General features: G+C 60.0%; 50 protein-coding genes, 1 tRNA gene and 2 riboswitches (1 of these 53 running past the window's edge). Of the genes, 28 read left to right on the forward strand and 23 right to left on the reverse strand.

What is annotated here, in order from left to right; genetic code table 11:
• Window positions 1–355 precede the first annotated feature (355 nt).
• On the reverse strand, window positions 356–3,004 hold the full coding sequence (pepN, locus tag JN12_RS06325) for an aminopeptidase N (RefSeq protein WP_145019886.1): 2,649 nt from the start codon (window positions 3,002–3,004) through the stop codon (window positions 356–358).
• Window positions 3,005–3,061: 57 nt separating this feature from the next.
• The gene (locus JN12_RS06330; protein ID WP_246125772.1) at window positions 3,062–3,748 is read right to left on the reverse strand and encodes a Bax inhibitor-1/YccA family protein; all 687 of its coding nucleotides are present in this window, start codon (window positions 3,746–3,748) and stop codon (window positions 3,062–3,064) included.
• 279 nt (window positions 3,749–4,027) lie between these two features.
• Here JN12_RS06330 and JN12_RS06335 point away from each other — a divergent pair, with 279 nt between their 5' ends.
• Together JN12_RS06335 and JN12_RS06340 are read left to right on the forward strand one after the other, a co-directional pair.
• Window positions 4,028–4,378 carry a TIGR03905 family TSCPD domain-containing protein gene (locus tag JN12_RS06335; RefSeq protein WP_246125773.1) on the forward strand — a complete coding sequence of 117 codons (351 nt, stop codon included), beginning with the start codon at window positions 4,028–4,030 and terminating at the stop codon, window positions 4,376–4,378.
• Window positions 4,379–4,504: 126 nt separating this feature from the next.
• Window positions 4,505–6,448 (forward strand): transglycosylase domain-containing protein, encoded by a 1,944-nt coding sequence (locus JN12_RS06340; RefSeq protein WP_456237310.1) that lies wholly within the window; start codon window positions 4,505–4,507, stop codon window positions 6,446–6,448.
• A gap of 164 nt (window positions 6,449–6,612) precedes the next feature.
• Here JN12_RS06340 and JN12_RS06345 read toward each other — a convergent pair whose 3' ends face one another.
• The 3 genes from JN12_RS06345 to JN12_RS06355 form a co-directional block, all read right to left on the reverse strand.
• Window positions 6,613–6,888 carry a PP2C family protein-serine/threonine phosphatase gene (locus JN12_RS06345; RefSeq protein WP_145019892.1) on the reverse strand — a complete coding sequence of 92 codons (276 nt, stop codon included), beginning with the start codon at window positions 6,886–6,888 and terminating at the stop codon, window positions 6,613–6,615.
• Between the two features lie 101 nt (window positions 6,889–6,989).
• The gene (locus JN12_RS06350) at window positions 6,990–8,591 is read right to left on the reverse strand and encodes an aspartate:alanine exchanger family transporter (protein WP_145019895.1); all 1,602 of its coding nucleotides are present in this window, start codon (window positions 8,589–8,591) and stop codon (window positions 6,990–6,992) included.
• 352 nt (window positions 8,592–8,943) lie between these two features.
• Window positions 8,944–9,990, reverse strand: a complete 1,047-nt coding sequence (locus JN12_RS06355) for a threonine aldolase family protein (protein ID WP_145019898.1) — start codon at window positions 9,988–9,990, stop codon at window positions 8,944–8,946.
• A gap of 227 nt (window positions 9,991–10,217) precedes the next feature.
• Between JN12_RS06355 and JN12_RS06360 the strand changes: the two genes are divergently transcribed.
• The 10 genes from JN12_RS06360 to pruA all read left to right on the forward strand — a co-directional run bounded on the left by JN12_RS06360 (window position 10,218) and on the right by pruA (window position 20,828).
• Window positions 10,218–10,574 carry a hypothetical protein gene (locus JN12_RS06360; protein WP_145019901.1) on the forward strand — a complete coding sequence of 119 codons (357 nt, stop codon included), beginning with the start codon at window positions 10,218–10,220 and terminating at the stop codon, window positions 10,572–10,574.
• On the forward strand, window positions 10,571–10,936 hold the full coding sequence (locus JN12_RS06365; protein ID WP_145019904.1) for a hypothetical protein: 366 nt from the start codon (window positions 10,571–10,573) through the stop codon (window positions 10,934–10,936). The genes JN12_RS06360 and JN12_RS06365 overlap by 4 nt, the downstream gene beginning before the upstream one ends.
• A gap of 63 nt (window positions 10,937–10,999) precedes the next feature.
• Window positions 11,000–12,178, forward strand: coding sequence for an ABC transporter substrate-binding protein (locus JN12_RS06370; RefSeq protein WP_145019906.1), 1,179 nt, complete (start codon window positions 11,000–11,002; stop codon window positions 12,176–12,178).
• 88 nt (window positions 12,179–12,266) lie between these two features.
• The gene (locus JN12_RS06375; protein WP_145019909.1) at window positions 12,267–13,142 is read left to right on the forward strand and encodes a branched-chain amino acid ABC transporter permease; all 876 of its coding nucleotides are present in this window, start codon (window positions 12,267–12,269) and stop codon (window positions 13,140–13,142) included.
• Between the two features lie 172 nt (window positions 13,143–13,314).
• Window positions 13,315–14,244, forward strand: a complete 930-nt coding sequence (locus JN12_RS06380; RefSeq protein WP_145019912.1) for a branched-chain amino acid ABC transporter permease — start codon at window positions 13,315–13,317, stop codon at window positions 14,242–14,244.
• A 6-nt stretch (window positions 14,245–14,250) separates the two neighbouring features.
• Entirely contained in the window at window positions 14,251–15,015 is a 765-nt protein-coding gene (locus JN12_RS06385; protein WP_145019915.1) for an ABC transporter ATP-binding protein, read from the forward strand.
• Between the two features lie 27 nt (window positions 15,016–15,042).
• On the forward strand, window positions 15,043–15,747 hold the full coding sequence (locus tag JN12_RS06390; protein WP_145019918.1) for an ABC transporter ATP-binding protein: 705 nt from the start codon (window positions 15,043–15,045) through the stop codon (window positions 15,745–15,747).
• A gap of 5 nt (window positions 15,748–15,752) precedes the next feature.
• Window positions 15,753–16,634, forward strand: coding sequence for a DMT family transporter (locus JN12_RS06395; protein ID WP_145019921.1), 882 nt, complete (start codon window positions 15,753–15,755; stop codon window positions 16,632–16,634).
• A 183-nt stretch (window positions 16,635–16,817) separates the two neighbouring features.
• The gene (gene rarD, locus JN12_RS06400; protein WP_145019924.1) at window positions 16,818–17,735 is read left to right on the forward strand and encodes an EamA family transporter RarD; all 918 of its coding nucleotides are present in this window, start codon (window positions 16,818–16,820) and stop codon (window positions 17,733–17,735) included.
• Window positions 17,736–17,813: 78 nt separating this feature from the next.
• On the forward strand, window positions 17,814–20,828 hold the full coding sequence (pruA, locus tag JN12_RS06405) for an L-glutamate gamma-semialdehyde dehydrogenase (RefSeq protein ID WP_145020289.1): 3,015 nt from the start codon (window positions 17,814–17,816) through the stop codon (window positions 20,826–20,828).
• Between the two features lie 26 nt (window positions 20,829–20,854).
• Here the strand turns inward: pruA and JN12_RS06410 are convergent, their stop codons facing one another.
• The gene (locus JN12_RS06410) at window positions 20,855–22,057 is read right to left on the reverse strand and encodes an HD domain-containing protein (RefSeq protein ID WP_145019927.1); all 1,203 of its coding nucleotides are present in this window, start codon (window positions 22,055–22,057) and stop codon (window positions 20,855–20,857) included.
• Between the two features lie 160 nt (window positions 22,058–22,217).
• Between JN12_RS06410 and JN12_RS06415 the strand changes: the two genes are divergently transcribed.
• Both JN12_RS06415 and JN12_RS06420 read left to right on the forward strand, forming a co-directional pair.
• The gene (locus tag JN12_RS06415) at window positions 22,218–23,411 is read left to right on the forward strand and encodes an HD-GYP domain-containing protein (RefSeq protein ID WP_145019930.1); all 1,194 of its coding nucleotides are present in this window, start codon (window positions 22,218–22,220) and stop codon (window positions 23,409–23,411) included.
• 166 nt (window positions 23,412–23,577) lie between these two features.
• Window positions 23,578–24,543, forward strand: a complete 966-nt coding sequence (locus JN12_RS06420; RefSeq protein ID WP_246125775.1) for a GTPase-activating protein — start codon at window positions 23,578–23,580, stop codon at window positions 24,541–24,543.
• 42 nt (window positions 24,544–24,585) lie between these two features.
• On the opposite strand, the gene JN12_RS06425 is transcribed toward JN12_RS06420, so the two are convergent.
• From JN12_RS06425 to nadB, 3 genes are read right to left on the reverse strand one after another with little or no spacing between them, the layout of a single operon-like run.
• Complete coding sequence (locus JN12_RS06425) at window positions 24,586–24,795, reverse strand: hypothetical protein (RefSeq protein ID WP_145019933.1); 210 nt, start codon at window positions 24,793–24,795, stop codon at window positions 24,586–24,588.
• A 56-nt stretch (window positions 24,796–24,851) separates the two neighbouring features.
• The gene (locus tag JN12_RS06430) at window positions 24,852–25,166 is read right to left on the reverse strand and encodes a chorismate mutase (RefSeq protein ID WP_145019936.1); all 315 of its coding nucleotides are present in this window, start codon (window positions 25,164–25,166) and stop codon (window positions 24,852–24,854) included.
• Window positions 25,147–26,742, reverse strand: coding sequence for an L-aspartate oxidase (gene nadB / locus JN12_RS06435; protein ID WP_145019939.1), 1,596 nt, complete (start codon window positions 26,740–26,742; stop codon window positions 25,147–25,149). The genes JN12_RS06430 and nadB overlap by 20 nt, the downstream gene beginning before the upstream one ends.
• Window positions 26,743–26,959: 217 nt before the next feature.
• On the opposite strand from nadB, the gene JN12_RS06440 reads away from it, so the two are divergent.
• The 12 genes from JN12_RS06440 (at window position 26,960) to JN12_RS06495 (ending at window position 42,672) form a co-directional block, all read left to right on the forward strand.
• Window positions 26,960–27,514 carry a lytic transglycosylase domain-containing protein gene (locus tag JN12_RS06440; protein ID WP_246125781.1) on the forward strand — a complete coding sequence of 185 codons (555 nt, stop codon included), beginning with the start codon at window positions 26,960–26,962 and terminating at the stop codon, window positions 27,512–27,514.
• A gap of 8 nt (window positions 27,515–27,522) precedes the next feature.
• Window positions 27,523–28,119, forward strand: coding sequence for a CDP-diacylglycerol--glycerol-3-phosphate 3-phosphatidyltransferase (pgsA, locus tag JN12_RS06445; protein ID WP_145019944.1), 597 nt, complete (start codon window positions 27,523–27,525; stop codon window positions 28,117–28,119).
• An 88-nt stretch (window positions 28,120–28,207) separates the two neighbouring features.
• Entirely contained in the window at window positions 28,208–29,017 is an 810-nt protein-coding gene (locus tag JN12_RS06450) for a substrate-binding domain-containing protein (RefSeq protein ID WP_145019946.1), read from the forward strand.
• A 46-nt stretch (window positions 29,018–29,063) separates the two neighbouring features.
• Window positions 29,064–31,178, forward strand: coding sequence for a methyl-accepting chemotaxis protein (locus JN12_RS06455; RefSeq protein WP_145019949.1), 2,115 nt, complete (start codon window positions 29,064–29,066; stop codon window positions 31,176–31,178).
• 1 nt (window position 31,179) lies between these two features.
• Window positions 31,180–31,254: transfer RNA gene (locus JN12_RS06460), tRNA-Cys, on the forward strand.
• 101 nt (window positions 31,255–31,355) lie between these two features.
• Window positions 31,356–33,971, forward strand: coding sequence for a DNA mismatch repair protein MutS (gene mutS / locus JN12_RS06465; RefSeq protein WP_145020296.1), 2,616 nt, complete (start codon window positions 31,356–31,358; stop codon window positions 33,969–33,971).
• A 1-nt stretch (window position 33,972) separates the two neighbouring features.
• The gene (locus tag JN12_RS06470) at window positions 33,973–35,346 is read left to right on the forward strand and encodes an N-acetylmuramoyl-L-alanine amidase (RefSeq protein ID WP_145019951.1); all 1,374 of its coding nucleotides are present in this window, start codon (window positions 33,973–33,975) and stop codon (window positions 35,344–35,346) included.
• A 23-nt stretch (window positions 35,347–35,369) separates the two neighbouring features.
• Window positions 35,370–38,084 carry a [protein-PII] uridylyltransferase gene (gene glnD, locus JN12_RS06475; RefSeq protein ID WP_145020299.1) on the forward strand — a complete coding sequence of 905 codons (2,715 nt, stop codon included), beginning with the start codon at window positions 35,370–35,372 and terminating at the stop codon, window positions 38,082–38,084.
• Window positions 38,081–38,968 carry a site-specific tyrosine recombinase XerD gene (xerD, locus tag JN12_RS06480; protein ID WP_145019954.1) on the forward strand — a complete coding sequence of 296 codons (888 nt, stop codon included), beginning with the start codon at window positions 38,081–38,083 and terminating at the stop codon, window positions 38,966–38,968. Before glnD ends, xerD begins: the two co-directional genes overlap by 4 nt.
• An 87-nt stretch (window positions 38,969–39,055) precedes the next feature.
• A complete protein-coding gene (locus tag JN12_RS06485; protein WP_145019957.1) occupies window positions 39,056–40,261 on the forward strand; it encodes a cofactor-independent phosphoglycerate mutase in 1,206 nt (401 codons plus the stop codon).
• A gap of 65 nt (window positions 40,262–40,326) precedes the next feature.
• Window positions 40,327–40,962, forward strand: a complete 636-nt coding sequence (locus JN12_RS06490) for a TPM domain-containing protein (RefSeq protein ID WP_145019960.1) — start codon at window positions 40,327–40,329, stop codon at window positions 40,960–40,962.
• Window positions 40,963–41,322: 360 nt separating this feature from the next.
• Entirely contained in the window at window positions 41,323–42,672 is a 1,350-nt protein-coding gene (locus JN12_RS06495; protein ID WP_145019963.1) for a DEAD/DEAH box helicase, read from the forward strand.
• A 68-nt stretch (window positions 42,673–42,740) separates the two neighbouring features.
• Here JN12_RS06495 and JN12_RS06500 read toward each other — a convergent pair whose 3' ends face one another.
• The 14 genes from JN12_RS06500 to lexA form a co-directional block, all read right to left on the reverse strand.
• Entirely contained in the window at window positions 42,741–44,303 is a 1,563-nt protein-coding gene (locus JN12_RS06500) for a DHA2 family efflux MFS transporter permease subunit (RefSeq protein WP_145019966.1), read from the reverse strand.
• Window positions 44,303–45,400, reverse strand: coding sequence for an HlyD family secretion protein (locus tag JN12_RS06505; protein ID WP_145019970.1), 1,098 nt, complete (start codon window positions 45,398–45,400; stop codon window positions 44,303–44,305). Before JN12_RS06505 ends, JN12_RS06500 begins: the two co-directional genes overlap by 1 nt.
• Window positions 45,401–45,436: 36 nt before the next feature.
• On the reverse strand, window positions 45,437–46,696 hold the full coding sequence (locus tag JN12_RS06510) for a TolC family protein (RefSeq protein ID WP_145019974.1): 1,260 nt from the start codon (window positions 46,694–46,696) through the stop codon (window positions 45,437–45,439).
• Window positions 46,693–47,118, reverse strand: a complete 426-nt coding sequence (locus JN12_RS06515) for a MarR family winged helix-turn-helix transcriptional regulator (RefSeq protein ID WP_145019977.1) — start codon at window positions 47,116–47,118, stop codon at window positions 46,693–46,695. The genes JN12_RS06510 and JN12_RS06515 overlap by 4 nt, the downstream gene beginning before the upstream one ends.
• 347 nt (window positions 47,119–47,465) lie before the next feature.
• Entirely contained in the window at window positions 47,466–48,680 is a 1,215-nt protein-coding gene (locus tag JN12_RS06520) for a molybdopterin molybdotransferase MoeA (RefSeq protein WP_145019980.1), read from the reverse strand.
• Between the two features lie 31 nt (window positions 48,681–48,711).
• On the reverse strand, window positions 48,712–49,803 hold the full coding sequence (locus JN12_RS06525) for an ABC transporter ATP-binding protein (RefSeq protein WP_145019983.1): 1,092 nt from the start codon (window positions 49,801–49,803) through the stop codon (window positions 48,712–48,714).
• Complete coding sequence (locus JN12_RS06530) at window positions 49,800–50,498, reverse strand: ABC transporter permease (protein ID WP_145019986.1); 699 nt, start codon at window positions 50,496–50,498, stop codon at window positions 49,800–49,802. Before JN12_RS06530 ends, JN12_RS06525 begins: the two co-directional genes overlap by 4 nt.
• Entirely contained in the window at window positions 50,499–51,356 is an 858-nt protein-coding gene (locus tag JN12_RS06535; RefSeq protein WP_145019989.1) for a substrate-binding domain-containing protein, read from the reverse strand. It abuts the gene before it with no gap.
• A 25-nt stretch (window positions 51,357–51,381) separates the two neighbouring features.
• On the reverse strand, window positions 51,382–51,762 hold the full coding sequence (locus JN12_RS06540) for a molybdenum cofactor biosynthesis protein MoaE (protein ID WP_145019992.1): 381 nt from the start codon (window positions 51,760–51,762) through the stop codon (window positions 51,382–51,384).
• A 93-nt stretch (window positions 51,763–51,855) separates the two neighbouring features.
• Window positions 51,856–51,973: riboswitch (molybdenum cofactor riboswitch) on the reverse strand.
• Window positions 51,974–52,118: 145 nt separating this feature from the next.
• Window positions 52,119–54,179 (reverse strand): molybdopterin-containing oxidoreductase family protein, encoded by a 2,061-nt coding sequence (locus JN12_RS06545; protein ID WP_246125776.1) that lies wholly within the window; start codon window positions 54,177–54,179, stop codon window positions 52,119–52,121.
• 123 nt (window positions 54,180–54,302) lie between these two features.
• Window positions 54,303–54,782, reverse strand: coding sequence for a DVU_1555 family C-GCAxxG-C-C protein (locus JN12_RS06550; RefSeq protein WP_246125777.1), 480 nt, complete (start codon window positions 54,780–54,782; stop codon window positions 54,303–54,305).
• Window positions 54,783–54,829: 47 nt separating this feature from the next.
• Window positions 54,830–55,309, reverse strand: a complete 480-nt coding sequence (locus tag JN12_RS20745) for a DVU_1557 family redox protein (RefSeq protein WP_246125778.1) — start codon at window positions 55,307–55,309, stop codon at window positions 54,830–54,832.
• 45 nt (window positions 55,310–55,354) lie between these two features.
• Complete coding sequence (locus JN12_RS20985) at window positions 55,355–55,489, reverse strand: hypothetical protein (RefSeq protein WP_281287718.1); 135 nt, start codon at window positions 55,487–55,489, stop codon at window positions 55,355–55,357.
• A 73-nt stretch (window positions 55,490–55,562) separates the two neighbouring features.
• Window positions 55,563–55,679, reverse strand: a riboswitch (molybdenum cofactor riboswitch).
• 377 nt (window positions 55,680–56,056) lie between these two features.
• Window positions 56,057–56,710 (reverse strand): transcriptional repressor LexA, encoded by a 654-nt coding sequence (gene lexA, locus JN12_RS06560; RefSeq protein WP_145019995.1) that lies wholly within the window; start codon window positions 56,708–56,710, stop codon window positions 56,057–56,059.
• A 148-nt stretch (window positions 56,711–56,858) separates the two neighbouring features.
• On the opposite strand from lexA, the gene JN12_RS06565 reads away from it, so the two are divergent.
• On the forward strand, window positions 56,859–57,473 hold the full coding sequence (locus JN12_RS06565) for a hypothetical protein (protein WP_145019998.1): 615 nt from the start codon (window positions 56,859–56,861) through the stop codon (window positions 57,471–57,473).
• A gap of 45 nt (window positions 57,474–57,518) precedes the next feature.
• A protein-coding gene (locus JN12_RS06570; protein WP_145020001.1) for a CoA-binding protein crosses the window boundary here: on the forward strand, window positions 57,519–57,671 show its beginning. 252 nt of this gene lie beyond the right edge of the window; only the first 153 of its 405 coding nucleotides appear in the window; its start codon is at window positions 57,519–57,521; the stop codon falls past the right edge of the window.

Raw genomic sequence — 57,671 nt, forward strand, 5'->3', positions numbered from 1 at the left:
ATACGCATTGAGGTGTACCAGATGCTTGGGTAGTCTCATGAGCTTTCTCTTGAACGGCTTCTTCTGCTTCATCACTCCGGCCTCCGCAATAATGATCGGCAAGCCGGAAAGGGGAACTGTCGGATACGGCTCTCTTCTGAACGGGATAGCAGATGCTTCACCAATGACAAAATCGCCAGCTCCCGGACCATGCTAATCGACGGGCACAAGGCACCAGTGTTAAAGCGGCCTCCTCATCCCGGCTGCCAGAGGAACCGTAAATGATCCATAGGAAAACAGCAAGTTACTCTTTGACAAAGCGCTGCCTTGGCAGCGTGGAGTGCTAATCAGAATTTGTTTTAGGCCCACCCCGGCCTCATTCCGCCAAACTCTTCGTCACCACTTCGTAGACGTCCCGCGGCAGATCTTTCATGCTCCGAATCCGCTCCAGTTCGATCTTCATCAGCTGCTGCCGGTTAGCGTCAAAGCGGCGCCAACGCGTCAGGGGGGCGAGGAGGCGGGCAGCCACCTGCGGATTGACCGGGATGAGCTGCAGCAACTGGTCGGTCAGGAAGCGGTAGCCGGCGCCATCCGGCGCGTGGAAACGGACTTGGTTCCCCTGGCTGAAGGCACCGACCAGGGCCCGGAACCGGTTCGGGTTGTGCAGCTCGAACGCCGGATGATTCAGGAGCGTTGTCAACCGGGGCAGCGTGTCGGGCAGGATGGCTGTGGCCTGGAGGGAAAACCATTTGTCGACCACCTGGCGGTCGGCCTGCCAGCGGTCGTAGAACTCGGCCAGCAGTAGCTCGCGCTCCGGGCAGTTACAGGAGGCGAGCGGTATGAGGGCTCCCATGGCATCGGTCATGTTGTCCGCTGTCCGGTACTGTTCGACGCAGAGATCGATGAACGAATGCTCCTCAAGGGGTGCCAGATAACCGAGACAGAGATTGGCCAGGCGGCGCTGGCCGCTCAGGCCGTCATCCGGGCGGTACGGTCCTTTGGGGCGGCACGCGGCTCGTACGGCCAAGAACTCACCCCGCAGGGACGCGGCCAGCGTCCGCCGCACGAACTGGCGGGCGGCATGAATGGCGGTCGGCTCGATTTCGGTCAGCATTTCGGCGAGATAGGCCTCGGTGGGCAGGGTGAGGGCTTCTGCCTGAAAGGCCCGGTCACCGGTCCGTCCGGTCAGGACCGCCTCGAAAGCGGCTACGAAGTCGGGGTCGAGCGTGAATTCCCGCCCTTGGCGCCAGTCGTCAACCAGTCCCAGGAGAACCCGCGCCGCCAGCTGCTGGCCCGCTTCCCAGCGGCAGAACGGGTCGGTTTCGTGGCTCATGAGCAGCACCAGCTCAGCGTGCCGATAGGGGTAGGCGAGCCGGACCGGCGCGGAAAAGGTCCGCAGCAGGGCCGGTACCGGCTCACCGGCCAGGCCGGTGAAGCGGAAGGTCTCTTCCGCCCGGCGCAACTCCAGGACCCTGGTGGTCGGCCCAGGCTGCGGCTCACCGGCCAGGGTGACGGCGCACTCTTCTCCGCTGTGGCTCAGCAGCCCCATGGCCAGGGGGATGTGCAGCGGTTCCTTGAGCGGCTGCCCGGGCGTCGCCGGGGTGGACTGCCGGACGACCAGGGTGTAGCTGCCGTTCGCCGGTTCGAAGCTGGCGCTGGCCGTCAATTGGGGGGTGCCGGCCTGGCTGTACCAGCGGTCGAACTGGCCCAGATCGATCCCGCCCGCCTCGGCCATGGCGGCGACAAAGTCGTAGACCGTGGCCGCGTGGCCGTCATAGCGGGCGAAATAGAGGTCCATCCCCTGCCGGAACCGCTCCGGACCGAGCAGGGTGCGCAGCATCCGGATGATCTCGGCCCCCTTGTTGTACACGGTGGCGGTATAGAAGTTGTTGATCTCCATGTAGGAGTCGGGTCGGACCGGGTGGGCGAGCGGGCCGCTGTCCTCGGCGAACTGGATAGTCCGCAGGTAGCGGACGTCATTGATCCGCTTTACCCCACGCGACTCCATGTCGGCCGTGAATTCCTGATCGCGGAAGATGGTGAGCCCCTCCTTCAGGGAGAGCTGGAACCAGTCGCGGCAGGTGACCCGGTTGCCGCTCCAGTTGTGGAAGTACTCGTGGCCGATCACCTCTTCGATCGCCTGGTAGTCGTCGTCGGTAGCGGTTTCCGGACTGGCCAGGACGTAGCGGGAGTTGAAGATGTTCAGCCCCTTGTTTTCCATGGCCCCCATGTTGAAATCGTCCACTGCCACGATCATATAGATGTCCAGGTCGTATTCGCGGCCAAAGGTCTCCTCGTCCCAGCGCATCGCCTTCTGCAGGGAGCGGAGCGGATGGTCGCACTTGTGGAGGTTCTGTGGGTGAACGTAGAGCCGCAAGGCCACCTCCCGCCCCGAGCAGGTGGTGAACTGCCCTTCGCAACTGGCCAGGTCTCCGGCTACGAGGGCGAACAGGTAACTCGGCTTGGGGAACGGGTCGTGCCAGGTGGCGAAGTGCCGGTTGCCCGGCAGGGTCCCGGAGCCGGTCAGATTGCCATTTGACAGAAGTACCGGATAACGGTCGCTATCGGCTTCGATGGTGGTGGTGAAGACCGCCAGTACATCGGGCCGGTCGGGATAGAAGGTGATGGTACGGAAACCTTCCGCCTCGCACTGGGTGCAGAACATGCCGGCCGACCGGTACAGTCCTTCCAGGAACGTGTTCTCCTGGGGTCGCAGCTCGGTCACGATCTCCAGAGTGAAGGCGTCCGCTACGACCGGGACGGTAAGCCCATCGGCTGTCAGTAGATACCGGTCCGGCAACAGCGGACTCCCGTCCAGGCTGAGGCTTTTCAGGACGAGCCTGCGACCGTCCAGCACCAGCGGCCCCGGCCCGGCTGTCGGGTTATGGTTGGCCCGCATGGCCAGCCGAGCCGTGACCAGGGTGGTCTCTTCCCCCAGTTCGAAACGGAGGTCAACCGTGTCGACCAGGTAGTTGGGCGAGGTGTAGTCAGTACGATGGATTGTCGGATGAGTAGATTCGGACACGATTCCGTTCCCTGTGGAAGTCGGGACGAGTATGTCTGTTCGCCGAAGCAAACCTGTTTAATCTCTTCTGTCCCCGAACAGCCGCAGCATCATGAGGAACAGGTTCACGAAGTCCAGGTAGAGGGCCAAGGCGCCCGCCACAGCCGCTCCGCCGCGTGCTCCCTTCAACTTCTGGGTATCGTACGCCGTGAGGCCGATGAAGACGATAACGCCGATGCCGCTTACCATGAACTGGATCATGTTGGAATGGAGGAAGATGTTGACGATTGAGGCGATGACGATACCCACCAGCCCCATGAAACAGAAGGAGCCCAGCGATGTCAGATCCCGCTTCGTGGTAAGCCCGTACACGCTCATGACGGCGAACGTTGCAGCCGTTGACAAGAAGGTCGTGGCTATGGACTGACCGGTATAGATCAGGAAGATTCCCGACAGGGTGACCCCGTTGAGCGCTGAATAGAGCAAGAAGAGCGGCGCTGCGGTCATGGTGCCCATGCGGATCGCAAAGCCGCTTATGGCGAAGACCAGCGCCAATTCGGCGATGACAAGGCCGAAAAAGACCATCCTGTTGCCGAACACCATTGCTGCGAGAGGCTGATTGCTCACGACCGCAATGGATACCAGGGCGGTAAGGCACAGCCCGGCAGCCATCCATCCGTACACTGCTCCGATTGAATTGTCTCTCGCCACCTCATAGGTGCGCGAGGAGTACGACGGGATGCCCATGGAGATTCTCCTTTTCATGTGGTTGTTCCGGAACGAATGTAGCCATTTCCTTCCGATAAATCAATCCGGTTTACGTGGGACAGGCAGTTTGTCGGGCATGGTACGGTACAGGAGGCTTCGTACCATGGTTCGCATAGCCTGATCCGGTTGTCTCTTGACAGGCACCGGTTACCATTTCCTGACTTGTCAGACCCCTGTCCGCTCCCCCTCTGCGAGCATTCCTGTCAGGCTACTACGGACTTGCTAAACAGTTTCACCTGCCGATAACATGAGGAAAAGCTTGAGGTTGAGAGGCTGGTGTCGTACTATGAACTCCCGTTCGGTCTTGCCTGGACGGGAGTTCTATTATATGGCCAGCAGGCGATGTTCGATGCCTGGCCACAAGAAAAGGGGTGTGCGGTAATGCGATTCAGTTATGAAACAGCTGGTTCATGCGCCACGCGGATCGATATTGAGATTGAGGCCGGTTTAATTGTCAGTGCCGATTTCATCGACGGCTGCGCAGGTAATACTCGGGCGGTGGCTGCATTGGTCAAGGGTATGCCGGTAGCGGAAGCGGTACGGCGATTGAAGGGTATCGCCTGCCATGGGGATACGTCGTGCCCGGATCAGCTCGCCCGGGCACTGGAAGCGGCTGAAACGAAATAACAATTTCCAAAAAGCCAGTAGATGCCAAACCAGAGCAGCTAATGTGTCGGAGAACGTAATTCATTGGTTTCATCATCTTTCCTTTTTAAACAAACAATAGCCGTCCTTGCCCTGACGCTTTTACTGGTGTTGTCCCTGGTCGCATCGGTGCGTGCCCAGGAACCATTCGCCACCTATCCCCCTCTGTCATCCGGTTACTCTTCCATCAAGGTCTTTGACAGCCAGGGGCGGTTTGTCGGCCGAATACTGCCCGAGAAGCGGTACTGGGTCTCCATCGACCGCATCCCCGCGTTCCTGCAAAAGGCCGTGGTGGCCGTTGAAGACTCCCGTTTCTATGAGCATGGCGGGATCGATGTCCGGGGGATCGCCCGGGCATTGGTGAAGGACGTGGTCAAAGGGAGACTGGCCGAAGGGGGGTCGACCATCACCCAGCAGCTGATCAAGAATAAATACCTGTCCGGCGAGAAATCCATCGAACGGAAGGTCGAGGAAGCCCGCCTGGCCATGGAGTTTGAAAAGAAGTACACCAAAAAGCAGATCCTGGAGATGTATTTCAACGAAATCTATTATGGCAACGGTGCCTGGGGGATTGCCCAGGCTAGCCGGCTCTATTTCGACAAGAACCCGGAGGAGTTGACCGACGCCGAATGTTCCCTGCTGGCCGGAGTGCAAAAAAACCCGGGCCGCTACAATCCATCGGGAAAACCGGCCAACGTCACGGGGCGGAGGGACGTGGTTCTCAGGCGGATGGTGGAGCTGGGGATGATCACCGCCCGGCAGAAGCAGCGGTTGCGGGCCCGGCCCGCCTCGGTCATACCACAAGGTCAGGCCCCGTACTATATGGCCCATCTCCGGAGCCGGCTGATTGAGCGGTACGGACCGCAGGTCATCGAACAGGGCGGACTGGACGTGATCTCGGCCATGGATCTGAACCTGCAGAAGCTGGCGGAAAAGACCTTGCGTGACGGGGTGAAACGGATTTCTCCCCAGTTGCAGGGCGCCTTGCTGAGTCTTGATCCTGTTACGGGGGATGTGGTGGCGGCCGTCGGGGGTATTGACTTTAGCCAGAGTCCCTATAACCGTGCCTTTTCAGCCCGGCGTCAACCCGGCTCGGCCATAAAACCGCTGATTTACGCTGCTGCACTGGAAAAGGGGGTTACCGCCAGCAGCATCTGGGATGATACGGCTACGGCCTACAACCGCGGCAACAATGAACTCTGGAAGCCGCAAAACTATGGCCGGGAGCAGTATGGCGAGCTCAGTCTCAGGCAGGCCCTGGCCTACTCGAACAATGTCATTACGGTAAAGTTACTGGAGTCGATCGGGGTGCCGTATTTTGTCGATGTCGCCCGCAACCTGGGGCTGCCGTTGCGTGCCCAGCACGACCTGTCCCTGGCACTGGGAACGGAAGAGGTCACCCTGCATGACCTTGTCATGGCGTACACCCCCCTGGCCAACGGGGGCTTCAGGGCCGAACCACGGACCATTATCCGGATCTATAATCGCAACCGTCGCACCTGGACGGAGACTCCCCCGGCGGTTACGCCGGTCCTGTCGCCGGCTGCCGCCTTCGTCACCACCCGGATGCTCAGGGACGTGATGGTCTACGGCACTGCCAAATCCCTGAAAAAATTCAGCCGGGAACGTCCGGCCGCCGGCAAGACCGGCACCACCGATGACTATCGGGATGCCTGGTTCGTCGGTTATACCCCCCAGGTCATAACCGGTATCTGGGTCGGATATGACCGGCCTCGGCCAGGGGGGAGAGGTTTTACCGGCGGGGCGGTCGCTGCCCCGATCTGGGAACGGTTCATGCGGCCGGCCCTGGCGGCCAGACCGGCTGTTGATTTCCCGAAACCGGAAACAGTTGTCGCTGTTTCAATCGACCCGGCCACAGGCTACCTGGCAACGGCCGACTGTCCGCAACAAACGGACGAGTTCTATATCGTGGGAACCGAGCCGACCGAGCAGTGTCCCAAGCATGGCGGAGATGCCGGCAAACGGTTATCCCCGGTCGTGCCACTGTCGCCCGGCGTTGGTCAGCAGCCTGTCACCACTCCTTCCGACTAGCCTCGCCGCCTCCACTGCCATAATGGCTGGCCAGCCTTGCTGCAGCGGCTCCAGGTTGGCCAGCCGATAATCGCCTTTGACCGCCACAATGGTATCCGCGGCCAGCAGGGTCGACTCGATCGCGGGGGGAGGAGCGTGAAGGGGGGCAGATTGGTTCCTGTTTGTTACATGACCCTCATGGCGATCATGGTCACGTCATCTTCCCGGCTGGTGGTACCGGTAAATGCGGTGACCGCCGTGAGTACCGCATCGATAACCTCCTGCGGGGATGCTTCCGGGCAGGCGCGGAGCAGTTCGCACAGACGGCCACGGCCGAACATTTCGCCGGCCGGGTTCAGGGCTTCGATGACGCCATCGGTGCAGATAAGAAGCAGGTCGCCTGCTTCCAGCCGGCACGGTCGTTCCTCGAACGTGATCCCTTTCCGGGCCCCCAGGATCATCCCACCACGTCGTCAGTGCGGCGGTAGTAGTCGTAGTAGTCTCCGCCGGCTTTGAGGAGATTGCACGTTGGCTGTCCGGAAGCGGCTCCGGATGGATACGTTCAGCGTACCATGATCAGAATCGCCTGGGCCAGCAGGACCTTCGCGATCATTGAGAGGGGATAGACGGTGGCGTACCCTTCGTCCACCGGGCCACAGCCGAAGCGTTCCTGGCCCCAGGCGAGGAGCGCCGGTTGGGTCATGACCGCGGCGGCCAGGCCACAGCTGCGGGCCGGGGAAAAGCCGAGCCAGCGGCCGGAGATGAACAGGGCCACTGCGATACCTGACAGGGTGACAGCCAACGACGCGCCAGCCAGCCCGGCTACCTGCCCCAGCGGCACGGTGCCCAGTCCGCCGCCGGCCCGCAGCCCGATGCCGGCCAGGAAGATGACCAGCCCCAACTGTCGAATGGCCATGTTGGCGGCATGGGGTACCTGCCAGACGAGGGTGCCGGTCCGGCGCAGCGAGCCGAGCAGCAAGCCGACGCAGAGCGGTCCTCCGGCAAAGCCGAGCTTCAGTGTGACGCCGCCGACGGTTACTGCCAAGGCGCCGAGCAGGAGTCCCATGGCGTGCCCCAGGGCAAAGGTGAGCATTTCCACCTCTCCGACTGCCTGATAGGAGTCGCCCAGGTAGTTGCCGACGTCCTTCATGCGGGCGGTTGGCGCCACAACCCGTAGCCGGTCCCCCAGTTCCACTATGAAGCCCGGCGGCGGCACCATGTCGGCATCCCCCCGTCTGATCCGGGTGACGCGACCACCGAACAGTTCCTCCAGGTTGAGCTGCTCAATGGACATACCCGCCAAGCGACGGTTCGACAGAAAGATCCGCCGTACATCGACCGTCCCCTCGCGATGGGCGCTGGCATCCTCGGCCGGCTTGCCAAGGGCGGCGCAGACCCGTTCCACTTCGTTTTTTGCACCGACCAGGGTCAACACATCGCCGGTCTGGAGACGCTCGTTCGGAAAGGCTACCCGGTCAATGTTGTCGCGGGTCAGACGGCCAAAGGCCACCTGCCATTCCCCTTCCGCCGTCAAATCCCCCAGCCGTGCATTAATTGCGTGGACGCTGTCGACCCGTACCGCTGTCTGGCAGAGCTCTTCATGGACCGGGTCCTCACCGAAAAACCGTGAAAACTGCCGGGCCGACAGGGAAAACAGAATTGTTCCCAGCCCCACAGCCAGGGGATAGGCCACCGAATACGCCATGACAGCTGTCGTTGCCCCCAACTCATCCCCCATGTTGCGCAAGGTTTCACTCACCCCGGCCAGGGCCGGGGTATTGGTTAGAGCACCGGCATAGAGGCCGGCGGACTGGGCCTTGCCGAGCCAGCTTCCGGTCACGATTGCCGCCAGGGTCGCGGCCGCCAGGCTGGCCAGAGCGGTCAGATTGGCCCTGATGCCACCGCTTTTGAGGGCCGCGACAAAGGAGGGGCCGGATGACAGGCCAATGGCATAGACAAACATGGACAGACCCAGTACATGCAACGCTTCCGGCGGTTTGATGCCGGGGATCAGCGCCCCTGCCCCCAGACCGGCAAAAAGAACGCCGGCCACTCCCAGTGAAACCGGCCCGACCCTGAGGCGCCCCAGGGGGTAGCCCATCGCTATGACGGCAAAGACCACTAGGACCGGGTTTTCAGTGCAAAAGTGAACAAAATGTTCCATCGTGAGAGCCCTTCAGGGAGATGCCACGGTACGCAGCGAAGAATCTCAGAATAATAGTTTCTGACATACTACCATAGATATCTTCAGCGTCAGTCTCAGAACCGCCAGATAATGTTTCGGCCGTCCCTGCTGCGGAACTCTGCGGGTGCCAAAACGACGCGGCCCCACCCCGGAGAAGGGGAGGGCCGCGCTTTGATCGCGACTTTTGCGGTTTATAAATGTTCGACTAATGACTTAGCTTTGCGCTCGCAAGCCAGCTTAAGCTTGGATGAGGTCGCTTACTTTCTACTGACAGACATTATGTCTAACCGGAAGTTACTGCCGATTTATCTTTGTTCTGGCCCAGCAGGTTTTATTCTTTACCGACAATCGCGGCGATATCATTGGCGAGTTGGTGCACGTCCTCTTCCCTGGTGTCCCATGAGCACATGAACCGCGCCCCGCCGGTACCGATAAAACTGTAGAAATACCAGCCCCGTTTGTGCAGGGCCTTTTTGATCTTTTCCGGCATGCTGACGAACACGGAATTTGCCTGACACGGGAACATGAGGGGGATGCCGGGAATCGTCTTCAACCGACCCTCCAGGATCTTGGCGCAGCGGTTGGCATGGGCCGCATGGCGCAACCAGGCCCCATTTTCAAGAATTCCCACCCATGGGGCGGAGAGAAAGCGCATCTTGGAGGCGAGCTGTCCGGACTGCTTGCACCGGTAATCGAACTCCCGCGCCATTGCCCGATTAAAAAAGACCACAGCCTCTCCCACGGCAAAACCGCTCTTGGTGCCACCGAAACAGAGCACGTCCACTCCTGCCTGCCAGGTGATCTCCTTTGGCGCGACCCCGAGCGATGCCACGGCATTGGCGAACCGCGCACCATCCATATGGATTTTCAGGTGGAGCCGTTTTGCGACCTCACGCACGGCCTGCAGTTCGTCCACCGAAAAAACGGTTCCCACTTCCGTGGCCTGGGCGAGGCTGAGCACCTTCGGCTTGGGGTAGTGGATATCGGTGCGGCGCTTGACCGTATGTTCGACGGCCTCCAGGTCGACCTTCCCCTCCTTGCCGGGCACCAGAAGGATCTTGGTCCCATTGGAAAAGAATTCCGCCGCACCGCATTCGTCGGTTTCCACGTGGGACAGTTCGTGACAGATGATGCTGTGGTACGACTGACAAAGGGATGCCAGGGCCAGAGAGTTGGCGGCCGTGCCGTTGAACACGAAAAAAACCTCGCAGTCGGTTTCGAAGAGGTCCCGCAGGCAGGCACAGGCCCTGGCAGTCCACTCGTCGTTGCCGTACGACTGGGCATATCCCAGATTGGCCCGTGCCATTGCCTCCCACGCCTCGGGGCAAATTCCGGCGTAATTGTCGCTGGCAAACTGGTTTTTTTCTTGTGTCTTCATGGATTCGATCCTTTCCGGGGTAGGTGCGGGAGGGGGGGCTGCTACTCGGACGAATGTCCATTCTGAATACTTTCCACGCCAAAAGCAAGAATGAGCTTTCCAGCACAGAAACATTCCCTATTCGGACATTTTTTTACGCTATCTCCGTCACTCTGAAATTTGTATACCCAACGACGTAGCCACATTTTCTTGGTTTTGCTCAACGACTCTTGCCGTGTTTGGTTCTTTTGCTTGACAAAAAAGCCTACCTCTTCCGCGACACCGGCGGCATTGATCGTCATGATGGCGAACAGCTCTATATCTGTGGGGGGCGGGGCACAGCGATCTTTGGCCCCATTTTTCTGGAGGTCGAGCCTGTTTACGAGTCCGGAAGGCGTTTCAATCCCTCCAGCGGGACCAACGAACGGATCAGCGCATACGGCGGGCACCTGGATGCCACGATCAACGCCCCTGTGGCAGGTCACAACAGCAGGCTGTTCCTGAGTTATGGTACGGATCGGGCGACAAGGAGGCTGCTAATGGTGCCAGTTTCAGGAAGGAATTCAGAAACCCTGGCAACGACAGCTCCCTGGTGGGCGACATGAGCGTGGTCGGCGATCTTTCCGGACTCAGTGTCGGCGACTCCCACGCGAGTGGACTGCAGCTCTACACGCTGGGGTGGGGGGTAGATATCTCCAAGGAGCTCAACTTCTCCGCCACCGGTCACTATGTTATTGCCAATAACGTACCGGATGGATTCAGCCGCCAGCTAGGTTTGGAGACCGATTTCAACCTTACGTACAATCTAAACGATGATATTCCGGTCATTCTGGCCTATGATCACTTCTTCACCGGGCCGTTCTTCCGAGCTGCCACCGGGAGCAGGGATGATATCGACTACGGTTACCTCATGTTCCAGTTTAACCTGGCAAAAACTAAGTTGAAAACCGTTCCAAAAACGCATTGACCGAGTTGAGAAGCGACGGATTTACTGGTAAGCTTCATGAAATTTTCCGACCGGAGGTTTACGATGACCATGAGAAAGATGGCGGCCATGCTCCTCGTGGGGATGCTGGTTGCCGGCAGCTCCGGCTGCAAGAAAAAAGAAGCGGGCGAGGCTCAGAAGGCTGCCGCGGGCGATACCATCAAGATCGGCTTCCTTGGCGCCCTGACCGGCGACGTGGCCATGTTCGGCAAGCCGACCCTGGAGGGGATGAAGATGGCTAGCGAGGAGTTGAACGTAGCCGGCGGTGTCCTCGGCAAAAAGATAGAGATCGTGGAGGCCGACAATCGGGGGGACAAGCAGGAAGGCGCCTCGGTCACCCAGAAGCTGATCAGCCGCGACAACGTGATCGCCATAGTCGGTGACCCGACCACCGGTATCACCAAGGTTGCCGCACCCCTTGCCCAGAAGGCCCAGGTGGTGCTCCTGTCAGCCGGCGCCACCGGACCGGGCGTCGTGGAAAACGGCGATTTCATTTTCCGTGACACCCTGCTGGACAGTGTTGCCATCCCGGCCTGCATTGACTTCTTTGCCAAGGACCTCGGCTATAAGAAGGTGGCGGTCATCACCTCCGACAACAATGACTACAGCGTCGGCCTGTCCCAAACCTTCCGCGACGCGGCCAAAGGTAAGGGGATCGAGATCGTTGCCGACGAAAAGGTCAAGGACGGCGACAAGGACTTCAGCGCCCAGATCACCAATATCAAGGCCAGGAAGCCCGATGTCATCTTTTTCTCCGGTTATTACACCGAGGCGGCGCTGATCATGAAAGAGGCCCGCAAGCAGGGGCTCAAGGCCAAGCTGTTCGGCGGTGACGGCCTCTTTTCGCCGAAGCTGATCGAACTGGGCGGCGATGCGGTTGAAGGGACCATGTCGGCCCTCGGCTTCTCCCCGGAGCAGGCCTCGCCGGTAACGGCCAAATTCGTCGAGGCGTTCAAGAAGAGGTTCAACGGCGCCGAGCCCGGGCTCTTCGATGCCCAGGGGTATGATGCCATCACGCTCCTGGCTGACGCCATGAAGCGCGCCAACAGCATCGATCCCAAGGTCTTCAAGGGGGCGTTGGCCCAGACCAGGAAGTTCGAGGGGGTTTCCGGCACCATCAGCATGCAGGCGAACCGGGAACCGATCAAGTCGCCGCTTGCCCTGCTGGAAGTGAAGGGTGGAAAGTTCGTTCTGAAAGCCAAGGTTCCGGTAAAGATGGATTGACCATCGGTTCGCACCTGGCAAAAGGCCCGGAGGGAAATCCTGCCGGGCCTTTTTGGATTTCCATTCGCACTGTCGCAAAGGACGCCACATGTTCTTCCAGCAACTCATCAACGGCATCGCCCTCGGGAGTACCTACGCCCTGATCGCGCTCGGGTACACCATGGTCTATGGGATCATCACCCTGATCAACTTCGCCCATGGCGAGATCTACATGGTCGGTGCCTTTGTCGGGCTGCTCATGGTTGCCATCTTCAAGCTCAACATCTTTGTCGCCATGATCCTTGCCATGGTAGCCTGCATGGCGCTCGGGGTGGTGATCGAACTGATCGCCTATCGGCCGCTGCGCAAGTCTTCCCGGCTGTCGGCCCTCATCTCCGCCATCGGGGTCTCCATCTTCCTTTCCACCCTGGCCCAGATGATCTTCGGCGCCGATGCCAAGGGGTTTCCGGAAACGGCCTTTCCGGTGAACCAGATCCATATCGGTGATGCCGACATCTCCACCCTGCAGCTGCTGATCATCGGTGTTTCCGCCTGCCTCATGATCGCCCTTGAGTTCATCGTCCAGAAAACCAAAATCGGCAAGGCGATGCGGGCGACCTCGGAGGATTACAATACTGCCGCCCTCATGGGAATCAATGTCAATATGGTCATCTCCTTCACCTTTGCCCTCGGCTCTGCCCTGGCGGCAGCCGGCGGTGTACTGGTGGGGCTTCTGTTCAACGCAGTCTCCTTCAACATGGGGCTGATGGCCGGCCTGAAGGCCTTTGCTGCTGCCGTGCTCGGTGGGATCGGCTCCATACCCGGCGCCATGCTGGGAGGGCTTTTGCTGGGAGTGACCGAGGTGTTGGGGGTGGCTGCCGGCTACTCGTCCTATCGTGATGCCATCGCCTTCGCCATCCTGGTGCTGGTCCTGCTGGTCCGGCCGACCGGGCTCCTGGGGCGTAAGATTCAGAAAAAGGTTTGAAGTGGAAGTGCGCGGCTCAGGGACATTGTAGGTTGGGTTAGCGCCAGCGTAACCCAACATAGCCTCTGATTCGTTGGGTTACGGCGAAATGACCGCCTAACCCAACCTACGTCTTCCGACAAATAATTCGTCTCGATCATGCCGGTCCTGATCCCGGCATTTGAGGATTCTTATGGGTGAGGCATTACAGTCGCTGCTGGGTAACATCAATCCCTACTTTCTGCAGATTATCGTCAATGTCGGCATCGGCATCGTCCTGGCGCTGGGGTTGAACGTCATCACCGGCCTGACCGGCCAGCTTTCCCTCGGGCACGCCGCCTTCATGAGCATCGGTGCCTTCACCAGTGCCCTGTTCACCCTCAAGCTCGGGCTGCCGTTCAGTCTGAACCTCCTTTTGACCGGTCTGGTGACCGCCGCCATAGGGGCGCTCATCGGTTTTCCGATCCTGCGGCTGACCGGGGATTATCTGGCCATCTGCACCCTCGGTTTTGCCGAGATAGTCAAGGTTGCGTTTCTGAACCTCGATATCACGAACAGGGCCTTGGGACTCTCGGTGCCGCCCCCGAAAACGACCATGCCGATGCCGATAGTGGTCTGGATCGTGGTACTGCTGGCCATTGTACTGGTCTCGTTCGTCCATGATTCGCGGTTCGGCCGGGCGCTGAAGGCGATCCGCGGTGACGAGATCGCGGCCGAGGCGATGGGGATCAACGTGGCCAGGTACAAGGTCCAGTCCTTTGCCGTCGGCACCTTCCTGGCAGGGGTCGGCGGGGGCCTGTATGCCCATTTCATCAGCTACATCAACCCTTCCGACTTCGGTTTTCTCAAGTCCATCGACATCCTCAGCATGATCGTTCTCGGTGGTCTGGGGAGCATCCCGGGCAGCGTGATCGGCGCCGCGGTCCTTTCGGCGGCACCGGAGTTCCTCCGCTTCATGGCCAAGTACCGTATGCTGGTGTACGGCGGCCTGCTGGTGTTCATGATGATCTTCCGTCCCAACGGTCTCATGGGCGGGGTCAATTTTACCGATCTGCTCCTCCGGGCCATGGGGCGCAAGCCGCACCTGAAGGAAGTGATCGAAGACAAGGCAGAGAACGGATAACAGCCTATGGCACTACTCAGACTCGACAATGTGACGATTCGCTTCGGTGGCCTGACTGCCGTCGACAGTGTGAACCTGACCGTGGAGAAAGGGACCATCCAGGCACTGATCGGTCCCAACGGCGCGGGCAAGAGCACCATGTTCAACCTGATCACCGGTATCTACAAGCCGACCTCGGGAACCATCAGCTTCAAGGAGCGCCCCATCGCCGGGGTGCCGACCTACCGCATCGCCTCGGCCGGCATCGGCCGGACCTTCCAGAACATCCGCCTCTTCACCGATCTTTCCGTACTGGACAACGTCCTGATCGGCGCCCACATCCGCGGCAAGTGGGGCCTTTCCGGGGCGATCATGAAGTTTGCCCCCTGGGTGAAACGGGAAGAGGGGGAACTGATTGCGTGGGCCTCCGACTGTCTGCGGATGGTGGACCTCTCATACAAGTCGTTCGAGCTGGCCGGCAACCTGCCGTACGGGGAGCAGCGACGCCTGGAGATTGCCCGGGCACTGGCGCTGAAGCCGGATCTGATCCTGCTTGACGAGCCGGCTGCCGGGATGAACCCGCAGGAAAAGCTGGTCCTGATGGAGATGGTGCAACGTATCCGGGCCACCGGCATCACCGTGTTCCTGGTGGAGCACGACATGAAGTTCGTCATGGGGCTTTCGGACCGGATTGCGGTCCTGGATTACGGGGTCAAGATCGCCGACGGCACCCCTGACGCCATCCGGCAGGACCCGAAGGTGATCGAGGCATATCTGGGCAAGGCGCATTAGACAGGGACTGGCTACTCGGGAGTTTTCATGCTGGTAGTGGACAAACTGTTCGTGAACTATAACGCCATCAAGGCGTTGAAGGACCTTTCCTGCCGGGTCGGACAGGGTGAGATCGTGGCCCTCATCGGCGCCAACGGTGCCGGCAAGACCACGACCCTCAACGCCATCTCCGGCATTGTGCCGGCACAGAGCGGAACGATCCGGTTCCTCGGCGATGAGATCACCGGCATCCCGCCCCACGAAATCGTCAAGCGGGGCATATCCCAGGTGCCGGAAGGACGTCGGGTCTTTGCCAACATGACGGTCCTGGAGAACCTGGAGATGGGTGCCTATATCCGTTCCGACAGCAGGGCCGTCGCTGAGGAGATAGAGCAGGTCTTCCAGCGCTTCCCCCGGCTCTTTGAGCGGAAAAAGCAGCTGGCCAAGACCCTGTCCGGCGGCGAACAGCAGATGCTGGCCATGGGGCGGGCGCTCATGTCCAAGCCCCGGTTGATGCTCCTGGACGAGCCCTCCATGGGGCTTGCACCGATGCTGGTGGAGAAGATCTTCGAGATCATCCAGGAGATCAACAAGACCGGCACTACCATCATGCTGGTGGAGCAGAACGCCAACATGGCCCTGTCCATAGCCAGTCGGGCCTATGTCCTGGAAACCGGCGAGGTGGTTCTCTCCGGCATGGCAAAGGAACTGGCCGAAAATCCGGAAGTGCGCAAGGCGTATCTGGGGGAGTAATTCCCATGTCCGACAAACCGATTGTAAACCCTAACCTGGCGGTGCTGGGAGGGGTTTTTGCCGTTTCCTTCTCGGCGCTGTTCGTCCGGCTCGCCACGGCACCGGCCATGATCATTGCCACCTACCGGCTTCTCTTCACCTTTCTCATCCTGGCGCCGTTCACCCTGCTCCGGCACCGAAGCGACCTGCGGGCACTGACCGGCCGGGAAAAGGGCCTGGCAATGGCCAGTGGTGTCTGCCTGGCCCTCCATTTCGTCACCTGGTTCACCTCGCTGCGCTATACCAGCATTGCCAGTTCGGTGGTGCTGGTCACTATCCAGCCTGTGTTCGTGGTCCTCGGCTCCTGGGTCTTCTTCCGGGAGCGGATCGGCCGTATGGCCATGATGGGAGGGGCGCTCGCCCTGACCGGCAGCATCGTCATCGGTGCCAGCGATTTTCAGATGGGAGGGGATGCCTTCTGGGGGGACCTCCTGGCCCTGGCTGCGGCCGTCATGGTCTCGGGGTACCTCCTGATCGGCAGGCGGCTCAGGAGCGGCGTCAGCCTGCCGGCCTATACCTTTGTCACCTATGGCAGCAGTTCGCTGGTGCTCGTGCTGGCGAGCCTGGCGAGCCGGACGTCGTTCTATCCCTATCCGACAACCGACTGGCTCCTGTTTCTCGGCCTGGCAGTGGTCTGCACCATCCTTGGCCATACGGTCTTCAACTGGGTCCTGCGCTATGTCCAGGCGTCGGTGATAGCCGTCAGCGTTCTGGGTGAGCCGCTCGGGGCGATCGTCTGGGCCGCGCTCTTTCTGAAGGAGTATCCGACCACGCGGCAGGCGGTCGGTGCAGCCTGCATCTTCGGCGGGCTGTACCTCTTCACCAGGGTTGCGGCACGAAACCGGTGAAAAGACAAAACAGAATGTAACCGCTGATGGACGCGGATGGACGCAGATAAAGACTAAAAACGCCACGAATACAATAGGGTGTGATTAGTTTCTGCGATGAGAGATTGAGGTCTGCGGTTTATCTGCTTGAATCAGCGTGCATCTGCGGTTACTTTGCTTTTGGGTTGACGGAGGGGCAGCAATTTGGACAATACGAGCGCAACCACCAGGGCTGCCACGACGGGGCTGCTCCATGGCATACTGGCTTATCTGGTCTGGGGTTTCTTCCCGGTCTATTTCAAAGCCGTGCAAACCGTGCCGCCGCTGCAGGTGGTTTCCCACCGGATCGTCTGGTCCCTTGCCTTCCTACTCGTGCTGATCGGCTTCAAGGGGAAGTGGCGGGAGATCGGCGCAACGCTGTGCGACCGCAGGGCAATGCTGATCCTTGTGACCACCGCTCTCCTGATCGCCACCAACTGGCTCGTATTCATCGTTGCCGTGGAGCATGGCCAGATCCTCCAGTCCAGCCTCGGCTATTTCATCACCCCCTTCGTGAGTGTCCTCCTCGGAGTTACGTTCCTGAAAGAACGGCTCAGGCGTCTGCAGCTGGTGAGCCTCCTCCTGGCGGTTGTCGGCGTACTGTTCCTGACGGTACAGTATGGCCGCATTCCTTGGGTCGCCCTGACCCTGGCGCTCACGTTCGGCTCCTACGGCCTGCTGCGCAAGGTGGTTTCGGTCGACTCTCTCACCGGGCTCACCATGGAGACCATCCTGCTCTTTCCGTTGGCGGCCGGCTACCTGCTGTATGCCGACCGGACCGGCACCGGTGCCTTCCTGCACGGCCCGTTGTCGATCAATCTGCTTCTGCTGGCAGTCGGGGTTGTGACGGCCGTTCCGCTCCTGCTCTTCGCCTCGGCTGCACGGCGCCTGCGCCTTGCCACCATTGGCTTTCTCCAGTATCTCACCCCGACTCTCCACTTCCTGCTGGCGGTCATCGTCTACAACGAGCCGTTCTCGTTCGCCAGACTGGTCAGTTTCCTGTTCATCTGGACCGGACTGGTCTGCTATTCCTGGGACGCATACCGAACCCTGGCCGTTTCCGGGTATTTCCACAAAAAATAGCGCCGCTCCTGTTGACATGGCTGATGGAGTTATACAATGAGATACACCATCGGCCTATTCGCACACAAGGAGTCGACCATGCACAGCGATGAACTGAACGCCAGGATCATCTCCCGGGGCAAGGAGTTCTTTGCCGCCATTGCCGGCGAAAAGCCGTCCCTGTTCGACAAGGGGGCCTGGATGGGGAAGGTGATGGACTGGTGCATGCAAAACGACCAGTTCAAGGTCCGGATGTTCCGGTTCGTGGATGTCTTTCCCTCCCTCACCACGAGCAGGCTCCTGACCGAGCATGTGCGGGAATACTTCGGCAATGAAGAGGAGATGCCGGCCTTCATGGCCACTGGCGCGAAAGTGGCCGGCATGCTCGGCTCACTGGGTGGGGCCGTGCTGAACAGACTGCTGACCTCCAATATCGAGGAGATGGCGCGTCAGTTCATCATTGGCGAGAACACGCGGGAGGCGGTGAAGAGCCTGAAGAGGCTGCGAAATCAAGGTTTTGCCGCCGTGATGGATGTTCTCGGCGAGGCGACCCTGTCGGAGGAGGAAGCAGAGAGCTATACCAATACCTACCTGGAGCTGCTGGAGGCGCTGAAGCAGGAGCAGGTGTGCTGGCAGGGGCTACCCGGCACCGGAGGCGATCCGGGGCTCGACTGGGGTCATAGCCCCAAGGTCAATGTGGCGGTGAAGCCGACGGCGCTCTTCTGTCTGGCCAACCCCCAGGATTTCGAAGGATCGGTCACTGTCATCCTCAACCGGCTGCGCCGCATCTTCCTGAAGGTCAGGGAGCTGAACGGCTTTCTCTGCATCGACATGGAGTCGTACCGTCACAAGGAGATCACCCTGGAGGTCTTTCGCCGGCTGAAGCTGGAGCACCCCGATTACCCTTCCCTCGGGATCGCGCTCCAGGCCTATCTGCGGGATACGGACCGGGACTTGGACGCCCTTCTTGCCTGGGCGGAGCAGCACGGGCTCAGCATCTCCATCCGCCTGGTGAAGGGGGCCTACTGGGATTTCGAGACGGTCAGGGCTCGGCAGAACGGCTGGGAGATCCCGGTCTGGACCATCAAGGCCGAGAGTGATGCCGCCTTCGAGCGCCAGGCGCGGAAGATCCTGGCCCATCACCGGGTCTGTCATTTCGCCTGCGCCTCCCACAACATCCGCACCGTATCCGCCGTGCTGGAGCTGGCCCGGGAACTGCAGGTCCCGGAGGAGCGGTACGAGTTCCAGGTCCTGTACGGCATGGCCGAGCCGGTGCGCAAGGGGATACTGAAGGTGGCCGGCCGCATCCGTCTCTACTGTCCGTACGGCAGCATGGTGCCGGGGATGGGGTACCTGGTCCGGCGGCTCCTGGAGAACACGGCCAACGAATCGTTCCTGCGCCGCAGCTTTGCCGGCGACGCCGAGATCGAGCAGCTGCTGGAAGACCCGGCTGTCACGGCCGAGCGCGCGCATGCCGCCCGTGAGGCCGGGCCGAAAAAGGTACGGACCGGCACTGGCGGGCTGCCTCCGTTCAGGAACGAGGCGATGGTCGACTTTACCCGGGCCGGCCACCGGGACGCCTTTCCGGCGCATATCGCCCGGGTCAGGTCCCTGCTGGGCCGGACCTACCCCCTGTACATAGGCGGCAGGGAGGTTGCGACCAATGACCTGCAGTCGTCGGTCAATCCGAACCGGCCGGCAGAGGTTGTCGGCCAGGTCTGCCAGGCCGGCACGAAGGAGGTGGGTGACGCCATTCATGCAGCCACGGCCGCTTTTCCGGCCTGGCGGGATACTGACCCGCGGACCCGGGCGCAGTATCTGCTCAAGGCAGCCGGTGCGGCCCGCGGGCGGATTTTTGAGCTCGCAGCCTGGCAAGTCCTGGAGATCGGCAAACAGTGGGACCAGGCCTATGCCGATGTAGCCGAGGCAATCGATTTTCTCGAATACTATGCCCGGGAGATGGCCCGCCTGGGAGAGCCGCAACGGATCGGCCACGCGCCGGGCGAACTGAACCATTACTTCTACGAGCCGCGGGGAGTGGCGGCGGTGATCGCCCCGTGGAACTTCCCGCTGGCCATCAGTATGGGTATGGCATCGGCAGCCATCGTGACCGGTAACTGCGTGGTCTTCAAGCCGTCCGGCCTCACCCCGGTCATCGGCTGGCAACTGGTGGAGCTCTTCCGCGAGGCCGGGCTACCGGCCGGGGTTTTCAACTACACACCCGGCCGGAGTCCGGTCATGGGGGACTTTCTGGTCGACCATCCGGACATCAGCCTCATCGCCTTCACCGGTTCGGTGGAAACGGGGCTCAGGATCATCGAGCGGGCGGCAAAGGTCCATCCCGGCCAGGCCTTTGTAAAGCGGGTCATTGCCGAAATGGGGGGGAAAAACGCCATCATCATCGACGACGATGCCGACCTTGACGAGGCGGTGCCCCATGTGCTCATCTCCGCCTTCGGCTTTCAGGGGCAGAAGTGCTCCGCCTGCTCCCGGGTTATCGTCCTTGAAGCCGTGTATGACCGGTTCGTCCAGCGGCTCGTTGCCATGGCCCGGGCTACCCGGGTCGGTCCGGCGGAAGACCCGGGCTGTTACCTGGGGGCCGTGGCGGACGAACAGGCGCGGCAGAAGATCAACGACTATATCGCAATCGGGAAGAGGGAAGGGGTCTTGCTGTATGAAAGCCAACTGCCTGACGGCGACGGGTATTTCGTCCCCATGACCATCATCGGTGGCGTCAGGCCCGAGCACCGCATCGCCCGGGAAGAGATTTTCGGCCCGGTGCTGGCGATCATGCGGGTGAACGATTTCGATCAGGCGCTCCAGTGGGCCAACTCCACCAGGTTCGCCCTCACCGGCGGCGTCTTCAGCCGGAGCCCGGAGCATCTGACCAAGGCACGCCGGGAGTTTCGGGTCGGCAACCTGTACCTCAACCGGAATATCACCGGTGCCCTGGTGGAGCGCCAGCCGTTCGGCGGCGCCGGGATGTCCGGGGGTGGCACCAAGGCAGGGGGGACGGACTACCTGCTTCACTTCATGGACCCGCGGGTGACTACCGAAAACACCATGCGGCGCGGGTTCGCGCCGGTTGAAGCGGATGACGACTGGGTGGAGTAGGGAGATATAGTCTTTGCAAAATGCAGTTACCCTTTTGGGGCGGAACGGAACCGTTCCACCCGCTTCTGCATCAGGAGGGCGCGGCGCTCCTGCGGCGGGTGCGCTTCCAGTTGCGCCTGCGTCAGCCCCAGCTCCGTGGCGCTCAGGCCGGCACAGCGCAGGGCGTCCTCCCAGCCGTTCAGGGTTGTGCCCGGCTTGTCCGCCTGCGCCAGCAGGGGGAGGATACGGTCGATCCGGCTCTTCAGCGCCTTCTCCGCCACGTCGAGTTTCGTCGAGTCCCGCAGTTCATGCCAGCGGTTGGCCAGGCCGTGGAGCCGGCAGCTCCAGGCCAGTGCCGTGCGCATAGCAGCGGGGAGCCTGAGCCGGTTGCAGAACGGCACGGCAAGAGCGAACCCGGCCTCTTCATGGCGGTGATGCTTAGGCCAGACGGCCGGGTCGGTGGCCAGTTTTCCCAGGTCGTGGAACAGGGCGCAGAAGCGGGCGGTAATGTCCTGGCTTGCCGCAGTTACCCGCTCCAGTACCTGCACGGCGTGGCTGAACAGGTCTCCCTCCGGATGGAACAAGGCAGGACCGGCAGGAACCCCGGGCATGCCGAAGAGTTCCGGGAGATAGGTCGTCCCGACCTGCAATTCCAGCATCCGCTGGAAAAAGCGGACCGGTTCGCTGCCACCGAGCGCCTTCAGCATCTCCCGGCTGAACCGCTCCACCGGTATCCCGGTAAACTGCTCCTCCCAGTCGCTACCGACAATGAGCCGTTCTGCTTCCGCTAGCAACCGCCACCCCTCGGCCTCGAAACGAAATCCCCGGAACAGCCTGATCGGGTCGTCTACAAACGACCTCTCGGAACAGGGGCGCAGAGTTCTCTCTCTCAGGTCGTTTTTCCCGCCGAATGGATCGATCAGTAGCCCGCTCAGTGTCATGGCCATGGCGTTTACGGTGAAATCCCGACGGTGCAGGTCTGCGCCTATCTCGTCAGGAGAGGCGATGGTAACCGCTTCGATCTTGCCGTACTGCCGGTGAAACAGGAAATGGATCGGTGCCGCGCTCTTCGCCGCCACCGGCCGGAAGCCGACGGCTTCCAGCATGCCTGGCGGAAGTGTGGTGATAAGATCGATGTCCCGGCTTTCCCTTGCGTCAATGAAATCCCTGACAATACCGCCGACAAGCCAGATGCTGTCGTGATGCTCGGCCGGGAACAGTGTCGTGAGGAAACTGATGGCGTTGTTCATGGGATAAACCATATCCTGCCAGCGCATTCTGCGCAACCGTCCGTTTGTACCGCTGCTGCTGACGGGATTTCTTCATTGGGTGGACCCTTACTGACATTTGCCGAATATCTGTTATAAAAGGTATTTCATAAATGCATCAAAGTCTGACGGAGCATTGGTCATGTCCCTCGATCTGTGTGAAATGTCTCTGCAACTGACCCAGGGGCTGCTTCGGTTCACCGATACGGTCCTGCAGCAGATCTGCTGTCGTCGCTTTTCCAGCTACGAACTGTATGTTGAAGCGCTGCAGCATGTGCTTGGCGGCGAGGGGCGGCGGGGACCGGCCAGCATCTTTATCGGCTTCCAGGAGGACGGGGGCCATATCCGGCGCGGTCGCGTCTTTCACCTGCGAAAAGGGACGCTTGTGGAGGGATCGGAGGAGATTGCCATCGATGCCGGCGCCATTTATGCGGGGAGCCTTGGCGCTGCCGAGAGCCCGCCGGACCTGGTCATCTCCAACTGGGCCGACAGCGGCGAGTCCCTCGACGACTACCAGCACTTCATCCCACCGGCAATCGGTGCCGCCCTGGCGGCACCGATACGGAACTTCATCACGTACCGGATCAGCGGCGATGCGCCCGGTGCTCTGATTGCCTTCAATTTCCCCGGTCGGGCGAGCGACTATGATGCCGATGTCCTCAGGGGGCTCGGTGTGGTCATCGGTTCCCTCATCACCCTTTCCAGCCAGGTACGGGAAACGGAGAAGGCGTTCATTTACACCATCGAAGCGTTGGCCAGGGCGTGCGAGGCAGCGGAAGAGCATACCGGCAGACATATACTCCGGGTAAACAGATATGCAGGTGCCCTGGCCGCAGTCGCAGGCGCCCCGGTGGAGTTCGTGGAGTCGGTATCGTTTTCCGCCCAGATGCACGACGTGGGCAAGATCAAGATCCCGGTAGCCCTGCTGCTCAAGGAGGGACCGCTTGCCGATGAGGAAATGGAGCTGATGAAGATGCACCCGGTCTTTGGCGAGCGGATACTTGGGGATTCGCCGCGCCTGCAGGTTGCCAGGGAGATCGCCATTGCCCATCATGAGAACTGGGATGGCAGTGGCTATCCATACGGTCTCAGGGGGGACGGCATCCCGTTGGCAGGGAGAATCGTCAGGATAGCCGATGTCTACGATGCCCTTCGCTCCAGAAGGAGTTACAAATCGCCCATGGGCCACGGAGATGCGGTGCGGGTCTTTCGGGAGGGAGACGGTCGTATCCGCCCCAAGGAGCATTTTGATCCGGAATTGCTGCGTCTTTTTTTCAGCATCGAGCATATGTTCGAGAGCATCTATACCGTTAGCGAACAGGAGATAGCCGATTGATGGGGGATCACCACCTGGACCCGTCCAATTCGAGATCTGGTGGCGGTTTCACGGGTTGCTCTTATGTAAGTTTTCACCGACGTTACCGGGTGATAGCTTAATTTTGTGGCTCCAATGTTTGTAATCACGCACTGTCCTTAAGTCTGTACAACTGATAAAGGAGCTGATGATGTTCCTGCTGCCAAAAGGGAATCCGCTGTACGAAAATATTGCCGGCAGCAAGGTCAAGCTGCCAGAGGTTCTTGAAAAGCTGCAGATCAGCGGATTTACCGGCTACCTGGATTTCAAGTTTCTCGACGCGGAAGCCATGCTGCTCTTTGAAGGGGGGAAGCTGATCAGCGCCAAGTACGAGAAGGGGACAGCGGTCCTTTTCTCTTTCGAGGCCATTGCCGAGCTCTGTACCCTCATTGTCAGTGAGAGGGGAGTCCTCTGCGTATACAGGCTTTCAAAGGGGCTGACCATGTGGCTCCATGCCTTGATTCGCGGTGAAGTTCTTTACGGGGCGCAAGAATTGAAACTGATCGATATTAAGGCACTGCTGGAGAAAATCAAGGAACAGCAGTTGAATGGCGCTCTCAGGATTTATAACGACGAGCGGGTAGCGCTCATCTTCTACAAGGATGGTGCTCCCCTCGGGTTCTTTCATGACGGCTCTCAGGATATCGAGACATCGGCTAATGAGTCACAGAAGCTTGTCGCGCTGCCAGGTGCCAAGATCGATGTGCTTTCGACGAAAAGTGCCGAGGAGCCCATTGGGTATGACCTGCTTGAGGTGGTCAATGTTGCCAAACTCTGGGAAACGGCCACCGCCAAGCAGCGGGCGGCTATGGAGGCCACGCGCAAGCAAGCGGAGGAGCAGGACCGGGAGGTGATCAACCCCAAGTTGGCCGAGCTTGAGGACGATTTGAAGGAAATCGTCTCAGCCTATGTGGGAAAGGTTGGTCGCACCTTGGTGGAAAAAGAGCTTGGGGAACAGGGGGGCGGGCGATGTCTGCTGGACAAGGATGGTCTTGCACGATTCATGGCCGGCATTGAACGGGGAGCCAAGCTGCTCACCAGCATGGCAAAGCTCCGGGAGATGCTCAAGACCATGGAGTCGGAAGTAGCAGGCAGAACCTCGGTACAAGGCTAACAACGGGATAAAGCGCCGGGCCTGAACTTTTTGATACACTGCCTACTCTTCTTTGGCGATCCTAATGACCTGCAGGACTCCGGGCATCTGCTCAAGTTTGCCGGTATTAAGTGTCTCGGTGTTGCCGATAACGCCGATTATGGTCCGGTTGGCGCCGGTGGACTGATGGATGTCGAAGTTGTTGGTGATGAGAAAATCCTTGACGTGGTCAAGAGACGCTTCGTCGGCGTTTTTCTTCATGATGATGAGCACTGCATACCTCCAATGGGATCTGTGGCCCGAGATCGGCACGTTTTGGCGTTAAGCCGTTACTGGTCCGTGGTCGCTGATCCCTGTTCTCTGGTCATAATCCTTTCAAGGCGGCGGGATTCATCGATGACCCGCTCGAAGAGACGAATAATGGCCTGATTGTCAAGCGGACCGGGATTGTCGGCCTGCATCCGGCGAAAGATGGCCTTTTCACGGGTCGGATCATAGACGGCAAGCCCTTTTTGTTTCTTGATCTCGCCGATGCGTAGTGCCAGGTCGGCCCGCTGGTTGAAGATCTGCAACAGCAGGCTGTCCAGACGGTCTATCTCCTGGCGAACGGTGTCGATGCTGGCCTCAGAACTGTTTTCGGACAAAGGAATCTCTCCTGCCGCGGATATCGTCCCGCTCGGGATAGTCGATGGTATAGTGGAGTCCTCTGGATTCCTTGCGCTGTTGGGCGCAAAGGACGATCAATTCGGCAACGGTGGCTATGTTGCGCAATTCGATCAGATCTGAGGTGACGATGAAGTCCCAGTAGTAATCCTCAATTTCCTCCTGGATAAGCCGGATGCGCCGCAATGCCCGCTCAAGGCGCTTGTCGGAGCGGACAATCCCGACATAGTTCCACATGAAGCGGCGGATTTCATCCCAGTTCTGGGAGACCACAACCATTTCATCGCTATTGGTGGCTGAGCCGGCATCCCATACCGGGATATCGGGAAATTCAAAACTGTTATTGGCAAGTACCTTGGTGGCATGCTGAAATGCTTTGCCCGCATACACAGCCGCCTCCAGGAGCGAATTGCTCGCCAGCCGGTTGGCTCCGTGCAGGCCGGTAAATGCCACTTCACCGATGGCGTACAGGTGCTTGACATCGGTTTCGGCATTGCTGTCGACGACAACGCCGCCGCACAGGTAGTGAGCCGCCGGTACGACCGGCAAAGGCTCCCTGGTCATGTCGAGGCCAAAACCGAGACAGGTCTGGTAGATATTCGGAAAGCGGTTCTTGATGTAATCCGGTTCCTTGTGGGTAATGTCCAGATAGACGCAGTCGTCTCCCCAGGTTTTCATTTCGCTGTCGATGGCGCGGGCGACGATATCCCGCGGAGCAAGATCCTTCAGCGGGTGATAGTTCTCCATGAACGCGGTGCCGTCCCTTCGGCGCAGGATTGCTCCTTCGCCCCGAACCGCTTCGGAGATGAGGAATGACTTGGCATGGGGGTGATAGAGGGTTGTGGGGTGGAACTGCATGAACTCCATGTTGCCGATGGTGGCACCCGCGCGGTAGGCCATGGCCACGCCGTCGCCGGTCGCCACGTCCGGGTTGCAGGTGTAGAGATACACCTTTCCGGCGCCGCCGGTGGCCAGCAGGGTGATCTTGGCCCGGAAGGTTCTGACGTCGTTGGTTTCGCTGTTCAGCACATGGGCACCCAGGCAGCGGTTCGTCTTGAGCCGGCGTCGGATCACTTTTGCTTCGGTGATCAGATCGATGGCAATATGGTTCTCGAAGATCCTGATGTTCGGGTTGTTGCGCGCCTCTTCCACCAATGCCCGTTCTATCTCACGGCCGGTCACGTCGTCAGCATGGAGAATGCGGCGCTGGCTGTGTCCTCCTTCCCTGGTAAGATCGTAGGAGTCGCCGCTGGTCGTGAAATGAACCCCCCAATCGATAAGGCTTCGGATGACGTCGGGACCTTCCTCGACAACCATGCGGACCACATCCTCATGGCAGATGCCGGCACCGGCAACCAGTGTGTCCTGGACGTGGGCGTCGAATGAATCTTCCTGGGAGAACACGGAGGCGATGCCGCCTTGGGCGTAGTTGGTGGCGGATTCAGTGACGTCGCGTTTGGTGACAATCGCCACGGTGCCGTGTTCAGCCGCCCGCAAGGCAAATGAGAGGCCGGCAATGCCGCTGCCGATGATGAGAAAATCACTGTCAATCAGCATGGGATATCCTGACTTGAATAGTAGATTATAAACAACCGGCAGATTATTTTCCCCCAACGGGCTTTTGTCAAGGGGTTTGATAAGTTATGCAGACATTACCTTGAAATGGATTGAAAATATTATTTAATATACGGGCAACACCGTGCTAGAGTATTCGGCGGAGAAACTACGAATGAACAGTGGGCGATGGATTCTGACGGTTGCTTTTGTAGCGCTGATGGCCTCCTCGGTTCTTGCGGATATTTACCGCTACGAGGATGATGAAGGGGTGGTTCATTTCACCGACGTTCCCACCGATCACCGGTTCAAGCTGTTCATGCGCGACCTCAGGAAGGATAAACGGCTGAGAACCACGTTCAGGCTCGGTGAGTGTGCCCGCAACCCGGAAGAATTTGCCCCGATCATCAACCAGTGCGCCCTCGAATACGGGGTGGACAAGGCGTTGGTTCAGGCGGTCATCCACGCTGAATCCGGCTACAATCCCAATGCAGTTTCCCGAAAGGGGGCAGCGGGGCTCATGCAGCTGATGCCAAAAACCGCCCAGGGACTCAAGGTGAACGATTCCTTTAACCCGTCGGAAAACATCCGGGGGGGGGTACGGTATCTCCGGTTCCTGCTGGATACTTTCAAGGGGGATGTGACCCTGGCACTTGCCGCCTATAATGCCGGTCTCTCCAAGGTGGCCAAGTACGGTGGCATTCCACCCTATAACGAGACGCGTACCTATGTGGCCAAGGTCCTTAGTTACCAGAAATCCTACCAGACAAATTAGGCACTTTCATGACGTCATCAACATCATCCGGCACGATCTGGAACATTCCCAATATCCTGACCCTGTTGCGCATAGCCGCAATTCCGGTCATTGTGGTCATGCTGCTTTCACCCTCGCGGGATGCCGGTTTCTGGGCGGCAGCGGTTTTTTCCGCAGCATCCTTTACCGACTGGCTTGACGGCTATCTGGCGCGGCGGATGGGGATTGTCACGGTGTTCGGCAAATTTCTCGATCCGATTGCCGACAAACTGATCGTCATGGCAGCGCTGATCATGATCATTCCCTATGACCGGGTGCCAGCCTGGATGGTCCTGGTGATACTGGGGCGGGAGATCATCATTACCGGCCTGCGTGGCATTGCATCGAGCGAAGGGATTGTCATTGCGGCCAGTGACCTGGGGAAGTTCAAAACCATCTTTCAGATCGTGGCCATAATCGGGCTGCTGTTGCATTACGACTATCCCTGGTTCTTTTCGGTCAACCATCCGCTCCTGGTGGTCAATATGCACCGTGTCGGTATGTTTTATCTCTGGATTGCCTTTGTCATCACGGTATGGTCCGGTGTCGACTATCTGGTGAAGTTCATACGGATCATTGCTCGTTAGCCGTCCTTTTGGGTTTTCGTTGATCAAGTTGCATACCTTTCTACCGATACGAGGAAAAGTATTTTCTCATATCGTCCGGAGGTAAGCGATGAAAGTTTTTATCGGATTTATGGTAACAATCCTGTGCTGTTCCCTGATTACGGCAGCAGGTGCGGAATCGATCAAGTTGGCAGGCTCAGGGCAGATGATCCCTCTTATCAATACGTTGGGCAAGGCCTACATGAAAAAGTATCCTCAGGATGCGGTGGAGGTGAATCAGAAGTCCCTCGGCCAGTTGGGTGGCGTCATGGCGGTGACCAAGGGAGCGATCGACATTGCAATGTCGGCTCGTTATCTTGACAAGAATGAAAAAAAGATGCCTGTTCAGGCCTATGAAATTGCCAAGGTTGCCGGACTTTTTGCTGTTAACGCCGCAACGCCGGTCACGTCACTTACCAGCCAGCAGGTATGTGACATCTATGGTGGCAAGATCAGGAACTGGGCCAAATTGGGTGGCCCGGATGGGGCGATTATCCCGCTGACCCGGCCGGAGAGCGATTCAACCAAAATTGCCGTGCGGCAGGGGATTGCCTGCTTCGATAAGCTGAAGGAGGCGGATGATGTCAGGTCCATGCCCAAGGCCAAGGATATGTACACGGAATTGACCACCAAAGTGAATACGCTCGGCATGATCGATGCGGTTTGCTTTGCCGATGCCGGGGGCAAACTCAAGGCAGTGAAAATTGATGGCAAGGACTTCACCTCGTCCGAGAACAGTCCCATCATGCATCATTATAATCTCGTGCTTGGCAAGAACCGGGGTGAAGCGGTCATGCGGTTCCTGCAGTTCATCCGCTCAAGCGAAGGACAGACGATCATCAAGCGCGAGAAGGCTTCGCCAATGCCCTTTGGGTTATAGTATTTGAATTGCGGGTTCTTGTTGCACCTGCTGCGGAAGCTTCTTTATGGCCTTACATAGCATTTCCCGAAAATTCCTATTCCGCCTGCTTTTGGTGCTGTTTCTCGGTCAGATTGTCATCGGGGTCTGGAGTTACGTAGACCGTCACACCACCAGTGAAGAGAACCTTGACCGCAAGGCAAGGGTGCAGGCAAAGATGCTGGCTGCCATTGCGACGCGCTCCATGAGTGACTTCGACTTTACCTACATGGGGCTGGTTATCGACGAAACCATGAAAGATCCCGATCTCCGCAATGTGATGTTGGTGGATAAGGACGGAACAGCGCTTTTCGAGAACTCAACCGCAACGAAGGGGGAAGACCTTAGCACCATCCAGGTCCCGGTGACAGCTAGTGGTGACATCAAACTAATTGTCAGCTATTCCGACACGGGGGTGCGCAAGCGATTGCTGCATCAGCTCATAATCAACGTGGCTCTTCAGGTAGGGATATTCTTTGTCGTGGCCCTGACAATTCTCTTTTTTTTCCGCAGGGACCTGGGGGAAAAGATCTCTGCCATTAATGCAGCCATCGAGCATATCCGGGAAGGTGACCTGACCAGAAAGATTCCCTCCCTGGGAGATGATGAGTTCGGTGACATCACAAAAGGGCTCAATTTCATGGCAGAGCAGTTGCACTCCACCGTCTCCCGGCTTGCCTCCCTCGGGAACGGGCTGGCCTCGGCCATGGAGTCGCTGAATGCCAACTTTGAAACGGTCAGTTCTTCGGCGCGCACGCAACAACAGTCTACCGAGAAGGTCCTGAACGATATTTCCGATGCGTCCGCTGCCCAGCAGCGGATACTTGACAATACCAACAGCCTTGCTGAGCTCTCCCAGGACAATTCGACCGCACTTAATGAAATCAGTTCCACCTTTACCGAGACCGAAGCACACATCGATTCCCTCAATCTGAATGTCAACGTGATCTATTCCACCATTGCCCAGTTGAACCAATCGGCCAAAGCTGTCGCGAGCGTGGTTGATAATGCCTCCAGTGCGGCTGCGGATACAGCCGGATCGGTGAGGGCGATCAACGACCTGGTGCAGACGATCGACGCGGCGGTAACGACCACCTCTTCGCTCAGTGACCAGGTCATCGGCGTAGTTTCCGAAAAGGGGATCGTGCAGGTTGAAAACGCCATAGCGAGCATGGAACAGATCAAGTCGTTCGTTTCCTCGCTGACTATGACCATGTCCCAACTGGATACCCGCTCCAAGGATGTGGCAAAGATTCTTGCCGTTATCCGGGAGGTAACCGATCAGGCCCACCTGCTGAGTCTCAACGCCCAGATTATTGCCGGCCAGGCCGGAGAGCACGGCCGGAGTTTTGCCGTGGTTGCCAACGAAATGAAGCTGCATTCGGCCAAGACCGCCGCCTCAACCAAGGAGATCGAGTCGATCATCCAGGCAATCCGTGGCCAGATCACGGCGGCAGTCGAAGAAACCCACAATACCTTCCTTACGGTTACTGACGGGAGCCAAATAGTCTCCTGTGCCGGAGCGGCATTGCACGAGGTCCTCGACGCATCCCGTCGTTCCGCGGAAATGGTCAAGGGGATCGAGCTTTCGACCAAAGAGCAGAGCCGTCTCGCCTCCCATATTCTGGGCGTGGTCAGCAAGCTGGAGACTGTCAATCGCGAAGTCAAGCGGGCGACCGACGAGGAGGTGCAGAGCATCGTCTATCTGGAAGAGGGGTTGCGTGCCATACGTGATTCCATGGAGGTGACACGCAGCGCCACACAGGAACAGGGGACCTCTCTGGAGGTCATTACCGAAAACATTCAGTCTGCAAATGCCAAGACCGGTGAGATTGCGGCCGCATCACTGCAGCAGAAGAATGTAAACGGGCTTATTTCCGAATCGATGCGCACCATCACGGCCCACGGCGGGAACACCCTGGCGGCCGTTCAGGATGCTGCGGAGAGGATTTCTTCAGTTTACCGGGATGTTGAACTGCTACGCCGTGAAATGGGTATGTTCAGGGTTTCGGGTCTACAGCCCGACCTGCCTGCAGACGAGCCTGGCGACCAGCTTTCTGAGCAATTAGCCGTTGACACCCGTAGCGAAAAAGGTTATACAACTACCGGCTTTGACACCAGCGTGTCATCCAGAGATGTGTAACGGCGGCGTAGCCAAGTGGTAAGGCAGAGCTCTGCAAAAGCTCCATTCAGCGGTTCAAATCCGCTCGCCGCCTCCAGATAAAAGCTGACCCACAGAGTGGGTCGGCTTTTTTTATATTTTTTCAGGCAAGGAATCGTGATGTCGCAGCCGGAGCCCCGCAATCAGACTCAGACGCCATTGGCCGAACTAACGCCGATGATGCGGCAATACCTGGAGATCAAGGCCCAGTATCCCGACGCCATTCTTTTCTTCCGGCTGGGCGATTTCTACGAAATGTTCCTGGATGATGCGGTCAAGGCCTCACGCATCCTGGACATTACCCTGACGTCGCGAGGTAAGGGTGGCGACGGCAGCGATATCCCGCTGTGCGGTATACCGTACCATTCCGCCGCTCCCTATCTGGCCAAGCTGATCGAGGCCGGCGAAAAGGTGGCCATCTGCGAACAGGTGGAGGACCCGAAGAGCGTCAAGGGGATCGTCCGCCGGGAGGTGGTGCGGGTGGTTACCCCGGGTCTGGTGATCGACGGCGAGAACCTGGCCCCGAAGGAGAACAACTACTTGCTCTGCCTCGTTCCGCAGGAGACGGCCGAGGTGGGACTGGCCTATCTCGATCTCTCCACCGGCGAATTCAGGGTGACCGAACTGTCCGGGCTCGATGCGGCCATTGCCGAGATTGCCTGCGTGAAACCGAGGGAAATCCTCCTGCCGGCCATGGGGCGCGATACCGGCCTTCTTGCCTCTCTGGGACCGCTCGGGGACGATTGCCTGGTCAGCTGGCTGGAAGAGTGGGTTTTTGACGCCGAGTATGGCCGCCGTCTTTTCCAGCGGCAGTTCTCTGCGCATCCCGAGTCCATGGGGTGCGGCGGGATAAAGACCGGCGTGCGGGCTGCGGCAGCCATCCTTCACTATCTCTACGACACCCAGAAGGGAGAGGTGGCCCATGTCAGGGAGCTCCACCCCTACCAGACCAGGGAGTTTCTGGTGCTGGACGAGGCAACGCGGCGCAACCTGGAGCTCACCGCCACCATGGCGGAGGGGAAACGACGCGGCTCGCTCCTCGGACTCCTGGACAAGACCGTTACCGCCATGGGGGGACGAAAGCTCAAGCAGTGGATCAACTATCCGCTGGCAACGGTCGAGCCGATTCTGGAACGCCAGAATGCCGTGGACGAGTTTTTTCGTGACCCGACCTGGCGCACGGCACTCGTCGAGGCGCTGGAAGGGGTGTACGACTTAGAGCGGCTGAATGGCCGGATCAGCATGGCTTCGGCCTCGGCCAAGGATCTGGCGGCACTCCGGTGTTCCCTGGAGCGGATTCCGCTTCTCCTCTCGCATCTCGGCCGGGTCGATGCCCCGCTCCTGCAACGCATCCGCGACGAGATCGATCCCCTTGAGGAGATGACCGACCTGATCCGGCGGGGGGTGGTGGAAAATCCCCCCTTCATCCTCCGCGAGGGAGGGATCATTGCCGAAGGGTACCATGGGGAGCTGGATGAACTGCGGGCCATCAGCCGGGAGGGGAAGGGGTTCATCGCCCGGCTGGAGGCGCAGGAGCGGGCCAGGACCGGGATCGGTTCCCTGAAGATCCGCTACAACAAGGTGTTCGGCTACTACATCGAGGTGACCAAGTCCAACCTGGCCGAGGTGCCGGCCGACTATCTCCGCCGCCAGACCCTGGCCAATGCCGAAAGGTTCATCACCCCGGAGCTGAAGGAGTACGAAGACAAGGTACTGGGCGCCGAGGAGCGGATCGTTGACCTGGAGTATCAGCTCTTCCAGGAGATTCGCCTGCAGGTGGCCGAACAAGGTGCCCGTATCGCCCGGACCGCTGACCGGCTCGCCACCCTGGACGTCCTTGTTGCCCTGGCAACCGTGGCCCACGAATACGATTACTGCCGGCCACTCGTTGACGACAGCGACGTCATCGCCATCACCACCGGCCGGCACCCGGTGGTGGAGGCGCTCTCGCCCACGGAGCGGTTCGTGGCCAACGACACCTATCTCGATGGCCAGGAGAACCAGCTCCTGATCATCACCGGCCCGAACATGGCCGGCAAGTCGACCTTTATGCGCCAGGTGGCGATCATCATCCTGCTGGCCCAGATGGGGAGCTTCGTGCCGGCTTCTGATGCGCGCATCGGCGTGGTGGACCGGATCTTCACCAGGGTCGGCGCCTCGGACAACCTGAGTCGGGGCCTTTCCACCTTCATGCTGGAGATGATCGAAACCGCCACGATTCTTCGCCATGCCACGCCGAAAAGCCTGGTGGTCCTGGATGAGATCGGCCGCGGGACCTCCACCTTTGACGGCGTTTCCATCGCCTGGGCAGTGGCCGAGTTTCTGCACGACAGACCGGAGCATAGGGCCAGGACCCTCTTTGCCACCCATTACCATGAACTGACCGAGCTGTCCGTGACCCGCCCCGGGGTGAAAAACTTCAACGTGGCGGTCAGGGAGTGGAACGATCAGATAATTTTCCTGCGCACCATCGTCCCGGGCGGGGCTTCCCATTCCTACGGGATACAGGTGGCGCGCCTGGCCGGACTCCCCATGGCGGTCATCGACCGGGCCAAGGAGATCCTGGTCAACCTGGAAAAGGGGGAGTACGTGGCCGAAGGTGTCCCCCGGATAGCCCGCGGGAAAAGGGTTGCCGAGGTGAAAGCGTCTCCCCAGATGGCCCTCTTTGCCGACGATACCGACCTACTCCGTCAGCGGCTGAAGGGTCTCGCCATTGCCTCGCTCACTCCCCTGGAGGCGTTGAATCTGCTGGATGAACTGAAAAGGATGATTTGAGATGGTGCGATCGATACCCCTCTTCCGCCTGCTTACCGCACTGCTGCTGCTGCTCCTGGTTGCCGGCTGGGCACGCGGCGAAGAACGCGAAGGCTCTCCCCGGGAAAAGGGCTCTACTACCCGGAAGGCAACGGCTAAGAAGGCGGAGAAGGGGGCCAGGAAGGGTGGCAAGCAGGCCAGGAAGGGTGGCAAGCAGGCCAGGAAGGGGGCGGTTGCTGCGCAGAAAGCCGCTGCAGTGGAGACAAAGCCGCCCCTGGCCGTGGTCAAGGAGATCCGCTCCTGGTCGACGCCGGACTACACCAGGGTCGCAGTGACGCTCGACCGGGAGGTGTCTTTTGAAAAGCACCAGATAGCCCAGGGCCCGGGATCGCAGTATCTGTCGCGTCTCTATTTCGATATCAACGGCGCCAAGGTGGGGCCGGGGGTAAAGGACCTCTCCATTGGCGACGGTTTCCTGAAAACCGCCCGGGTGGGCCAGCACCGGCAGGACACGGTGCGGGTGGTGCTGGATGTTGATCATGTGAAGGACCACAAGATCTTCACCTTTTCCGACCCGTTCAGGATCATTGTGGACGTGAAGGGGGAGCGGAGGGAGGAGATCAGCCGGTTGGACACGAACATCCAGCCGCTGGTGCCCCTGCCCGAGACGAAGAAGGAAGAAATAAAGGAGCCGGAGAAACCGGCGGTTCCGTTCAAACCGGGTAAGATACGGCGGATCGTGGTTGATCCGGGGCATGGCGGCAAGGACCCGGGCGCCATAGGGCAGGGGGGGACACAGGAGAAGGATGTGGTGCTGGCCATGGGACTGATGCTGTCGCGGAAGCTCCGCGACGAACTCGGCATCGACGTGGTCATGACCCGCTCCAGCGACATCTTCATCGAACTGCAGGAACGGACCGCCATTGCCAATCAGGTCGGGGCCGACCTGTTCGTCTCCATCCATGCCAATGCCTCGCTGAACCGGGCTGCCAGCGGCGTCGAAACCTATTACCTAAACCTGGCCAAGACCGAGAAGGCGGCGCAACTGGCGGCCCGCGAAAACGGCACCTCCCTGGAGAAGGTGAGCCTTTTGCAGGCGGTCCTTTTCGACCTGATGGCCAACTACAAGCTGAACGACTCGGCACATTTGGCCGAGGAGGTGCAAAAGGCCGTCCACCGGAAGGTGAGCAGCCAGTATGCCAATGTGAAAAACCTGGGGGTGAAGCAGGGGCCGTTCTACGTCCTGGTGGGGGCCACCATGCCGAGCATTCTGGTGGAAACCGCCTTCATCAGCAATGAGCGTGAGGAAGGGCGGCTGCAGGACCCGCAGTTCCAGGAAACGGCCGTGGCCGGCATCGTTGACGGCATCAGGGCTTATATTGCCAGCCTGAAATAAGAGAGATACCTATGCCCGAAAACATGGAGTTTGCCCTCGATCAGTATTTTCCGGATGAATCCCAGAACATTGGCGATGCCGGCCGCGCCTCGTTCAACGAAAAGCGCCCCCTCTACCTGGCTGCCAGCAAACGGTTCTTCAGCCATTACCGCGAGCAGATCAGGGTACAGCATGCCGCCGGGGCCAGCGGCGCCTGGACGGTCCAGGCGATCACGGCCATGACCGACAAGCTCATCAGCCGACTCTTTGCCTCGATCCTGAACGATCTCCACCAGGCGGAGATGATCGGCGACAAGCTGGTGCTGGCGGCGGTCGGCGGTTATGGCCGCGGTGAATTGAACCCTTTCTCCGATATCGACCTGATGTTCCTCCACAGCGGCATCGATAGTCAGTTGATCGAGGAGATTGCCCAGAAGCTCCTCTATTTTCTCTGGGATATGCGGCTTGAGGTGGGGTATTCCGTCCGGACCATTTCCGACTGCGTGGAAATGGCCCGCGGCGACAGCACCGTCAGGACCGCGCTCTTGGACAGCCGCTACCTGATCGGGAGCCTGCAGCTGTTCCAGGAGTTCGAGAAGGTCCGGACCGCCCAAATCCTGATGAAGGGGGGCAACGCCTTCATCAGGGAAAAAGTGGACGAGCAGAAAAAGCGGCGGGAAAAGTACGGGGCGTCGGTCTATCTCCTGGAGCCGAACATCAAGGAAGGTGAGGGGGGGCTCAGGGACCTGCACTCTGCCATGTGGGTGGCCAAAATCAAGTACAAGATCGACCAGCCGCGGGAGCTCATCGTCAAGGGGGTGCTTTCCGAGGAAGAACTGGACAGCTACTACGGGGCGCTCGACTATCTCTGGCGGATCAGAAACGAGCTGCATTATCGGGCCGGCAGAAAGAGCGACCAGCTCACGTTCGATGCCCAGACCCACCTGGCCGCGTTTTTCGGCTATGTGGACCGGGGGAAGGTGCTGGCGGTCGAAGAGTTCATGCGTGATTACTACCTGCATGCGACACGGGTCGAGCATTACTCGGCCATGCTCATCGCCCGCAGTGCCCGTCAGGACGATGCGTCCTCCAAGATCCTCGGGTACTTCATCCGGCGCCCGATCGGTGAAGGTTTCTATGTCATGAAAGGGGAACTGGTCATTCCTGACGAGTCGGTAATCCAGAAGGATCCAACCAGGCTCATGAAGATATTCGAGTATGCCCAGAAGCAGGGGGTAGTGCTGAATATCCGGGTTAAGACCCTGATCAGGAAGAGTCTCGATCTGGTGAACGACCGGTTCCGGCGCAACAAGGAGGTAAACGCCTCTTTCTTCTCCATCCTTCGGGCTGAGCACAGCATAGTGGAAACCCTGACCCTGATGCACCACCTGGAGTTCCTGAACCGCTTCATCCCCGAATTCGAGCGGATCTACTGCAAGGTCCAGCACGACCTCTACCATATCTACACGGTCGACATCCATTCGCTGTTCTGTGTCGAGGAGATCGTCAAGCTCTGGCGCGGCGAGTATCGCAAGGCGCTCCCCAACCTTACCAAGCTGGCCGCTGAAATCGACAAGCGGGAGCTCCTGTTGCTGGCAGTTCTGCTTCACGACATTGGCAAAGGAGAGGGGGGCGGTCATGCAGACAAGGGTGCCGATCTCTGTCGGACCATCGCCCGTCGCATGGGGCTCTCCAGGGAGGACAGCGAGCGGCTTGATTTTCTGGTGCGCAGCCATCTGCTTTTTGCCCACATCGCCCAGCGGCGCGACCTGCACGACGAACGGATGATCGTCGATTTCGCCCGCCAGATGCTTACCAGCGAAAACCTGAAGATGCTTTACCTGCTGACCTTCGCCGACATCAAGGGTGTTGGGCCGGACGTCTGGACCGAATGGAAGGAAATGCTGCTGAACGAGCTGTACGAAAAGACCTATCAGGTGCTGGAGCGCGGCGATTTTCGGCTGGAGGCGAGCAGCGAACGGGCACGGAAGGTGAAACGTACGGTGCTGGAACTGCTGGAGAACGAATATCCGGCAGCCCAGGTGCGGGAGGAGCTGAAGGCCCTCACCACCCGCCACGTCCTCTCCCATGCACCGGCGGTCCTGGCCGATCACCTGCGCATCCTGCTCCGGTTGGGTGATGAACAGCTCATCATGGCGGTCGCCCATGAGCCGGAGAAGTCCTATTCGAACTTCACCATCGTCACCCACGACGTGCCGGGGCTGTTCGCCATGATCACCGGCGTCATGGCCGCCAACGGCATCAACATCCTGGGTGCCCAGATTCATACCAGCAAGAACGGCAAGGCCCTGGATATTCTCCAGGTCAATTCTCCCCAGGGGTTTGTCATCACCGATCAGACCCGCTGGCAGCGGGTCGAGGACGACATGCGCCGGGTGATGGCCGGAGAGGTGCAGGTGGAGGCACTGGTCCAGAAACGGCGTCGGCCGACCCTGCTGGGCACCAAAGAACGTCCCCGCTTCCCGACCAGTGTGGAAATCGACAACGAGGTCTCGGTCGATTATACGGTTGTCGATATCTACACCCATGACCAGATCGGCCTTCTCTACCGGATCACCAGTACCCTGAAGGATCTGGGGCTGTATATCGGTGTGGCCAAGATCTCCACCAAGGTGGACCAGGTAGCCGACGTCTTTTATGTGAAAGACATCTTTGGTCACAAGATTACGGCGGATGACAAGTTGGAGGAGATCCGGAGGCAGCTACTGACGGCCATCGATGAGGATGCGGCCCCGTGAATGCCTATCTGGACCTCTTTCTCAGCTATCTGACCGTGGAGAAGGGGTTGACAAGAAACACGCTGGCGGCTTACAGTCGGGACATCGGCCGCTATCTCGATTATCTGGAACAGAGCCGGATAACGGTACCCGACATGATCCGTCCGCTGCAGGTGGCCGGGTTCCTGGGGTCGCTCATGCAGGAAGGGCTTGCCCCCAGGAGCCGGGCACGGTCACTGTCGGCCCTGCGGATGTTCCACAAATTCTTGGTCAGGGAAGGGTATGCTGCTGCCAACCCGACGGCGGTCATCGAATCTCCCCGTACGGTGCGCTCCCTGCCCCGGGTCCTTTCCAGCCGGGAGGTGGAAGGGCTCCTGGCCGGCCCTGCCGGCAACGAACCGATGGAGGTGCGGGACCGGGCCATGCTTGAACTCCTGTACGCAACCGGGCTCAGGGTGTCGGAGCTGGTGTCGCTCCGGGTGCGGGACGTGAACCTCGATGCCGGCTACCTGCTCACCATCGGCAAGGGAGAGAAGGAGCGGCTGGTCCCCATTGGCGACGCGGCCAGGGATGCCGTGCTGGCCTATCTCCGCCAAGTACGGAGCGGGCAGGACCCGGCGGCTGACAACCCGTACCTGTTCCTGACCCGGCTCAAGGACCGGATGACCCGCCAGGCCTTTTGGAACATCATCAAGAAACGGGCAAAGGCGGCCGGGATCAGGAAGAGCATCTCTCCGCACACCCTGCGGCACTCCTTTGCCACCCATCTGCTGGAGAATGGTGCGGATTTGCGGAGCGTGCAGCTGATGCTGGGACATGCGGACCTGGCAACGACGCAGATTTACACGCACATCACCCGTGAGCGGCTGAAGCGGCTCCATCAGGAGCTGCACCCGAGAGGATAGAACGGCCGTGACTGGTGACTCGTACTGGTGACTGGTAAAGGCAGGCTTCAAGTTACGAGTCACGGCATTTAACGAAAGGAACTGTTGATGAAATACGTAGTACTCCTCGGCGACGGCATGTCAGATGAAAAACTGGAGCAACTGGGTGGCAAGACCCCTTTGCAGGCGGCCCGGACCCCCAATCTGGACTATATGGCCAGGCGCGGTACGCTTGGTCTTGCCCGGACCGTTCCGCCGGGATTTTCACCGGGCAGCGACGTGGCCAATCTGTCGGTGTTCGGCTACGACCCGCAGACCTGCTATACCGGCCGGTCTCCCCTGGAGGCGGCCAGCATGGGGATTCACCTGGAGCCTGACGACGTGGCCTTCCGGGTCAACCTGGTCAATCTCCAGCCCCGCGGCAGCCGCCTGATCATGAACGACTACTGCAGCGGCCATATCAGCTCCGAAGAGGCCTTTGAGCTGGTGACCGCCCTGCAGCACGAGCTGGAACGCCCTGAATTCCGGTTCTATCCGGGGGTCGGCTACCGCCACCTCATGGTCTGGCAAGGGGGAAAGGTCGATCTGATCACCACTCCGCCTCACGATATCACCGGCAAGGACATCCTCAACCACCTTCCCCAGGGGGAGGGGAGCGCCAAGCTGATCGAGCTGATGAACTCGTCCCAGCTCTTGTTCCACAACCACCCCCAGTACCGGCAGCGACTCGACGCCGGCAAGGTACCGGCCAATTCCATCTGGCTCTGGGGCCAGGGCAAGGCCCCGCGGATGCACTCCTTCAAGGAGAAGTTCGGTCTCTCCGGTGCCGTTATTTCCGCCGTTGACCTGGTGCGGGGGATCGGCGTCTGCGCCGGCATGGAGATCATCAAGGTACCCGGCGCCACCGGCTATATCGATACCAACTATGAAGGCAAGGCCACGGCGGCACTGGAGGCGTTGGAGCGGGTCGACTACGTTTATCTGCACGTCGAGGCGCCCGACGAGGCAGGCCATGCCGGCAACCTGGAACACAAGCTGCAGGCCATCGAGGATTTCGATGCCAAGGTGGTGGGGCCGGTCCTGGAAGGGATCAGGAAGTTCGGTGACTACCGGGTACTCAGCACCCCCGACCACCCGACGCCGCTCGCCCGGATGACCCATACTGCTTCGCCGGTGCCGTTCATTCTTTACTCCGGCGAGGAGGTGGAAAAGCAGGGGATTGCCGGTTACGACGAAGATGCTGCCGCAGCAACCGGGGTGGTGGTGGAGAAGGGGTACCGCCTGATGGAGATGATGCTGGGGCGGCAGAACTGAGACGGTCGGGTGGTTGAGACGTTACTGACCACCCGGTTCCTCAACCGGATGCCGATTTCGGGGGTATGGTGGACGCCGAGAAATTCTTCACCACGGACGAGCTGGAACGTATCCGCTGCACGGTGGATGCTGCCGAGTCGGCGACAGCCGGAGAGATTGCCACAATGGTGGTTTCTGCCAGCGATCCCTATCGGGAAGGGACAATCCTCGGCGGGGCACTCCTGGCCGGCTTTGTCGCGTTTCTGCTGAGTGTTCTCCTCCATCACGTCACGGTCTGGTTCTACGTGCCGGTCACGGTTGCACTCACGTTCCCCTCCTGTGCCCTGTTTCGTGCCATCCCCCGTCTCAGGCTCCCGTTCGTGGCCCGCTCCCGCATCCGGCAGGCGGTCAGGGAACGGGCTCTGCGGGCTTTTTACGAAAAGGGACTCTACCGGACCCGGGCCGCCACCGGCATCCTCATCTTCATCTCCCTCCTGGAGCGGACCGTCTGGATACTCGGTGACCGGGGGATCAACGAACGGATCACCCCGGAAACCTGGCAGGAACTGTCCGCCGAACTGTCACGGGGGATGCGGGCCGGTGAGGGCTGCGACGCACTCTGCCGGACCATCACCCGCTGCGGGACGATCCTGGCCGAACATTTCCCCCTCAAGACCGGCGACACCAATGAGCTGACCGATCAGGTGCTGTTCGAGCGGTAAGGGTGGCTACAAAGACATTCTGTCGGTCAGGACGATGAGTGTGGGCGTAAAGCCCAGTGGACGTTTGATATCCATCACAACCGTTCTTCCAAAATTTAATGAAATAGCTTGCCTTTTCGACTTCACATCGCTATAGTGCCCAAAGACTGTCACACAAACGGCGGCACGGTGTCCGTCGTTCCTTTGTAATCATCGCTTTAGCCCCCCTGCATCACTTTTCTCAAGATGGCAGAACGCATGGCTGGCGAAGATTTTTTTGTTGCAGCCTGTACGCGTTTTAGCCGTTCCGTTCATGGATCAATTGCTGGTCCTGTGGCTGTGCGCGTCTGTTTTTTGCCTACACCACGGAAAGGACACAGTATGACCTTTGCAGAACTCGGCCTCAACCCCTCCATCCTCAAGGCGGTAACCGCCTGCGGCTACACCACCCCCACCCCGGTACAGGAACAGGCAATACCCCTTGTCCGCGCCGGCCACGACCTGATCGCCACTGCGGGCACCGGCACCGGCAAGACTGCCGCCTTTGTGCTGCCGGCCCTGGAGCGGCTGTCGACCCCGTCAACCCTTCCGGGCAAAGGACCGCGGCTGCTGGTACTTACCCCGACCCGGGAACTGGCACAGCAGGTCATGGATGCGGCCCGCAACTACGGCGGGTTCATGCGGCTGCGGTGCGGCTCGATCCTCGGCGGCATGCCGTACCGGGATCAGCTCCGGCTCCTGTCCGGGCCGGTGGATATCATCGTTGCCACGCCGGGCCGGCTGGTGGATCACCTGGACCGGGGGAGCATCAAATTCGACCGTCTGGAGATGCTGGTGCTGGACGAGGCCGACCGGATGCTGGACATGGGGTTCAGCGAGGACGTGGAGCGGATCGTCGGCTCGGCGCCGGAGAAGCGTCAGACCCTCATGTTCACCGCCACCATGGACAATACCGTCGACAAGCTGGCCAGGCGGATGCTCCGTGATCCCCAGCGGGTGGAGCTGACCGCGAGCGCACCGTCCCACCAGTTGATCGACCAGCGCCTCCATGTTGCCGATAACCTGCATCACAAGAAGGCGATGCTCAGGCACCTCATCAACGATAAGAGCCTGTCCCGGGCCATCATCTTTTCCGCCACCAAGCGGGACGCCGATGAGCTGGCACAGGAGCTGTGCCGGAACGGCCACTCTGCTGCGGCTCTGCATGGCGACATGAACCAGGCGGCCCGCAACCGGACCATTTCCAATGTGAAGGCCGGCAGGGTCCGCCTTTTGGTGGCTACCGACGTGGCGGCACGGGGGTTGGACGTGAACGGTATCAGCCATGTCATCAACTTCGACCTCCCCCGCTTTGCCGAGGACTACGTCCATCGCATAGGTCGCACCGGCCGTGCCGGGGCAACCGGTACCGCCATCTCCTTTGTCTCCCAGTCCGAGCTTGCGTATCTGGACCGTATTGAGCGGTTCATCGGCAAGGAACTGCCGCAGCACTCCCTGGAAGGGCACGAGCCGATGACTGCGCTCCGCCGCGTGGGCCGTGGCAACGGTGCCGGTCGTGGACGGAGCGGTGCGCCGTCCGGCAAGGGTGGAAAAGGGTATGCCAATGCCGGCGGAGCAACCAAGAGCGGTGGCAAGCCGTGGAGTAATGACCGGAATGGTCAGAGAAGCCGGACCGGCAGCCAGCAGAAGCCGGTAGTCGTCGAGTACCGGAACCGGCGCTCGGACAGCTAGTCGTTATCTGAAACGTGAAGGTAGAAAAAAGGGTCTGCAACTGCTGCAGGCCCTTTTTCCGTTGAATGTCAGTGTGCCCCTGCAGCCGGACCGCCACCGGCGCCGGTACGTTTCAGGAGCAGGATCAACGGTATGACCACCAGAAAGGCGAGTCCGACGATCCAGAAGATATGGTTGTAGGCCAGCATTCCGGCCTGACGGCGGATCATGCCGTAGAGGAGGGCAAGGGATTTGGTGTCGGCAGTGACGGCGTCCACCCCCCTGGCCATGACCCCGTGTTTCAGGGCGTTAAGGGTTGACTGGGTGGCAAAGCTGTACGGCGTCACATTGGCAACCAGGCCGGTCTGATAGAACTGGGCGTCACGCGCCAGCATCGTTGCGGCAATGGCTATTCCCACGCTGCCGCCGATGTTCCGCAGCAGATTGAATATGCCGGTTGCATTCCCCATCTCTTCCCTCGGGATGACGGCGAGGGTGACTGTGGTGAGCGGAACGAAGATCATGGCCAGGCCAAAGCCCAGCACCACCCGTGGCCAGACAAAGTCCCAGTAAGAGGCTTCCAGGGTGAATGCGCGCATGATGAACATGGAGACAGCGCCGATCAGGAGCCCCATGACCACGATCTTGCGACCGTCATACCGTTGCAGCGCCGCGCCCACGAACGGCATGGTGATGAGGGTCGCCACGCCGCCCGGCGCCAGGACCATGCCGGCCATGGTCGCACTGTACCCCATCAGGGTCTGGAGAAAGAGCGGAATCAGCATGATGGAGCTGTAGAGGCAGAAGCCGACCACGAACATGATCAGGTTGCCGGCCGAGAAGGAGAGGTTCTTGAAGAGGCGGAGGTTGACGATAGGGTGCTCGTGCCTGAGCTCGACCCTGACCAGCAGGAGCAATGAAATGACGGAAACAACAGCGCAGGTGACGATGAACGACGAGTTGAACCAGTCGTCCTGCTGCCCCTTGTCCAGCACCACCTGGAGCGCCCCGAGCCCGACGGTGAGAAGGCCGAGTCCGGCGTAGTCGATGCTCATCTTTCCGGTCCGCTTCAGGTACTGGGGATCAAAGATGAAGTAGGCGGCCATGACTACTGCAACGATGCCGATGGGGAGGTTGATGTAGAAGATCCAGCGCCAGTTCATGTTGTCGGTGATCCAGCCACCCAGGGCCGGACCGATGATCGGGCCGAACATGGCGCCGATGCCGAAGATGGCCATGGCCATGCCACGCTGATGGGGGGGGAATGTCTCCATCATGATCGCCTGGCTGATGGGGATGAGCGCCCCTCCGGCAGCCCCCTGAAGTATCCGGAAGAGGATCAGGGTCTCCAGGTTGGGAGCCGCACCGCAGAGAAACGAGGCAATGGTGAAGAGGATGATGCAGGTGATGAGGAAACGTTTGCGGCCAAAGAGCCGCGACAGCCAGCCGGTCATCGGGAGGACCACGGCGTTGCTCACCAGGTAGCTGGTCAGCACCCACGCCACCTCGTCGGTGCCGGCGTTCAGGCTCCCCTGCATGTGGGGAAGCGCCACGTTGGCCACCGAAGTGTCGATGATCTCCATGATGGTCGGCAGCATCACGCTGATAGTGATGAGCCATTTGTTGACCGTTTTTTGCGAGGATTCGGACATTACCGGAATGGGTTCAGGTCCTGCAGCAGTTCGTTGGTCCTGCGCCGGGTGTCGATGGTCGGCACCACACTCATGCCGGCACGCAGCAGTTGGCCCGGGTCGCTGCTCCTGTCGATGGCGATCTTGACCGGAACCCGCTGCACCACCTTGACGTAGTTGCCGGTGGCGTTCTCCGGCGGCAGCAGGGAGAAGGCGGCGCCGGTGCCGGCCATGATGCTCTCCACGGTTCCCTTGAAGGTGTGGCCGGGGTAGGCGTCCACCGTAAAGCTCACCTGTTGCCCAGGCCTCACGTGGGTCAGCTGGCTTTCCTTGTAGTTGGCGGTCACCCAGCTCTCCTTTAGCGGAACGATGGCCAGGAGGGGCTGCCCCGGCTGGATGTAGTTGCCGACCTCTGCCGACTTCCGGGTGACGTAGCCGTCGGTGGGGGCCATGATTTTCGTATAGTCGAGGGAGAGGCGTGCCTCGGACAGCTGGGCCCGGCGCTGGGCGATCTTCGCATCACGCCCGCCGCTTCCGGAGAGGCCGATTTCCGCCCGCGCCTTCCTGACCTGTTCCCCTTTTTCCCGCACCAGTGCCGCTGCCACATCGTGCGCCGTTGTCAGGCGTTCCAGCTGTTCCTTCGGGATCACCTCCCGCTCGAAGAGGGCTTTCCCGCGCTTCAGGTCCATCTCCGCCTGTTCGAGACGTGCCCTGCTTTGACCGAGGTCGGCGCGGGCCGCTTCCACTTTGGCATATTCACCGGACGTTTCGTTGCCGGCCATGGAGAGAGCAGCGGCGGCGCCTTCCACGCGCAGCCGGTAGTCGGTCGGGTCGATCTCCACCAGGAGGTCCCCTTTTTTAACCGGCTGGTTATCCTGTACCATCACCCTGGCGATCATGCCCGGCACCCGGGAGGCCACGGCATGGATGTGTGTCTCCACAAAGGCGTTGTCGGTCCGGATATGGCTTTTTCCCCAGAGCCACCAGCGCAGGCCCCCGATAACGCAGATGCTGATCAGGATGAGGAGGATGATGCCGGCCCGTTTCCGGCCGCCGTTCTTTGGGGGGGCGGCCGGCGGGGCGTTTGGAGGTGTGTATGTGCTGTTGTCGTTTTCCATTGCCGCTGAACTCCGTTGGATAGTTGGATGCCGTTTCTACAGTTGCCCCAGTGCCCGCAGCACCCTGGCTGTTGCAACCTGGTGATCGAATACGGCCCGGTGGAAGTCGGTCCTGGTCTGGGAGGCGAGGGTCTGGGCATCGATGACGTCGGTGGCGGTACCGACCTGTGCCTGGTAGCGGTCCTTGTTGATCCTGAGGTTTTCCTCGCTCTGGATGATGGCCTGCCTGGCGACCTCGATCCGTTCCGCTGCTACCTCCCTGTCGTTTCGAGCCGTGGCAAGCTCAAGCCGTATCGATTCTTCCAGGTTTCTCAAGAGCTCTTTTTCCCGTGACAACTGCAGTACGTTCCGGCGGTAACCGGCAGTGGTGGCGTAGCCGTCAAACAGATTCACCTTGAGTCCGATGGTTGCCGCCATGATGGCCTGTTCCCTGGATTTGTCGTTTTGCAGGTAGTCAAGAGAGAGGCGGGTGAAAATCTCCGGATAGTAGCTGCTGCGGCTATCACTGACAGCAGCCTCGCCGGCCGCGATCTGTTTCTGCTGGGCCACAAGCTCTGCCCGGCGGGAGACGTCCGCTGTGTTCTCCGGTGGCACTGTTGCGTCAGGAGTTGCCGACAGTTCCCCCCGGAATGCGGCTGGCTGACCGGTCAGGTAGTTGAGGGTGAGCCACCCGTTGGCCAGGGCGTTACCAGCCGCCAGTCGCTGCTGGCGGCTGGCGGCCAGCTTCACTTCGGCCTGGAGCACGTCGTTGCGGGTCACGACCCCCTGCTCGAAAAGGATGCGGGCGACCCGCAGGTGATCCTCCCGCTGGCGGATTTCATCGTCGGCAGTCTGGAGAAGTTTTTCCTGTTCCAGGATGCCATAGTAGGCACGCACCACCTGAAGAAACAGATCCTGCTCCAGTGCCTGATAACCTGCCGCCACCGCGTCACGCCGCAGGCTTGCCTGGCGGCGCCGGTCGCCGGTGCGGCCGAAATCGTACAGGGTCTGATAGATGGCGAGATTGGCAAAACCATAATCAGCCTGCTGGGTTTCCTGGGTCAAGGGGCCAATTTTTACCGCCTGGGCATCCAGTTGGGCGGTATAGCCACCTTGAACATCGATACGAGGATAGGCACTGCTTCCCGCTACCGTGATGCTCTCGGCGGTAATTTTTTCGTCATGGCGTGCCACAGCCAGTACCGGGTTCCTGCTGGCTGCCTGTTTCAGACAGTTGGCCAGGGTGATGGGGTCGGCAGCGGCGGAGGTGGCCAGAAGGAGCAGGCCGGTCAGCGCGGCAGATAGGGAGCGTTTCATGTCTCCTCCGGTCGACGAAGCTTGTCCAGGATGCACTTAAGGGCGCTGAGTTCATCGGCGCTGATACCGGCCACGAATCGGGCCTGCACCAGCTCTGACAACGGACAGAGCTCGGCCTGCAACCGTTTCCCTTCCTGCGTCAGAAAAATCTGGTAGGCCCGCCGGTCTTCCGGGTGCGGGCGGCGTTCCACCAGCCCCATTTTAGCCAGACGGTCGATCAGCCCACCCATGGTGGTCCGGTCGATATGCGCCCGTGCCGACAGTACCGCCTGGGAGAGGCCGTCTTCCTGCCAGAGAAAGCCGAGGAGCCCGAACTGCCTAGGGGTGAGGTTGAAACGGTCGAATTCTTCCTTGAAGATGGCGCAGGCGCGTTGATACGCCTTGGCCAGCAGGAATCCGACACTCTTATCGATTTCGATCATGGTATCGCCTCGCAGTGAGATTCTCATTATACGGATAGTCAGTGTGCTGTCAATGAAGTTTGGCGCTGAGGCAACTGGGGGTGAGGGATGTATTGAAACGTTGGGGGACAAGGGAAGGGGGTGGCGAGTCGTCGCTTGATGGCCTAGTTGCCGGATGCCAAAGAGGTCGTACCTATAACCAAACAGAAAAATCAAAGGTAATTGAACGCGGATAAACGCTGATTAATGCGGAATAACGCGGATAAACCGAGACAGAAATTAATCTTTCAACTCCGCGTTGATCCGTTCCAATCCGTGTCCATCCGCGTTCCATTGCAGTTCAGGTGCTTCAAAAAACGGTTACGGGATTACACCTCATCCATCTCCAGTTCATTCCTCATCACGTTGACCAGCAGTTCCTCGCCGGCGGCGAACGAGGTGCGATCCTTGGGGAGCAGGGCGACGCCGTCGGCCTGGATCATGGTTTTCAGGATGCCGGTGTTCTGGTCGCCCGATGTCGTAGCTACCAGGTTGCCATCGATCCGTTCGAGCCGTACCCGCAGGAAGTTGACCTTTCCCGCCTTCTTCCGGACTTCTTCGCGCAGGGTTGCCGGTACCCGGTGCCTGACGACCCTGGTGTGCCCCATCATTTTCAGGAGCGCCGGCCGGACAAACTCCTCGAAGGTGATCATGGTGGATACCGGATTGCCGGGCAGGGAAAAGACCGGTGTCGTTCCCTTGAGGCCGAAGGCCGTGGGACCGCCCGGTTTCATATCTACTCTCCAGAACAGCTGCCTGATCCCCAGTTCGGCCAGCACGTCCCGGACGAGATCCAGGTCACCGGCCGAGACGCCGGCCGAGGTGATAAGGGCGTCCGCCTTGAGCCCTTCGACCATTTTTGCTTGGAGGCTATCCCGGTTGTCACGGGCAATGCCGAGCAGTACCGGTTCGGCGTCGATCTCCTTCACGGCGGCAGCCAGGGAGAAGGAGTTGCTGTTGACGATCCGGCCGGGGGTGGGTGGGGTGCCCAGATGAACCAGTTCGTCGCCGGTGGAGAGGATGGCCACCCGCGCCCGGCGGTACACCCGGACCACGGCATAACCGAACGAGGCGAGAAGGCCGATCTCGGGCGGGCGGAGCAGGGTGCCGGCCGTAATGGCCGTTTCCCCTGCCGCGATATCCTCCCCGGTGAAGCGGATGTGCTGGCTCTGCACGACCGGTGCCTTGATGGTGACAACACCGTTCTCCTCCGCGGTCTCTTCGACAGGCACCACTGCGTCGCAGCCGGGTGGGACCGGGGCTCCGGTCATGATCTTGATGGCAGTGCCCGGCACCACCGCCGAGACGATCTCCCCGCCGGCCGGGATGAAGCCGGTAACCTGCAACCGGGCAGTTTCCCGGCAATCGGCAGTAATGACGGCATAGCCGTCCATGGCCGAGTTGTCCGTCAGCGGCAGGTCCCTCGGGGCAACGATCTCTTCGGCAATGATCCGTCCTGCGGCGTCAAGAAGCCCCACCTGTTCGACGCCGAGAGGAGCGATGCTGTCGAGAATGATCTTTCGTGCTTCTTCAAAGGTAGGCATGCTGGTTCTGTATCCTTTACGTCAGTAAGTATTACCCTTTCCGGAACAGGTGGACGGCCGTGGCCTTGAACGAGGCATAGACCGGACAGCCCGGGGTGAGGGCCAATTGGGAGAGCGACTGATTAGTCACCGTGGCGACCAGGGTGAAGCCGCAGTCCATATACACCTTGTTGAACAGCCCCAGCGAGACGATTTTCGTCACGCTGCCGGGAAAGACGTTGCGGGCGCTGGTGCGGTCGGGGCTGGTCGGCGTGACCACCACATGTTCCGGGTGTATGCAGAGTACCACACGTTCGCCTGGTGCGCCATCCCCCGGCAGCTCCATGGTCCGGTCAGCCACCTTCAACGCCAGCAAGCCGTTGCCGGCTTCGGCAACCGTGCCGGTAAAGACATTCTCCATCCCCACAAAGGTGGCCACGAACTCGTTCGCCGGTTGGCCCATGACCTCCGAGGGCGTGCCGGTCTGGACGATACTTCCCTGGTGCATCACCACCAGCCTGTCGGCCAGCCTGAGAGCCTCCACCTGATCGTGGGTGGTCATGATCGCAGCCGTGCCCGACTCCCGGAGGATCTGTTCCAGGTCGTCGGTCAGTGTCTGGCGGGTTGGCGGGTCCAGGGCGACGAACGGTTCGTCCAGCAGGATGACTTCCGGCCGGGTGGCAAAGGCTCGGGCCAGACTGGTGCGCTGTGCCTCGCCGCCGGAAAGCTTGCGGGCCGAACGGTCGGCAAGGTGGACGATCCGAAACCGCTCCATGCAGCTGGTTACCCGCTCCCGGATAACAGTGGCGGGAAGTCGGCGGATCTTCAGACCGGCAGCCACGTTGTCGAACACCGTGGCATCGAAGAGCAGCGGGTCCTGGAAGACCATGGCCAGTTTCCTACGGAAGTCGGTTGCCCCGCCTCCCATCCGGACCGTCTCCCCCCGGAACAGCAGCTCTCCGGCCGCCTGTTTCAGCAGGCAGGCCAGGCTGAGCAGGAAGGTGGATTTACCGGCACCGTTGGGACCGATCAGGGCTACGGTCTCGTTCTCGTTCAGGGTGAATGAGGAAACCTGGAGGACCTCCGTACCGCCACGCTCGACCCTGAAGTCACGCAGTTCCAGTATCGGCTTCCGGTCGGTCATCGAGGCCGCTCCCTTTGCTGCACAACGGTCAGCAGGTAGTTGACGGCAAAGCAGAGGGCAAGGAGGATGATCCCCAGGGCAATGGCGGTGTCGAAGTTCCCCCGGCTGGTTTCCATCACCGTGGCCGTGGTCAGGACCCGGGTGTATCCCTTGATATTGCCGCCGACCATGATGGAGGCCCCGACCTCGGAGATCACCCCGCCGAAGCCGGCCATGATTCCGGCCAGGAGCGGCAGGCGTGCCTCTTTGACCAGCAGCCAGACCATTTGGAGCCGTGAGGCGCCCAGGGCCAGGATCTGCAGCCTGAGGTTGGACGGCAGGTTCTGAATGGCGGCAATGGAGATCCCCATGACGATCGGGGTGGCGATGATGGTCTGGGCAATGACCATGGCAGTAGGGGTGTAGAGGATGTCCCATTCGCTGAGCGGGCCGTTGCGCCAGAGCATGATGGTGACGAAAAGGCCGACCACTACCGGCGGCAGCCCCATGCTGGTATTCACCACGCTCACCACCAGCCGTTTGCCCGGAAAATCGGTGAGTGCGACAGCCGTGCCCCCCAGGGTGCCGATCACCAGGCTGATGAGGGTTGCCAGTCCCGAGACCTTAAGGGAAAGGAGCACAACGGAGAGCACCTCCCGGTCAAGAGAGACCAGGAGGTGCCATGCCTGCACAAAACCGTCGAGAATCAGCTCCATTCAGAGTCCCAGCGACTCCGGCTTCTTGCCGGCATCCGGGAAGAAGAGGGGGGAACCGTACTTGTCCACGCCGAACTTAGCGATCACCTCTTGTGTTTTCTTAGATACCATGAAATCGGCAAACGCCTTGGCACCTGCGGTATTCACCTTGGGCCACTTGGCGGGATTCACTTCGATCACGTGGTAGATGTTCAGGAGTTGCGGATCGCCCTCCGCCAGGATCTCAAGGCCAAGGGTCTTCCTGAGCGCCAGGTACGTTGCCCGGTCGGTCAGGGTATACCCCTTCTTCTCGGCTGCCACGTTCAGGGTCTGGCCCATGCCGAGGCCGGTCTGTTGGTACCATCTCTGGCCGTTCGGCGCGATGCCGGCCGCCTTCCAGAGCCCCTTTTCCTTGGCGTGGGTGCCGGAGTTGTCCCCCCGCGACAGGAACAGGGCACCGGCCTGGGATATTTTCTTGAACACCTCGGACGACGCCTTGGTGCCCTTGATCCTGGCGGGGTCGGCGGCCGGACCGACCATGATGAAATCGTTGTGCATCACCAGCCTACGACTGCTGCCGGCTGCTTCGGCCATGAACTTCTTCTCGGCATCCGGGGAGTGGACCAGGAGCACGTCAGCCTCTCCTTTCTTCCCCATGGTCATGGCCTGGCCGGAACCGACGGCGATGGTCTTGACGAAGTAGCCGCTCTCCTTCTCGAATAGCGGGATCAGGACGTCCAGCAGGCCGGAGTCCTGGGTGCTGGTGGTGGTGGCCAGGATCAGGTTCTTCTGGGCCGCGGCCGCCGGTTGGGCCACTGTGACGCAAACCAGTGCGACAAGGGCGGTGAGAAAGCTGACGATGTTTCTTGCTCTGTTCATACAATCCCTCCTATTTTGATGTGGTTCAGGAATACATTTCATTTTTGACGATGGTCGCCATCCGCTTCAGCCGGCTGATCCCCTGCTTGCAGGCCTCGAAGGCGTCTTCGCTGTTGGGGGAACTGGCCGCCACCAGGGAGATGATGTCGCCGATGGCGAGACAGCCGGTGCGCCGGATCAGCAGGATATCCTCTACTTGCCACCGCTCTTTCAGGTCAGCGACGATCCCTTCCATCTCCTGTACGCCCCCGTCAGTTGCCCGGTAGTCGATGCAACTGGTCCTGCCGCTGGCGTCGGCCTGTTCCTTGACCACGGCGTAGTGGAAGACCACCGATCCCGAACTCCCCTTGGCAATCCGTTCGTACAGTGCTGTCGGGTTTATCGGCTCGGCGGTGATGCTGACCATGAATAATCCTCCACAAAAATGGGCGTTATGCAACTGTGCGTAAAAAAAGGACCATTCCCGTAAGGAAAGGCCCCCTGTGACGTGTGGAAACACAACAGTCATGAAGGTCTCCTTTCCAAAGGGAGGCACTGCCGTTTCCAGCAGGACCCGGTGGTCCGCTGCCGTGAGCACAAGGCTTGTAGGCAGCTAGGACTCGGAGAGCACGCGTGTTGGATTTTTAGCCGATTTCTTGCATGATGTCCAGAAGGTTTATGGAGTGTTGGTTGCTTTGAGCCGGGGATGAATATCCGAACCCCCTCCCCGGGTGGGGGAGGGGGTTCGGAGGTCATTGCATGACCCGCTGATTCTTCTTGATGTTACGCCGCTTTTCTGATGGAGCAGAGCAGTCCCTTCCACTGGGGATACCCCATGATCGGCTCCCGGCACTGGCAATCGGTGAGGCGATTGCAGTTGGCCTCCCTGGGCCAGCCGTGGGGTACCAGTACCACCCCTTCCATGGTGCGGTCGCTCACTTCGGCCTTCATCTTCACCCAGCCGCGATCCGTCTCGATAATGACGTCGTCATGATGAACAATGCCATATTTGGCAGCCGTTTGCGGACCCATCTCGGCCCGCGGATGCGGATCCAGTATTCTCATTGATTTAATATTATGCATCTGGGAGCCGTTATAATGGATATAGCGGGTGCCGGTGGACAGGACCAGGGGATACTTTCCTCCCAGCTCCTCCCAGCGGGTTCCCTGGGGGCTCTTTTCCGGCTCCAGGTAAGTGGGGAGCGGACTGAAGCCGACATGCTCGAAGGCATCGCTGTAGAGCTCGATCTTCCGGGTCGGCGTGGCAAAGGAACGCTCAGTAAGTTCGTAGCTCTTCTCCTGGTAGAAGGCCCCTTCTGGATGCGCCCGCAGATAATCGAAGGAGAGACTGCACGGTTCCAGCTCGTGAGCCACCAGCTCTTCATCGTCCTTCCAGGGGAACAGCTCACCGAAACCGCACGCCTCGGCAAGCCCCTTGTAGAACTCGACCACGCTCTTGCACTCATGGTAGCGGCCCACCGCCGGCTCACGCAGCATGAGATAGGGGAGGCAGTGGCAGACGTTGTAGTTGTAGCCCAGTCCCCAGAATTCGAGCTGATTGGCGGCCGGAAGGACGTAGTGGGCGTGCTCCGCCGTCTCGGTCATGAACAGGTCGTAGACCACCAGCAGGTCGAGCTTCTTGAATGCCTCGGTCAGGGCGTTGGAGTCGGGCATGGTGACGAGCGGGTTGCCGCCTGCCACGATGAAGGCCTTGAGCTTGTCAGGCACACTCTCGGGTACCATGTTCATTACCGCGTAGGGGCTCGTCCTGCTCCACAGCTCGTAGAAGAGCGGGTACTCTTCGGCCCCCAGCGGCTTGCCCTTGACCGGCAGGCTGATGTCGGAGAGTGACAGCCGTGGGCTGATCACCCAGCCACCGGGCACGTTGATGTTGCCGGTGATGGACTGCAGGATCGCCATGGCGCGGTCGGTCTGACTGCCGTTGGCCTGCTGGTCCTGGGTGCAGGTGCCGTGACAGATGCTGGCTCCTCTGGTCCCCGCGAAGAGCCGTGCCAGTTTGCGGATGTCATCGGCCTTGACCTCGGTGATTGCCTCGGCCCACTCGGGGGTGTACTGCTGGATGTGGGGCACCAGCTTGTCGAAGCCGTGGGTCCATTTCTCCACGAACTCGTGGTCGTACAGGTCCTCGTTGATGATGACGTTGATGAGCGCCAGGGCCAGGGCGCCGTCGGTCCCCGGCCTGATCGCCAGGTACATTTCGGCCTGGTCCGCAATGGCGATCCTTCTGGGGTCGATGACGACGACCTTGGCGCCTTTCTTGAGGTTTTCCTGGATGGCGATGGAGAGGGCAATGTCCGATGCGGCCGGGTTATGCCCCCAGAGGATATAGAGGTTGGAGTCCATCTCCTCCACCGGGTATTTGCCGAACGTGATCTGCCTCGAGCGAATCCTCATCCGGAAGCAGATGCTCTCCACCGAGAAGAAATTGGGCGAGCCGAAGGCAGCCTTGAACCGATGGGTGAGCGATCCCATCTCCAGGTTTTCAACGCCGATGGAACCGCAGAAGAATGCCAGCACCGAGGGATCGAACTCCTCCTTCAACTCTTTAAGTTTGGCCGCGATCTCGGAGTAAGCCTGCTCCCATGAAATCTGCTGGAACTTTCCGTCCACCTTCTTGAGCGGGTGTTTGAGCCGGTCGGGATGGTACAGGTGCTCGATCATTGCCTGCCCCTTGGCGCAGAGTATCCCCTTGTTCATCGGGTGGGACTCCTGCCCCTTCACCGCCGTCACCTTGCCGTCTTCCACCGTCACCTCGACGCCGCAGCTCTGGTAGCAGAGGCAGCAGGCCGTATACACTGTCTTTTTCCCTTTTTCTGACATCATTTAACCCTCCGTTTGGTTCTCGTGTTGATTCGAGATAATGATCGACAATCGATCAGCCGCAGTTTTGCTGTTCCTCCCACAATTGAGGCCTTCGAGCAGATGACTATCCGTTTCAGTTATCGTTTAAGGATGGCCGTTGATGCATCCATTCTCCGCGCCACCCATGGTTGCCAGCATCGACTGAAGCTTTTCCAGCGTTGCCGTCATCAAGTCGGCACAGGCGCGCTTGTCGGGGCTGGCAGACAATATTTGTTCACACCGAGTCCCTCCGTAGGTTCCCTCAGCCCTGACCGTGAACCAGTCAATCAGCTCGCCGAGCAGCAAGGGAAGCTCAGGGGCCTGGAGATCCCTGTCGGGGAAGGTCTCCAGGCAGAGCGATAACGCGCATGCCGCGCCGCTCAGCACCCCGCAGGTACCACCTGAAGAGCCTGTGCCAAAGCAGAGAGCAGCCATTGACCTGACCAGATCCGGATTATCCCGCCCCAGGTCGCGCAGCACGAGCTTGACCACGATCTGGCTGCAGCAATAGCCGTTCTGCTTGAGACGCAGGATGTCTAGATACGGGCCATCCAGCTGAATTGTGTTCATCATTTCGTCGTTCATAGTGTCGATCTCCTGGTTCCAAGCTGGGCCACATCCTTCACCCCGGACTATTTGTCCTCAAGCATTCTCTCTGCCATGGCCATCTTGACGACGGCGTTTTCCTCGCTGATCAGCACCCGTTGGCAGGTAGGACAAGAAGGAAGATCAACGGCAAAGGTTTCGTCCAGGTAGGCCAGCTTGACCGTTGCCAGCGCCAGCGGGACGAGGCACCTGGCACAGAACCAGTCTGTTTCTTGCGGCTCTTTTTTGGACGGCAGATTGAATCCCTCAAGGATCTTCATCCGATGGGAATAGGCATTGAATATTCGATAGTATCCCTCTTCCAGGGCATACTCCACCCAGTAGGTGACCTTGGGAGAGATAACGTAGGCCAATCGGTGGCCTGTAGCCTTGTTAGTGTGAAACAGATGCTCTTTGTCCGTAACGGAGAGCGTGCGCCGGACATCTTCCACCCTGATCCCCCGCTGCTCCAGCAGGTTCCGCACATCCGGCTCCATCTCCAAAGGGGTGCTGTTTTCGTGGTCCATGATATTTACCTTCAGTTCCTAAAACGAACGGTAACGTTATGTGCGTTAGTTCAAGCTGGAAACTTGGCAGTCCTCCTCGAAGGTAATGGTCGCGTGACCGTCTTTGCCCCTGAAAAGCAACCGGTTCTCCCCGGCTTCGGGAACGATCTCTCCTGCGGCATTCTCTATTGTCCTCAGCATCAACAGTTCTCCCCGTTAAAATAACATGGAGGCTTTCCTGGAAAAGGAAGCCCCCTCGACGACCTGGACTGACGCCACGCCGTTTGGGTCTCCTTTGCAAAAGAAGGCTGCGCCGTTTCCAGCGAAACCCAATGGCCGGGCACCATGAGGATATCCTGTTAGGTGCTGCGGCTCGGAGATGGTTTATTCAATTGGTCGTTGCGATCTTCTGTACCCTGACGTCGCTCCGTTGAGACCATCAACCTCCCCAATTTGCTCAAGGGAACGTCAATCTTGTCCGGCCCGGCATGGGTCATAGCCACTAAAAAGCAATTAATGCGCCAACACAAGAACTAAGGAAGCCAGGCTTACTAACACTGTAAAAATGGGCGCAAACTCGGCCCCTTAACCGTACTGACCGAAAACGGAGTTCCCCGAGCCGGACAATACTCTTGTCTGATTAACACACAGTTGTCTGTTTCCAGGACGGTTGCGCAATGTCTGTGCTGTCGAGCCATTGCCCCTGGCTCTGACGGGCATGTCACTCCGAGAAATCCGGGCAGCAGTCCCCGGCCAGCGGGGTCATGGCTATGCCAGCCGGCGGTAGATCCCCACCACCTTGCCGATGATGGCGAGCTCGTCCCCGGGGTTGACGATGATCGGCTGCATGTTGGGGTTCTCCGGCTGCAGGCGGATACGGCTCCGCTCCCGATAGAAGCGCTTGAGGGTTGCTTCCCCCTCCACCATTGCCACGACGATGTCCCGGTTCTCGGCCGTTGGCTGGGGGCGGACCAGGGCCAGGTCCCCCTCGACGATGGCGGCGTTGACCATGGAGTCCCCCTTTACCCGGAGAAAGAAGGCGCCGCCGGCCCTGGCGATGGAGCGGTCGACCGAGATGTATTCCTCGATATCCTCCACCGGCGGCTGGGGCGTGCCGGCCCGCACCACGCCGACCACCGGCAGCGGCTGCGGGGCCTCCTGGTCACGGCCCGACCGGGAGAGTTTCTTAGGGAACGCCGCTCCCCCGGTGGGCACGGTCAGGACGATCGCCCGGGAGTTGCCCGCCTCCTTCCGGAGGTATCCCTTCCGCTCCAGGGCCGCCAAATGCTTCATGACGCCGAGTGTACCGCTGATGCCGAGCTGGCCGGCGATTTCCCGCAGGGTGGGTGGGTAGCCGGCGCGGGCCAGCTGTTCCCTGATGACGTGCAGTACCTGCCTCTGGCGTGGGGTGAGATCGTCCATGATGGGTCCTTTGTTGCCACTTGTGCGGTGTGGTTTTCAAATGAGAACCTATCACCGGGATGCGGGCATGTCAAGAGTGGGAACATTGCCGTTTGCCCTGGCGCCTGTCTGCGGCTATACTGGCTAGCGGCAACGGGAAGGGGGAGCGATGGGACAGGAGCTACCGGGGAGTGAAAAGGGAGGGAGGCCGATGACGCCGGTTCGTCTGGTGGTGTCCGGCTGGCTGGCGATGACGAGCGCGCTCCTGGCCATCCCGCTCTTCCTGCTGTCGTTACGACTGGCCGGCGTTGAGGACCTTGTGGCCAGGGCCATGGAAGCGGGACTGATGGTGGTCGGCACCGCGCTCTTCGTCTATCTCACGATCACCCTCCGCCGGCTTCTGCACAGCCGGTACGCCTTTCACGACACGGACAATGCCATCGCCCTCCTCATCAAGGCCAACGTGGTCCTGACCACAGTCGGCGTCGTCGGTCTCGCCGTACCGTCACTGGCCTCATCGGTGGGGCTGTTCACCATCATCTGCCTCCTGCCGCTCGGCATCTTCCAGGCCTATTTCGGTCTGCGCCTCATGCGCCTGCCGGACGAGCAGCACGCTCTCTTCCGTTCCTACTGCTACCTGAACCTGGCGACCGGCCTTTGTCTGGCCCTGGTCATCACGGCACCGCTGGCGCTCCTGCTTGGCGCCATTACCGATGTCATGCTCGGCACGATCTTTTTCCAGCACGGCCAGCGGGCAAAGGGGCATATTCCTGATACAGTTTAAGCAGGCAGCTACGAAGGAGATCGGAACAGGGAAAGGAGCACAAAGATGGTACCGCGTGAACAGATCGACAGATTCCTGCAGGCAACACGTTTCGGCGTCGTGGGGGCCTCGACCGACCGGACCAAATACGGCAACCGAGTGCTGCGCTGTTACCGGCAGAAGGGGCTTAGCGTTGTGCCGGTCAACCCGAAGGAACGG

The organism is Geobacter argillaceus, assembly GCF_007830735.1.
In the GTDB taxonomy this organism is placed as follows: Bacteria; Desulfobacterota; Desulfuromonadia; order Geobacterales; family DSM-12255; genus Geomobilibacter; species Geomobilibacter argillaceus.

Bases quoted from the DNA above. Each gene is read 5' to 3' on its own strand.
- JN12_RS06380 (WP_145019912.1), top strand. From the start codon at position 13,315: ATGGGTGAGGCATTACAGTCGCTGCTGGGTAACATCAATCCCTACTTT.
- JN12_RS06410 (WP_145019927.1), bottom strand. From the start codon at position 22,057: ATGAACAACGCCATCAGTTTCCTCACGACACTGTTCCCGGCCGAGCAT.
- JN12_RS06520 (WP_145019980.1), bottom strand. From the start codon at position 48,680: ATGCCTACCTTTGAAGAAGCACGAAAGATCATTCTCGACAGCATCGCT.
- JN12_RS06470 (WP_145019951.1), top strand. From the start codon at position 33,973: ATGGTGCGATCGATACCCCTCTTCCGCCTGCTTACCGCACTGCTGCTG.
- JN12_RS06500 (WP_145019966.1), bottom strand. From the start codon at position 44,303: ATGTCCGAATCCTCGCAAAAAACGGTCAACAAATGGCTCATCACTATC.
- JN12_RS06415 (WP_145019930.1), top strand. From the start codon at position 22,218: ATGTCCCTCGATCTGTGTGAAATGTCTCTGCAACTGACCCAGGGGCTG.
- JN12_RS06515 (WP_145019977.1), bottom strand. From the start codon at position 47,118: ATGATCGAAATCGATAAGAGTGTCGGATTCCTGCTGGCCAAGGCGTAT.
- JN12_RS06395 (WP_145019921.1), top strand. From the start codon at position 15,753: ATGTCCGACAAACCGATTGTAAACCCTAACCTGGCGGTGCTGGGAGGG.
- JN12_RS20745 (WP_246125778.1), bottom strand. From the start codon at position 55,309: ATGGACCACGAAAACAGCACCCCTTTGGAGATGGAGCCGGATGTGCGG.
- JN12_RS06440 (WP_246125781.1), top strand. From the start codon at position 26,960: ATGGCCTCCTCGGTTCTTGCGGATATTTACCGCTACGAGGATGATGAA.
- JN12_RS06450 (WP_145019946.1), top strand. From the start codon at position 28,208: ATGAAAGTTTTTATCGGATTTATGGTAACAATCCTGTGCTGTTCCCTG.
- JN12_RS06330 (WP_246125772.1), bottom strand. From the start codon at position 3,748: ATGAAAAGGAGAATCTCCATGGGCATCCCGTCGTACTCCTCGCGCACC.
- JN12_RS06485 (WP_145019957.1), top strand. From the start codon at position 39,056: ATGAAATACGTAGTACTCCTCGGCGACGGCATGTCAGATGAAAAACTG.
- JN12_RS06490 (WP_145019960.1), top strand. From the start codon at position 40,327: ATGGTGGACGCCGAGAAATTCTTCACCACGGACGAGCTGGAACGTATC.
- JN12_RS06370 (WP_145019906.1), top strand. From the start codon at position 11,000: ATGACCATGAGAAAGATGGCGGCCATGCTCCTCGTGGGGATGCTGGTT.
- JN12_RS06525 (WP_145019983.1), bottom strand. From the start codon at position 49,803: ATGACCGACCGGAAGCCGATACTGGAACTGCGTGACTTCAGGGTCGAG.
- JN12_RS06385 (WP_145019915.1), top strand. From the start codon at position 14,251: ATGGCACTACTCAGACTCGACAATGTGACGATTCGCTTCGGTGGCCTG.
- JN12_RS06545 (WP_246125776.1), bottom strand. From the start codon at position 54,179: ATGATGTCAGAAAAAGGGAAAAAGACAGTGTATACGGCCTGCTGCCTC.
- JN12_RS06530 (WP_145019986.1), bottom strand. From the start codon at position 50,498: ATGGAGCTGATTCTCGACGGTTTTGTGCAGGCATGGCACCTCCTGGTC.
- JN12_RS06510 (WP_145019974.1), bottom strand. From the start codon at position 46,696: ATGAAACGCTCCCTATCTGCCGCGCTGACCGGCCTGCTCCTTCTGGCC.
- nadB (WP_145019939.1), bottom strand. From the start codon at position 26,742: ATGCTGATTGACAGTGATTTTCTCATCATCGGCAGCGGCATTGCCGGC.
- JN12_RS06345 (WP_145019892.1), bottom strand. From the start codon at position 6,888: ATGATCCTGGGGGCCCGGAAAGGGATCACGTTCGAGGAACGACCGTGC.
- glnD (WP_145020299.1), top strand. From the start codon at position 35,370: ATGGAGTTTGCCCTCGATCAGTATTTTCCGGATGAATCCCAGAACATT.
- JN12_RS06390 (WP_145019918.1), top strand. From the start codon at position 15,043: ATGCTGGTAGTGGACAAACTGTTCGTGAACTATAACGCCATCAAGGCG.
- pgsA (WP_145019944.1), top strand. From the start codon at position 27,523: ATGACGTCATCAACATCATCCGGCACGATCTGGAACATTCCCAATATC.
- JN12_RS06505 (WP_145019970.1), bottom strand. From the start codon at position 45,400: ATGGAAAACGACAACAGCACATACACACCTCCAAACGCCCCGCCGGCC.
- JN12_RS06540 (WP_145019992.1), bottom strand. From the start codon at position 51,762: ATGGTCAGCATCACCGCCGAGCCGATAAACCCGACAGCACTGTACGAA.
- JN12_RS06535 (WP_145019989.1), bottom strand. From the start codon at position 51,356: ATGAACAGAGCAAGAAACATCGTCAGCTTTCTCACCGCCCTTGTCGCA.
- JN12_RS20985 (WP_281287718.1), bottom strand. From the start codon at position 55,489: ATGCTGAGGACAATAGAGAATGCCGCAGGAGAGATCGTTCCCGAAGCC.
- JN12_RS06455 (WP_145019949.1), top strand. From the start codon at position 29,064: ATGGCCTTACATAGCATTTCCCGAAAATTCCTATTCCGCCTGCTTTTG.
- JN12_RS06565 (WP_145019998.1), top strand. From the start codon at position 56,859: ATGGGACAGGAGCTACCGGGGAGTGAAAAGGGAGGGAGGCCGATGACG.
- lexA (WP_145019995.1), bottom strand. From the start codon at position 56,710: ATGGACGATCTCACCCCACGCCAGAGGCAGGTACTGCACGTCATCAGG.
- JN12_RS06495 (WP_145019963.1), top strand. From the start codon at position 41,323: ATGACCTTTGCAGAACTCGGCCTCAACCCCTCCATCCTCAAGGCGGTA.
- JN12_RS06355 (WP_145019898.1), bottom strand. From the start codon at position 9,990: ATGAAGACACAAGAAAAAAACCAGTTTGCCAGCGACAATTACGCCGGA.
- JN12_RS06550 (WP_246125777.1), bottom strand. From the start codon at position 54,782: ATGAACGACGAAATGATGAACACAATTCAGCTGGATGGCCCGTATCTA.
- JN12_RS06365 (WP_145019904.1), top strand. From the start codon at position 10,571: ATGAGCGTGGTCGGCGATCTTTCCGGACTCAGTGTCGGCGACTCCCAC.
- pruA (WP_145020289.1), top strand. From the start codon at position 17,814: ATGCACAGCGATGAACTGAACGCCAGGATCATCTCCCGGGGCAAGGAG.
- JN12_RS06350 (WP_145019895.1), bottom strand. From the start codon at position 8,591: ATGGAACATTTTGTTCACTTTTGCACTGAAAACCCGGTCCTAGTGGTC.
- JN12_RS06375 (WP_145019909.1), top strand. From the start codon at position 12,267: ATGTTCTTCCAGCAACTCATCAACGGCATCGCCCTCGGGAGTACCTAC.
- JN12_RS06420 (WP_246125775.1), top strand. From the start codon at position 23,578: ATGATGTTCCTGCTGCCAAAAGGGAATCCGCTGTACGAAAATATTGCC.